At 73.1% G+C, this 57,332-nt stretch carries 46 protein-coding genes and 2 tRNA genes (1 of these 48 running past the window's edge); 28 read left to right on the plus strand and 20 right to left on the minus strand.

Going from position 1 to position 57,332, the window contains the following annotated elements; translation table 11 throughout:
* The coding region (locus ACWERV_RS12160) for a TetR/AcrR family transcriptional regulator (RefSeq protein ID WP_452931853.1) at positions 1-407 on the minus strand (407 nt) is incomplete at its 3' end.
* Between the two features lie 98 nt (positions 408-505).
* On the opposite strand from ACWERV_RS12160, the gene ACWERV_RS12165 reads away from it, so the two are divergent.
* The 10 genes from ACWERV_RS12165 (at position 506) to glmS (ending at position 14,382) form a co-directional block, all read left to right on the plus strand.
* Entirely contained in the window at positions 506-2,134 is a 1,629-nt protein-coding gene (locus ACWERV_RS12165) for a carboxyl transferase domain-containing protein (RefSeq protein ID WP_452931856.1), read from the plus strand.
* Positions 2,135-2,142: 8 nt separating this feature from the next.
* Positions 2,143-4,341, plus strand: coding sequence for an acetyl/propionyl/methylcrotonyl-CoA carboxylase subunit alpha (locus ACWERV_RS12170; RefSeq protein ID WP_452931859.1), 2,199 nt, complete (start codon positions 2,143-2,145; stop codon positions 4,339-4,341).
* 74 nt (positions 4,342-4,415) lie between these two features.
* A complete protein-coding gene (locus ACWERV_RS12175; RefSeq protein WP_452932087.1) occupies positions 4,416-5,393 on the plus strand; it encodes a hydroxymethylglutaryl-CoA lyase in 978 nt (325 codons plus the stop codon).
* Positions 5,394-5,401: 8 nt separating this feature from the next.
* Positions 5,402-6,562 carry an acyl-CoA dehydrogenase family protein gene (locus ACWERV_RS12180; RefSeq protein WP_452932090.1) on the plus strand — a complete coding sequence of 387 codons (1,161 nt, stop codon included), beginning with the start codon at positions 5,402-5,404 and terminating at the stop codon, positions 6,560-6,562.
* Positions 6,563-6,791: 229 nt separating this feature from the next.
* Positions 6,792-8,267 (plus strand): pyridoxal phosphate-dependent decarboxylase family protein, encoded by a 1,476-nt coding sequence (locus ACWERV_RS12185; RefSeq protein ID WP_452931862.1) that lies wholly within the window; start codon positions 6,792-6,794, stop codon positions 8,265-8,267.
* Positions 8,251-9,552: a lysine N(6)-hydroxylase/L-ornithine N(5)-oxygenase family protein gene (locus ACWERV_RS12190; RefSeq protein WP_452931865.1), complete on the plus strand. Its 1,302-nt coding sequence runs from the start codon at positions 8,251-8,253 to the stop codon at positions 9,550-9,552. Before ACWERV_RS12185 ends, ACWERV_RS12190 begins: the two co-directional genes overlap by 17 nt.
* Positions 9,549-10,130, plus strand: a complete 582-nt coding sequence (locus ACWERV_RS12195; protein WP_452931868.1) for a GNAT family N-acetyltransferase — start codon at positions 9,549-9,551, stop codon at positions 10,128-10,130. Before ACWERV_RS12190 ends, ACWERV_RS12195 begins: the two co-directional genes overlap by 4 nt.
* Complete coding sequence (locus ACWERV_RS12200) at positions 10,127-12,109, plus strand: IucA/IucC family protein (RefSeq protein ID WP_452931871.1); 1,983 nt, start codon at positions 10,127-10,129, stop codon at positions 12,107-12,109. The genes ACWERV_RS12195 and ACWERV_RS12200 overlap by 4 nt, the downstream gene beginning before the upstream one ends.
* A 118-nt stretch (positions 12,110-12,227) precedes the next feature.
* Positions 12,228-12,503: a hypothetical protein gene (locus ACWERV_RS12205; RefSeq protein WP_031514749.1), complete on the plus strand. Its 276-nt coding sequence runs from the start codon at positions 12,228-12,230 to the stop codon at positions 12,501-12,503.
* 64 nt (positions 12,504-12,567) lie between these two features.
* On the plus strand, positions 12,568-14,382 hold the full coding sequence (gene glmS / locus ACWERV_RS12210; protein ID WP_398181342.1) for a glutamine--fructose-6-phosphate transaminase (isomerizing): 1,815 nt from the start codon (positions 12,568-12,570) through the stop codon (positions 14,380-14,382).
* Positions 14,383-14,528: 146 nt separating this feature from the next.
* On the opposite strand, the gene ACWERV_RS12215 is transcribed toward glmS, so the two are convergent.
* Positions 14,529-15,050 carry a universal stress protein gene (locus ACWERV_RS12215; RefSeq protein ID WP_398181339.1) on the minus strand — a complete coding sequence of 174 codons (522 nt, stop codon included), beginning with the start codon at positions 15,048-15,050 and terminating at the stop codon, positions 14,529-14,531.
* 772 nt (positions 15,051-15,822) lie between these two features.
* Here ACWERV_RS12215 and ACWERV_RS12220 point away from each other — a divergent pair.
* From ACWERV_RS12220 to ACWERV_RS12230, 3 genes are all read left to right on the plus strand, one after another.
* The gene (locus ACWERV_RS12220; protein WP_398181336.1) at positions 15,823-17,157 is read left to right on the plus strand and encodes a helix-turn-helix domain-containing protein; all 1,335 of its coding nucleotides are present in this window, start codon (positions 15,823-15,825) and stop codon (positions 17,155-17,157) included.
* Positions 17,158-17,162: 5 nt separating this feature from the next.
* On the plus strand, positions 17,163-17,780 hold the full coding sequence (orn, locus tag ACWERV_RS12225; protein ID WP_452931876.1) for an oligoribonuclease: 618 nt from the start codon (positions 17,163-17,165) through the stop codon (positions 17,778-17,780).
* Between the two features lie 126 nt (positions 17,781-17,906).
* Positions 17,907-17,982, plus strand: a tRNA-His gene (locus tag ACWERV_RS12230).
* 196 nt (positions 17,983-18,178) lie between these two features.
* Here the strand turns inward: ACWERV_RS12230 and ACWERV_RS12235 are convergent.
* Complete coding sequence (locus ACWERV_RS12235; RefSeq protein ID WP_452931879.1) at positions 18,179-18,889, minus strand: TetR/AcrR family transcriptional regulator; 711 nt, start codon at positions 18,887-18,889, stop codon at positions 18,179-18,181.
* Between the two features lie 79 nt (positions 18,890-18,968).
* Between ACWERV_RS12235 and ACWERV_RS12240 the strand changes: the two genes are divergently transcribed.
* From ACWERV_RS12240 to ACWERV_RS12250, 3 genes are read left to right on the plus strand one after another with little or no spacing between them, the layout of a single operon-like run.
* Positions 18,969-20,369 carry an MFS transporter gene (locus tag ACWERV_RS12240; RefSeq protein WP_452931882.1) on the plus strand — a complete coding sequence of 467 codons (1,401 nt, stop codon included), beginning with the start codon at positions 18,969-18,971 and terminating at the stop codon, positions 20,367-20,369.
* Positions 20,366-20,698, plus strand: coding sequence for a nuclear transport factor 2 family protein (locus ACWERV_RS12245; RefSeq protein WP_452931884.1), 333 nt, complete (start codon positions 20,366-20,368; stop codon positions 20,696-20,698). The genes ACWERV_RS12240 and ACWERV_RS12245 overlap by 4 nt, the downstream gene beginning before the upstream one ends.
* A gap of 21 nt (positions 20,699-20,719) precedes the next feature.
* Positions 20,720-21,160 (plus strand): NUDIX hydrolase, encoded by a 441-nt coding sequence (locus tag ACWERV_RS12250; protein WP_452931887.1) that lies wholly within the window; start codon positions 20,720-20,722, stop codon positions 21,158-21,160.
* Here ACWERV_RS12250 and ACWERV_RS12255 read toward each other — a convergent pair.
* Positions 21,135-21,596, minus strand: a complete 462-nt coding sequence (locus ACWERV_RS12255) for a winged helix-turn-helix transcriptional regulator (RefSeq protein WP_398181318.1) — start codon at positions 21,594-21,596, stop codon at positions 21,135-21,137. The two genes, ACWERV_RS12250 and ACWERV_RS12255, sit on opposite strands and share 26 nt — an antisense overlap.
* Positions 21,597-21,683: 87 nt before the next feature.
* Here ACWERV_RS12255 and ACWERV_RS12260 point away from each other — a divergent pair, with 87 nt between their 5' ends.
* The gene (locus ACWERV_RS12260; RefSeq protein ID WP_452931890.1) at positions 21,684-22,331 is read left to right on the plus strand and encodes an NADPH-dependent F420 reductase; all 648 of its coding nucleotides are present in this window, start codon (positions 21,684-21,686) and stop codon (positions 22,329-22,331) included.
* Positions 22,332-22,530: 199 nt separating this feature from the next.
* Here the strand turns inward: ACWERV_RS12260 and ACWERV_RS12265 are convergent, their stop codons facing one another.
* On the minus strand, positions 22,531-25,467 hold the full coding sequence (locus ACWERV_RS12265; protein WP_452931893.1) for a glycoside hydrolase family 48 protein: 2,937 nt from the start codon (positions 25,465-25,467) through the stop codon (positions 22,531-22,533).
* Between the two features lie 342 nt (positions 25,468-25,809).
* On the opposite strand from ACWERV_RS12265, the gene ACWERV_RS12270 reads away from it, so the two are divergent.
* Entirely contained in the window at positions 25,810-27,363 is a 1,554-nt protein-coding gene (locus ACWERV_RS12270; RefSeq protein WP_452931894.1) for a cellulose binding domain-containing protein, read from the plus strand.
* Positions 27,364-27,676: 313 nt separating this feature from the next.
* Positions 27,677-29,509, plus strand: a complete 1,833-nt coding sequence (locus ACWERV_RS12275; protein WP_398181305.1) for a discoidin domain-containing protein — start codon at positions 27,677-27,679, stop codon at positions 29,507-29,509.
* A 209-nt stretch (positions 29,510-29,718) separates the two neighbouring features.
* Here ACWERV_RS12275 and ACWERV_RS12280 read toward each other — a convergent pair whose 3' ends face one another.
* On the minus strand, positions 29,719-30,756 hold the full coding sequence (locus tag ACWERV_RS12280) for a LacI family DNA-binding transcriptional regulator (RefSeq protein ID WP_398182119.1): 1,038 nt from the start codon (positions 30,754-30,756) through the stop codon (positions 29,719-29,721).
* 306 nt (positions 30,757-31,062) lie between these two features.
* On the opposite strand from ACWERV_RS12280, the gene ACWERV_RS12285 reads away from it, so the two are divergent.
* The 4 genes from ACWERV_RS12285 (at position 31,063) to ACWERV_RS12300 (ending at position 36,081) form a co-directional block, all read left to right on the plus strand.
* Positions 31,063-32,412, plus strand: coding sequence for an ABC transporter substrate-binding protein (locus ACWERV_RS12285; RefSeq protein ID WP_452931898.1), 1,350 nt, complete (start codon positions 31,063-31,065; stop codon positions 32,410-32,412).
* A 163-nt stretch (positions 32,413-32,575) separates the two neighbouring features.
* Positions 32,576-33,577, plus strand: a complete 1,002-nt coding sequence (locus ACWERV_RS12290) for a carbohydrate ABC transporter permease (protein ID WP_452931901.1) — start codon at positions 32,576-32,578, stop codon at positions 33,575-33,577.
* A 3-nt stretch (positions 33,578-33,580) separates the two neighbouring features.
* Complete coding sequence (locus ACWERV_RS12295) at positions 33,581-34,501, plus strand: carbohydrate ABC transporter permease (RefSeq protein WP_398181295.1); 921 nt, start codon at positions 33,581-33,583, stop codon at positions 34,499-34,501.
* 98 nt (positions 34,502-34,599) lie between these two features.
* Positions 34,600-36,081: a GH1 family beta-glucosidase gene (locus ACWERV_RS12300; RefSeq protein WP_398181292.1), complete on the plus strand. Its 1,482-nt coding sequence runs from the start codon at positions 34,600-34,602 to the stop codon at positions 36,079-36,081.
* 76 nt (positions 36,082-36,157) lie between these two features.
* On the opposite strand, the gene ACWERV_RS12305 is transcribed toward ACWERV_RS12300, so the two are convergent.
* From ACWERV_RS12305 to ACWERV_RS12315, 3 genes are all read right to left on the minus strand, one after another.
* Positions 36,158-36,844 (minus strand): response regulator transcription factor, encoded by a 687-nt coding sequence (locus ACWERV_RS12305; RefSeq protein ID WP_452931904.1) that lies wholly within the window; start codon positions 36,842-36,844, stop codon positions 36,158-36,160.
* A 62-nt stretch (positions 36,845-36,906) separates the two neighbouring features.
* Positions 36,907-37,776, minus strand: a complete 870-nt coding sequence (locus tag ACWERV_RS12310) for a spermidine synthase (protein ID WP_452931907.1) — start codon at positions 37,774-37,776, stop codon at positions 36,907-36,909.
* Between the two features lie 24 nt (positions 37,777-37,800).
* Positions 37,801-38,187 (minus strand): hypothetical protein, encoded by a 387-nt coding sequence (locus tag ACWERV_RS12315; protein ID WP_398181284.1) that lies wholly within the window; start codon positions 38,185-38,187, stop codon positions 37,801-37,803.
* 240 nt (positions 38,188-38,427) lie between these two features.
* On the opposite strand from ACWERV_RS12315, the gene ACWERV_RS12320 reads away from it, so the two are divergent.
* Positions 38,428-39,963, plus strand: a complete 1,536-nt coding sequence (locus ACWERV_RS12320) for an alpha/beta hydrolase (RefSeq protein WP_452931909.1) — start codon at positions 38,428-38,430, stop codon at positions 39,961-39,963.
* A gap of 330 nt (positions 39,964-40,293) precedes the next feature.
* Here ACWERV_RS12320 and ACWERV_RS12325 read toward each other — a convergent pair whose 3' ends face one another.
* The 8 genes from ACWERV_RS12325 to ACWERV_RS12360 all read right to left on the minus strand — a co-directional run bounded on the left by ACWERV_RS12325 (position 40,294) and on the right by ACWERV_RS12360 (position 50,051).
* A complete protein-coding gene (locus ACWERV_RS12325; RefSeq protein ID WP_452931912.1) occupies positions 40,294-42,783 on the minus strand; it encodes a phosphatidylglycerol lysyltransferase domain-containing protein in 2,490 nt (829 codons plus the stop codon).
* Positions 42,784-42,911: 128 nt separating this feature from the next.
* Positions 42,912-42,985 (minus strand) — tRNA-Lys (locus ACWERV_RS12330).
* Positions 42,986-43,041: 56 nt separating this feature from the next.
* Complete coding sequence (locus ACWERV_RS12335) at positions 43,042-43,674, minus strand: bifunctional DNA primase/polymerase (protein WP_452931914.1); 633 nt, start codon at positions 43,672-43,674, stop codon at positions 43,042-43,044.
* A 111-nt stretch (positions 43,675-43,785) separates the two neighbouring features.
* Complete coding sequence (locus tag ACWERV_RS12340; protein WP_452931917.1) at positions 43,786-44,178, minus strand: hypothetical protein; 393 nt, start codon at positions 44,176-44,178, stop codon at positions 43,786-43,788.
* Positions 44,179-44,293: 115 nt separating this feature from the next.
* Entirely contained in the window at positions 44,294-45,664 is a 1,371-nt protein-coding gene (locus tag ACWERV_RS12345; protein ID WP_452931920.1) for an AAA family ATPase, read from the minus strand.
* Positions 45,661-47,280, minus strand: a complete 1,620-nt coding sequence (locus ACWERV_RS12350) for a hypothetical protein (protein ID WP_452931922.1) — start codon at positions 47,278-47,280, stop codon at positions 45,661-45,663. The genes ACWERV_RS12345 and ACWERV_RS12350 overlap by 4 nt, the downstream gene beginning before the upstream one ends.
* 478 nt (positions 47,281-47,758) lie before the next feature.
* On the minus strand, positions 47,759-48,832 hold the full coding sequence (locus tag ACWERV_RS12355; protein WP_452931925.1) for a hypothetical protein: 1,074 nt from the start codon (positions 48,830-48,832) through the stop codon (positions 47,759-47,761).
* Between the two features lie 241 nt (positions 48,833-49,073).
* Positions 49,074-50,051 carry a phosphatase PAP2 family protein gene (locus tag ACWERV_RS12360; protein WP_452931928.1) on the minus strand — a complete coding sequence of 326 codons (978 nt, stop codon included), beginning with the start codon at positions 50,049-50,051 and terminating at the stop codon, positions 49,074-49,076.
* 268 nt (positions 50,052-50,319) lie between these two features.
* On the opposite strand from ACWERV_RS12360, the gene ACWERV_RS12365 reads away from it, so the two are divergent.
* The 3 genes from ACWERV_RS12365 (at position 50,320) to ACWERV_RS12375 (ending at position 52,256) form a co-directional block, all read left to right on the plus strand.
* A complete protein-coding gene (locus ACWERV_RS12365; protein ID WP_452931931.1) occupies positions 50,320-51,009 on the plus strand; it encodes a TetR/AcrR family transcriptional regulator in 690 nt (229 codons plus the stop codon).
* Positions 51,010-51,116: 107 nt separating this feature from the next.
* Positions 51,117-51,710 carry a histidine phosphatase family protein gene (locus ACWERV_RS12370; protein ID WP_398181253.1) on the plus strand — a complete coding sequence of 198 codons (594 nt, stop codon included), beginning with the start codon at positions 51,117-51,119 and terminating at the stop codon, positions 51,708-51,710.
* Positions 51,711-51,827: 117 nt separating this feature from the next.
* Positions 51,828-52,256 (plus strand): OsmC family protein, encoded by a 429-nt coding sequence (locus ACWERV_RS12375; protein ID WP_452931934.1) that lies wholly within the window; start codon positions 51,828-51,830, stop codon positions 52,254-52,256.
* 10 nt (positions 52,257-52,266) lie between these two features.
* Here the strand turns inward: ACWERV_RS12375 and ACWERV_RS12380 are convergent, their stop codons facing one another.
* Both ACWERV_RS12380 and ACWERV_RS12385 read right to left on the minus strand, forming a co-directional pair.
* The gene (locus tag ACWERV_RS12380; RefSeq protein ID WP_452931937.1) at positions 52,267-53,577 is read right to left on the minus strand and encodes a M6 family metalloprotease domain-containing protein; all 1,311 of its coding nucleotides are present in this window, start codon (positions 53,575-53,577) and stop codon (positions 52,267-52,269) included.
* Positions 53,570-54,898 carry a M6 family metalloprotease domain-containing protein gene (locus ACWERV_RS12385; RefSeq protein ID WP_452932092.1) on the minus strand — a complete coding sequence of 443 codons (1,329 nt, stop codon included), beginning with the start codon at positions 54,896-54,898 and terminating at the stop codon, positions 53,570-53,572. The genes ACWERV_RS12380 and ACWERV_RS12385 overlap by 8 nt, the downstream gene beginning before the upstream one ends.
* 337 nt (positions 54,899-55,235) lie before the next feature.
* Between ACWERV_RS12385 and ACWERV_RS12390 the strand changes: the two genes are divergently transcribed.
* The gene (locus tag ACWERV_RS12390) at positions 55,236-57,017 is read left to right on the plus strand and encodes a putative bifunctional diguanylate cyclase/phosphodiesterase (protein ID WP_452931940.1); all 1,782 of its coding nucleotides are present in this window, start codon (positions 55,236-55,238) and stop codon (positions 57,015-57,017) included.
* 234 nt (positions 57,018-57,251) lie between these two features.
* Here ACWERV_RS12390 and ACWERV_RS12395 read toward each other — a convergent pair whose 3' ends face one another.
* Positions 57,252-57,332, minus strand: the 3' portion of a protein-coding gene (locus ACWERV_RS12395; RefSeq protein WP_452931943.1) for a glycosyl hydrolase family 18 protein. It continues 1,671 nt past the right edge of the window; 81 of the gene's 1,752 nt are visible here — the last part of the coding sequence; its start codon lies beyond the right edge, outside the window; it ends in the stop codon at positions 57,252-57,254.

Here is a 57,332-nt window from a genome sequence, read left to right on the forward strand (position 1 = left end):
ACGCCCACCCACACCTCCACGTACTGGCGCTGGAGCTGGCGGACGAGCTTGCGGTCGGACTCGCGCAGCCGGTCCAGCTCGCGGTCGTGCAGGGTGATGAGCGGCCGGTCGTCGATCGCGAAGTCGATGTGGCCGCGGATCAGCGCGTTCAGCGCCTCCTCCGGACCGTCCGCCTCGGCGACCCGGCGCCGCCCGGCGGTCAGCAGCCGGCCGCTGATCCCCACGAGCAGTTCGGCGAGCATCGCGTCCTTGCCCGCGAAGTGCCGGTAGAGCCCGGGACCGCTGATACCGACCGCCGCGCCTATCTCGTCCACGCCCACGCCGTGGAAGCCGCGCTCGGCGAAGAGCCGTGCGGCCTCCCTGAGGATCTGGTCGCGCCGGCTGAGCGCCGAATTCGTCGAGTTCATGGGGTCGAGTCTAGACAATCCGGTTAGCGAGCGTTAACGTGGGGTAATCAAGTTAACGACCGCTAACACCCTCACTCGCACCGCCGGGGGGCAGAACCATGGCAGCACCCGTCCTCACCACCGCCGCGGATCCGGCGTCCGAGGCGTTTCGCAGCAACACGGCCGCGCACACCGCGCTCTCCGCGCACCTGCGCGACACGCTCGCGGCCGCGCGCCTGGGCGGCGGGGAGCGGGCCAGATCCCGACATACCGCGCGGGGGAAGCTCCTGCCCAGGGACCGGGTGGACGGGGTGCTCGACCCCGGCTCCCCCTTCCTCGAACTGGCCCCGCTGGCCGCGGAGGGGATGTACGACGGCCAGGCACCGGCCGCCGGGGTGGTCGCGGGAATCGGCCGGGTGTCCGGGCGCGAGGTCGTGGTGGTCGCCAACGACGCGACGGTCAAGGGCGGCACGTACTACCCCATGACGGTCAAGAAGCACCTGCGCGCCCAGGAGGTCGCCCTCGACAACCGGCTGCCGTGCGTCTACCTGGTCGATTCCGGCGGCGCCTTCCTCCCCCGGCAGGACGAGGTCTTCCCCGACCGGGACCACTTCGGCCGGATCTTCTACAACCAGGCCACCATGTCCGCCCGCGGGATCCCGCAGATCGCGGCCGTGCTCGGATCGTGCACCGCGGGCGGCGCCTACGTCCCGGCGATGAGCGACGAGGCGGTGATCGTGCGGGGGCAGGGCACGATCTTCCTGGGCGGACCGCCGCTGGTGAAGGCCGCGACGGGCGAGGTCGTGACGGCCGAGGAGCTGGGCGGCGGCGAGGTGCACTCGCGCGTCTCCGGGGTCACCGACCACCTCGCCGAGGACGACGCGCACGCGCTGAGCATCGTGCGGGACATCGTCGCCACCCTGCCCGCGCGCGGCGCCGCGCCCTGGACACTGCGGCCCGCCGAGGCACCGGCCGTGGATCCCGCCGGTCTCTACGGGGTGGTGCCGGTCGACTCCCGCACTCCCTACGACGTGCGCGAGGTCATCGCCCGGCTGGTCGACGGCAGCCGGTTCGCCGAGTTCAAGGCGGAGTACGGCACGACCCTGGTCACCGGTTTCGCCCACCTGGAGGGCCACCCGGTGGGGATCGTCGCGAACAACGGCATCCTCTTCGGCGAATCGGCCCTCAAGGGCGCCCACTTCATCCAGCTGTGCGACCAGCGCGGTATCCCGCTGCTCTTCCTGCAGAACATCTCGGGCTTCATGGTCGGCCGCCAGTACGAGGCGGGCGGTATCGCCAAGCACGGCGCCAAGATGGTCACGGCCGTGGCCTGCGCGCGGGTCCCCAAGCTCACCGTCGTCATCGGCGGATCGTACGGAGCGGGCAACTACTCGATGTGCGGCCGGGCGTACAGCCCGCGCTTCCTGTGGATGTGGCCCAACGCCAAGATCTCCGTGATGGGCGGCGAGCAGGCGGCCTCGGTGCTCGCGACGGTCAAGCGCGACCAGCTCGCCGCGGCCGGCGAGAAGTGGAGCGAGGAGGACGAGGAGGCCTTCAAGAAGCCCGTCCGCGAGCAGTACGAGACGCAGGGCAACGCCTACTACGCCACCGCCAGGCTCTGGGACGACGGAGTGATCGACCCGCTGGAGACCCGCACGGTGCTGGGGCTGGCCCTCACCGCGTGCGCGAACGCCCCGCTGCCCGCCGCCGACCCCACCGCGCCCGGCTACGGCGTCTTCCGGATGTGAGGCCGAAGATGAGCACAGTCGACACCACCACCCCCCAGGGCCGGGACGAGCGCGACGAGCGAGCCGCGGCGGCCGTCGCCTTCGGCACCGTCCTGGTCGCCAACCGGGGCGAGATCGCGGTACGGATCATCCGCACGCTGCGGGAGCTGGGGATGCGGTCTGCCGCCGCCTTCACCGCGGCGGACGCCGGGGCACGGCACGTCCGGGAGGCCGACACCGCGGTGCGGGTGGAGAGCTACCTTTCCGCCTCGGAGCTGGTGCGGGCGGCGCTGGCCGCCGGAGCCGAGGCCGTCCACCCCGGCTACGGCTTCCTCGCGGAGAACGCGGCCTTCGCCCGGACGTGCGCCGACGCCGGGCTGGTCTTCGTGGGACCGCCTGCGGATGCGATCGAGCTGATGGGCGACAAGATCCGGGCGAAGGAGACGGTACGGGCCGCCGGAGTGCCGGTGGTCCCCGGAAGCCACGGCAGCGGACTGACCGACGGCCAGCTGGCCGAGGCCGCGCGGGAGATCGGCATGCCGGTGCTGCTGAAGCCGTCGGCGGGCGGCGGCGGCAAGGGCATGCGGCTGGTGCGGGACACCGCGCTGCTGGCCGACGAGATCGCCGCGGCCCGGCGGGAGGCGCTGGGGTCGTTCGGTGACGACACCCTGCTGGTGGAGCGCTGGATCGACCGGCCGCGGCACATCGAGATCCAGGTGCTGGCCGACGGGCACGGCGGGGTGGTGCATCTGGGCGAGCGGGAGTGCTCCCTCCAGCGGCGCCACCAGAAGGTCGTCGAGGAGGCGCCCTCGGTGCTGCTGGACGCGGCGACCCGGGCGGCGATGGGCGAAGCCGCGGTGCAGGCGGCCCGGTCCTGCGGGTACACGGGCGCGGGCACGGTGGAGTTCATCGTGCCGGGCGCCGATCCGTCGGCGTACTACTTCATGGAGATGAACACCCGGCTCCAGGTCGAACACCCCGTCACGGAGCTGGTCACGGGGCTTGACCTGGTGGCCTGGCAGCTGCGGGTGGCCGCGGGCGAACGGCTGGACTTCGCGCAGGAGGACGTCACGCTCACCGGGCACGCGGTGGAGGCGCGGCTGTGCGCGGAGACGGCACGTCCGGCGGACGGGCGGGTCGACTTCCTGCCCTCGGCGGGAAGGGTGCTGGCGCTGCGCGAGCCGGTGGGACGGCCCGGGGTCCGGGTCGACTCGGGCCTCGCCGAAGGCACGGAGGTCGGCACGGCGTACGACCCGATGCTGGCCAAGGTCATCGCGCACGGTCCCGACCGGGAGACTGCGCTGCGGCGGCTGCGGGCGGCGCTGGCGGAGACGGAGGTGCTGGGCCTCGACACCAACACCGGATTCCTGCGGCGGCTGCTCGGCCACCCGGCGGTGGTGGCGGGGGATCTGGACACCGGGCTGATCGACCGGGAGGCGGCCGGGCTGGTGCCGTCCGAGGTGCCGCCGGAGGTGTACGCGGCGGCGGCGCTGCTGCGCCACCAGGCCCTGGCACCGCGGCCCGGCGCGGAGGGCTGGACGGACCCCTTCTCCGTGCCCAGCGGCTGGCGGCTCGGCGCCGCGCCCGCATGGACGGTGCACCACCTGCGGGTCCCGGGCCGGGATCCGGTGGAGGTACGGGTACGGCCGGGCGAGGTGCGGATCGGGGACGGGCCCGCCGTGCCGGCCCGGATCACGGTCGAGGGCGCACGAGTGCGGCTGGAGCTCGCGGACCGGATCCTGGCCTTCTCCCACGCGGGCGAATGGCTCGGCAGAGAGGGCGACGGCTGGCGGGTACGGACGTACGACCCGGTGGCCGAGGCCCTGCGGGGCGCCGCGCTGGGCGCGGGCGGCGGAGCACTGACGGCACCGATGCCGGGGACGGTCACGGTGCTGAAGGCCGCCAAGGGCGACGAGGTGGTGGCGGGTCAGAGCCTGCTGGTGGTGGAGGCGATGAAGATGGAGCACGTGATCACCGCGCCGCACGACGGCACGGTGACGGAGATCGACGTCGCCGTGGGCGCGGCGGTGGCGATGGACCAGGTGCTGGCCGTGGTGACCCCGGCGGAACAGGCGCCCGGCAACACGGACACGGGCACGCACGCGACTCCGGACACCGGTGCGGATGCGCCTGCGGGCGCGGATGCGGGCGCGGGCGCCGGGCCGGGCCCGGACGCCGTTACGGGTACGGGCGCCGGGGCGGACGCGGTGGCCGGGGGTGCGTCGTGACGGCGGCGGACGCGGTCGTGGAGCCCGGCGGCAGCGCAGCGGTGGATCCCGGGGTGCTGGAGCTGGGGCTGCCGATGCCGGTGCGGGCGGACGGGTTGCCGCGGAAGGTGCGGATCCACGAGGTGGGCGCGCGGGACGGGCTGCAGAACGAGAAGGCGGTGGTGCCGACCGCGGTGAAGGCGGAGTTCGTGCACCGGCTGGCAGACGCGGGGCTGGGGACGGTCGAGGCGACGAGCTTCGTGCGGCCCAGCTGGGTGCCCCAACTGGCCGACGCGGCCGAGCTGATGCCGCTGCTCACCGATCTGGCCGGGCGGGATCCCGCGGTGCGGCTGCCGGTGCTGGTGCCCAACGAGCGGGGCCTGGAGCGGGCGCTCGACCTCGGGGTGCGGGAGATCGCGGTCTTCGGCAGCGCCACGGAGTCCTTCGCGCGGGCGAATCTGAACCGCACGGTGGCGGAGTCGCTGGCGATGTTCGAGCCGGTGGTGGCGCGGGCCCGGCGGGAGGGGCTGGCGGTGCGCGGCTATCTGTCGATGTGCTTCGGCGATCCGTGGGAGGGCCCCGTGCCGTCGGCGCAGGTCGCCGCGGTGGCCCGGCGGCTGTACGCGATGGGCTGCACGGAGCTGAGTCTCGGCGACACCATCGGGGTGGCCACGCCCGGACAGGTGGCGGCGCTGCTGGACGAGTTGACGGGAAGCGGCGGAGCCGGCGCCCCCGGCGGACCCGGGCAGTCGGGCGGGCCGATTCCCGTGGAACGGCTGGCCGTGCACTTCCACGACACCTACGGGCAGGCGCTGGCGAACACGCTGGCCGCCCTCCAGCGGGGCGTGACCGTGGTGGACGCCTCGGCCGGCGGGCTCGGCGGCTGCCCGTACGCCAAGAGCGCCACCGGCAATCTCGCCACGGAGGACCTGGTGTGGATGCTGCACGGGCTCGGCATCGACACCGGGGTCGACCTCGGCCGCCTCAGCGCCACAAGCGTCTGGATGGCGGAGCAGTTGGGGCGGCCCAGCCCGTCCCGTACCGTCCGCGCCCTCACCCACCGGGAGCAGTAGCCATGACCATCGACCACCGGCTGTCCGACGAGTACGAGGAGCTGCGCGTCACCGTCGCGGAGTTCGCCCGCGAGGTGATCGCCCCGGCGATCGGCGACTTCTACGAGAAGGAGGAGTTCCCGTACGAGATCGTGCGGGAGATGGGGCGGATGGGCCTGTTCGGGCTGCCCTTCCCGGAGGAGTACGGCGGGATGGGCGGGGACTACTTCGCCCTGTGCCTGGCGCTGGAGGAGATCGCCCGGGTGGACTCCTCGGTCGCGATCACGCTGGAGGCCGGGGTGTCGCTGGGGGCGATGCCGGTCTTCCGGTTCGGCACCGAGGAGCAGAAGCAGGAGTGGCTGCCGAAGCTGTGCTCGGGCGAGATGCTCGGGGCCTTCGGGCTGACGGAGCCGGACTGCGGCTCGGACGCGGGCGGCACGCGCACCACCGCCCGGCTCGACGAGAGCACCGACCAGTGGGTCATCAACGGCACGAAGAGCTTCATCACCAACTCCGGTACGGACATCACCGGGCTGGTGACCGTGACCGCGGTGACGGGGCGGACGGACGACGGGCGGCCGCTCATCTCGTCGATCATCGTGCCGTCCGGGACGCCGGGCTTCACGGTGTCGAAGAAGTACAGCAAGGTCGGCTGGAACGCGTCGGACACGCGGGAGCTGTCCTTCTCCGACTGCCGGGTGCCGGCGGCGAATCTGCTCGGCGAACAGGGCCGCGGCTACGCGCAGTTCCTGCGCATCCTCGACGAGGGGCGGATCGCGATCTCCGCGCTGGCCACCGGGCTGGCGCAGGGCTGCGTGGACGAGTCGGTGGAGTACGCGCGGACGCGGGAGGCCTTCGGCCGGCCGATCGGGGCCAACCAGGCCATCCAGTTCAAGCTCGCCGACATGGAGATGCGCGCGCACACCGCGCGGCTGGCCTGGCGGGACGCGGCGTCCCGGCTGGGGCACGGGGAGCCGTTCAAGAAGGAGGCCGCACTCGCCAAGCTCTACTCCTCCGAGGTGGCCGTGACCAATGCCCGCGAGGCCACGCAGATCCACGGCGGCTACGGCTTCATGAACGACTATCCGGTGGCGCGGATGTGGCGGGACTCCAAGATCCTGGAGATCGGGGAGGGCACGAGCGAGGTGCAGCGGATGCTGATCGCCCGGGAGTTGGGGGTGACCGGCTGAGCCACGGCGGCCGAACCGCAACCGAGACACCGCCGCCCCGCGACGGGACCGGGCCGTGACGCACCACGGGACCGGGCGGGACGAGCCCCGGATCCGGCCAGGTCCGGCCCGGCCCGATCCGATCCGGCCAAGCCGGGACGCGGGTGCAGCCGAAACGCGCGCCGGGGAGCTGGTGGATCATGACTTAGGTTAGCCTTACCTTACTCATGATCCATCAGGAGGCCTCTTCATGCGCGCACACCTGCTCAACGGCACCACCACGGAGCACTACCGCACGTCCGTGCTCCAGGGAGTCGAGCGGGTGGCGGCGGCCCTGACCGCCGCCGACCGGCCGTTCACCGGCGTCCGCCCCGATGCGCTCGCGCCGCGCATCGACGCGATCGACCTGGACCGGCCGCTCGGCGACACCGCGGCCGCACTGGAGGAGCTGGAGTCGGTCTACCTCCGGGACGCCGTCTACTTCCACCATCCCCGCTATCTGGCCCATCTGAACTGCCCCGTCGTCATCCCGGCGGTGGCGGCCGAAGCGGTGCTCAGCGCGGTCAACTCCTCCCTCGACACGTGGGACCAGAGCGCCGGTGCCACCCTGATCGAGCGCCGCCTCGTCGACTGGACGGCGGGGCGGCTCGGCCTCGGACCGGCGGCCGACGGCGTCTTCACCAGCGGCGGCACCCAGTCCAACCTCCAGGCGCTGCTGCTGGCCCGCGAGGAGGCGCTGGCCCGCGGCGCCGCGCCCGACCGGCTGCGCGTGCTGGCCTCGGAGTGCGCGCACTTCAGCGTCCAGAAGGCCGCCCGGCTGCTCGGCCTGGCCGCCGACGCCGTGGTCGCGGTGCCCGCGGACGACGCCAAACGCCTCTCGGTCCCGGCGCTGGAAGCGGAGCTGGACCGCTGCCGTCGCTCCGGCCGTACCGCGATGGCGATCGTCGGCACCGCCGGCACCACCGACTTCGGCTCCATCGACCCGCTCCCCGAACTGGCGGACCTGGCAGCCCGGTACGGCAGCTGGCTGCACGTCGATGCCGCCTACGGCTGCGGGCTGCTGGTCTCGCACCGGCATCGCCGGCTGCTCGACGGCATCGAGCACGCCGACTCGGTCACGGTCGATTACCACAAGTCCTTCTTCCAGCCGGTCAGTTCCAGCGCCCTGCTGGTCCGCGACCGGGCCGCACTGCGGCACGCCACCCACCACGCCGACTACCTCAACCCGCGCCGCGCCGCCGCCGAGCGGATCCCCAACCAGGTGGACAAGTCGCTCCAGACCACCCGCCGCTTCGACGCGCTCAAGCTGTGGATGACCCTGCGGGTGATGGGCGCGGACGGCATCGGCGCGCTCTTCGACGACGTCCTGGACCTGGCCCGGCACGGCTGGGAGCTGCTGGACGCCGATCCGCGGTTCGAGGTGGCCGCCCGGCCCACCCTCTCCACCCTGGTCTTCCGCTGGCTGCCGCCCGCGCCGCGCGGCGGCGCCGGCACCGATCCCGCCGTCGTGGACCGCGCCAACCTGCACGCCCGCAAGGCCATCTCCGCCTCCGGCGCGGCCGTGGTGGCCGGGACGACGGTCGCGGGCCGCCACTACCTCAAGTTCACCCTGCTCAACCCGCTGACCACGCCCGCCGACATCGCCGAGGTCCTGGACCTGCTGGCCGGACACGCGGCCGAGAACGCCGCCCGCCAGGCAGGAGAGTCCCTTGTCCACGCGTCCTGACGCCGCCCGCCGCGAGACCACCGCCGACTTCGTCGCGATCGGGCTCGGCCCCTTCAACCTGGGCCTGGCCTGCCTCGCCGAGCCCGTCGAGGGCCTCGACGGCGTCTTCCTGGAGAGCAAGCCCGACTTCGACTGGCACTCCGGGATGTTCCTGGAGGGCAGCACCCTCCAGACGCCCTTCCTCTCCGACCTGGTCACCCTCGCCGACCCGACCTCCCCCTTCAGCTTCCTCAACTACCTCAAGAAATCCGGCCGCCTCTACGCCTTCTACATCCGCGAGAGCTTCTATCCGCTGCGCGAGGAGTTCAACGACTACTGCCGCTGGGCCGCCGCCCGCATCCCCGGCATCCGCTTCGGCCGGACGGCCACCGAGGTCACGTACGACGAGGCCGACGGCCTCTACACGGTCACGGCGGACACCGGCGAGACCTTCCGCGCCCCCCGCCTCGTGCTCGGCACCGGCACACCCCCCTACCTCCCGCCCGCGTGCGAGGGCCTGGGCGGCGACGCCGTGCACACCTCCGGCTACCTCCCGGCCCGTGAGCAGCTGCGCCGCAAGAGCAGCGTCACCGTCGTGGGCAGCGGTCAGAGCGCCGCGGAGATCTACCACGACCTGCTCCAGGACATCGAGATCTACGGCTACCACCTCACCTGGGTGACCCGCTCCCCCCGCTTCTTCCCGCTCGAATACACCAAGCTCACCCTGGAGATGACCTCACCGGAGTACGTGGACTACTTCCACGCCCTGCCCGCGGCCACCCGCGACCGCCTCAACGCCGCGCAGAAGAACCTCTACAAGGGCATCAACTCCGAGCTGATCAACGCCGTCTTCGACCTGCTGTACGTCAAGAGCCGGCGCGGCAAGGTCCCCACCCGGCTGCTCACCAACACCTCCCTCGTGCACGCCGCCTACGACACGCCGGACGCGCCCGGCGCGTACACGCTGGGCCTGCGCCAGGACGAGCAGGGCATCGACCACACCCTCACGACCGAGGGGCTGGTGCTCGCCACCGGTTACCGCTACCGCACACCCGGCTTCCTGGCGCCCGTCCGCGACCGCATCCGCCGCGACGAGCAGGGCCGCTTCGCCGTCACCCGCGACTACGCCGTCGACGTCACCGGCAGCGGCATCTTCGTGCAGAACGCCGAGCTGCACACCCACGGCTTCGCCTCCCCCGACCTCGGCATGGCCGCCTACCGCAACTCACGGATCATCCGGCAGCTGCTCGGCCGCGAGCACTACCGGGTGGAGACCGCCATCGCCTTCCAGGAGTTCACCGCATGACCGCCCCCCAGCACACCGCCCCCGCCGCCGGGCCCGGACCCGGCGCCCCCGACCCGGCCGGTTTCACCTTCCGCCCCGTCGATCCCGCCACCGACGCCACGCTGCTGCACCGCTGGGTCGTACACCCCAAGGCGTCCTTCTGGCTCATGGGCGACGCCGACCTGGAGGACGTCGAGCGGGCGTACACCGAGATGGCCGCGGCGCCGTACGAGGACGCCTTCCTCGGGCTGTACGGCGGCGAGCCGGTGTGCGTCATGGAACGGTACGACCCCGCGCGGGTCGAGCTCGCCGGGCTCTACCCGGCCGAGCCAGGCGACGTCGGCATGCACTTCCTGGTCGCGCCCGCCGACACCCCCGTGCACGGCTTCACCCGCGCGGTGCTCACGGCGGTGATGGCCGAGCTGTTCGCGGACCCGGCGACCCGCCGGGTGGTCGTCGAACCGGACGTGCGCAACACCGCCGTGCACCGGCTCAACGCGGGGGTCGGCTTCGGGGTCGTCGGCACGGTCGCCAAACCGGAGAAGGACGCGCTGCTCAGCGTCTGCACGCGCGAGCGCTTCGAGGCGGCCACCCGATGACCGCCCACCCGACGAACCCGCCGACGAACCCGCCGACGAACCCCTCGACGGACCCGGGGAACCCCCCGTACGCGCCCGCCGCCGTGGACCACCTCACGGCCGGCGCCTGGCGGCGGGCCACCCGGCGGCTGCTGGCCAAGGCCCTCGGCGAGTTCGCCCACGAGCGCCTGCTGGAGCCCGTACGCCTCGGCCCCGCCCCCGCCACGCCCGACGGGCCCGCCCGCTACGAGGTCACCGACGACGACGGCGGCACCGCCCACCGCTTCACCGCCCGCCGCCTCACCCTCGACCACTGGCAGGTCGACCCCGCCTCCCTGGCCCGGCACACCCCGCCCTCCGGCGAACCGGCCGAGCCCGACGCCCTCGCCTTCTTCACCGGCCTGTGCGGCGCCCTGGGCCTGAGCGACGACATCCTCCCCGTCTACCTGGAGGAGATCACCGCCACGCTCTCGGCGGCCGCCTTCCGGGCGCGTCCGCGCGAGCCCCGCGCCCACACGGCCGCCGAGCTGCCCGCCGCGGGCTTCCAGGCCGTCGAGGCGGCGATGACCGAGGGCCACCCCTGCTTCGTCGCGAACAGCGGACGGCTCGGCTTCGGCTCCGCCGACCACCGCCACTACACGCCCGAGGCCGCCGCGCCCGTCCGGCTCTTCTGGCTCGCCGCCCACCGCGACCACGCGGACTTCAGCGCGGGCGAGGGCGTCGCCGAGCAGGACTTCATGGCCGCCGAGCTGGGCGCCGCGCAGTACGCGCGGCTGCGCGGCACGCTCACCGCGCGCGGCCTGGACCCGGCCGCGTACATCCTGCTCCCGGCGCATCCGTGGCAGTGGGAGCACAAGCTCTCGGTGAGCTTCGCGGGCGAGATAGCCGCCGGGCGGCTGGTGCCGCTCGGACCCGGCGAGGACGACTACCTGGCGCAGCAGTCCGTCCGTACGTTCTTCAACGCCACCCACCCCGGGCGGCACTACGTGAAGACGGCGCTGTCCGTCCTCAACATGGGCTTCATGCGCGGCCTGTCCGCCACGTACATGGCGGGCACCCCGGCGATCAACGACTGGCTCGCGGGTCTGATCGCCGCCGACCCGACGCTGCGGGCCGCGCGCTTCTCGATCATCCGCGAGCGTGCCGCCGTGGGGTACCACCACCGCGGCTACGAGGCCGCGACCGCGTACGGGTCGCCGTACCGGATGATGCTGGCCGCGCTGTGGCGGGAGAGCCCGGTGCCGGGGCTCGCGCCGGGCGAGACCCCGGCGACGATGGCGGCCCTGCTGCACACCGACGAGCCCCCGGCCGGCGAGCACCCCGACGACGGCACCCACGACGGCACCCGCCCCCACCGCACCGACTCCTTCGCCGCCGCCCTCGTCGAGCGCTCCGGCCTGCCCCCGGCCCGCTGGCTGCGCGGCTACCTCGACGCCTACCTCGTCCCGGTCCTGCACAGCCTCTACGCCTACGGCCTGGCCTACATGCCGCACGGCGAGAACGTCATCCTCGTCCTGGGGGCGGACGGCGGCACCGTCGAGCGCGTCGTCTTCAAGGACATAGCCGAGGAGATCATGGTCATGGACCGTGATCTCCCGCTGCCCCCGGCCGCCGAGCGCATACGCGCGGCGAACGTGCCCGACGAGGAGCTGGTCCTCGCGGTCTTCACCGATGTCTTCGACTGCTTCCTGCGCTTCCTGAGCGCGATCCTGCACACCCGGGGCGTGCTGGACGAGACCGCCTTCTGGCGCACGGTCGCCGCCTGCGTCACGGACTACCAGCGGGCCCACCCCCACCTGGCCGACCGCTTCGCGCGGCACGACCTCTTCGCCGACCGCTTCGCGCTGTCCTGCCTCAACCGGCTCCAGCTCAGGAACAACCGGCGGATGGTGGACCTGGCCGACCCGTCGGCCGCGCTCCAGTTCGCCGGCACCCTGGCGAACCCCCTGGCCCCGTACCGGCCCCGCCCTTCCCCCGAGGCCGACCGCGAAACCATTTGACCCGAAATATGGCGTTCCTCCGCCGACTGTCACCCCTTTGGCCGTTCTTGACCCGCCTTCCTGCCCGGAATCGGGCAGGATTCTTGCAAAGCAAAGATCATCACACCAGTATCAACGGGTGCTCGAACGCCGGACCCCGTACGACGACCTGATCGACCACCTGGTGCGCACCACGCCGCTGCACCGCGGCGAGGCCTCCCGGGTCGTCCTGGACGTCCTGGCGTACTTCGACGAGACGACGGAGGAGTTCGTCCGCCGCAGACACCGCGAGCTCCAGGCGAAGGGCCTGGTCAACGCGGAGATCTTCGCGCGGATCGGCGAGGAGCTGCCGCACCGCGCGGTGGCCCCCGCCGCGCTCTCCCAGCGCCAGCTGCGGCGCATCGTCTACGGCTGAGGGGCCGCCGGGCACCAGGGCTTTCAGGGACAAGCGCAGGACGACGGAGAGGGACGGACGGCTCATGTGCGGAATCGTCGGGTACATCGGCAAGCGTGACGTGGCACCGCTGCTGCTGGAGGGTCTGCAGCGGCTGGAGTACCGCGGTTACGACTCGGCCGGCGTCGTCATCACCGGCAAGTCGGGCGAGCTGCGGACGGTCAAGGCCAAGGGCCGGGTGCGGGAGCTGGAGTCGCGGATCCCCAAGCGCTTCGCGGGCACCACCGGCATCGCCCACACCCGCTGGGCCACCCACGGCGCGCCCAGCGACGTCAACGCGCACCCGCACCTGGACGGCGAGGAGAAGGTCGCCGTCGTCCACAACGGCATCATCGACAACGCCTCCGAGCTGCGCATCCGGCTCACCGCCGAGGGCGTCGTCTTCGCCTCCGAGACCGACACCGAGGTGCTGGCCCACCTCATCGCCCGGTCGGCGGCCGAGACGCTGGAGAAGAAGGTCAGCGAGGCGCTGCGGTCGGTCGAGGGCACGTACGGCATCGCCGTGCTGCACCAGGACTTCCCGGGCCGTATCGTCGTCGCCCGCAACGGCTCGCCCGTGGTGCTGGGAATCGGCGAGAAGGAGATGTTCGTCGCCTCCGACGTGGCCGCGCTCGTCGCCCACACCCGCCAGGTCGTGACCCTCGGCGACGGCGAGATGGCCACCCTCAAGGCCGACGACTTCCGCACCTACACCACCGAGGGCTCGCAGACGACGGCGACGCCGACCACGGTGGAGTGGGAGGCCGAGTCGTACGACATGGGCGGCCACGACACCTACATGCACAAGGAGATCTTCGAGCAGGCCGAGGCCGTGGACCGGGTGCTGCGCGGCCGGATCGACGACCGGTTCGCGACCGTCCACCTGGGCGGCCTCAACATGGACGCCCGGGACGCGCGCAGCGTGCGCCGTATCAAGATCCTCGGCTGCGGCACCAGCTACCACGCCGGGCAGATCGGCGCGGGCCTGATCGAGGAGCTGGCGCGCATCCCCGCGGACGCCGAGCCCGCCTCGGAGTTCCGCTACCGCAACCCGGTGGTGGACCCCGACACCCTCTATGTCGCCGTGTCGCAGTCCGGCGAGACCTACGACGTGCTCGCGGCCGTCCAGGAGCTCAAGCGCAAGGGCGCCCGGGTGCTGGGCGTGGTCAACGTCGTCGGCTCGGCGATCGCCCGCGAGGCGGACGGCGGCACCTATGTGCACGCCGGGCCCGAGGTGTGCGTGGTGTCCACCAAGTGCTTCACCAACACCGTCGTCGCCTTCGCGCTGCTGGCGCTGCACCTGGGCCGGGTGCGCGACCTGTCCGTCACCGACGGGCGGCGGATCATCGAGGGCCTGCGCAGGCTGCCGGCGCAGATCGAGGAGATCCTCAAGACCGAGGAGGACATCAAGCAGCTGGCGAAGTCCTACGCCGACGCGCACTCGATGCTCTTCATCGGCCGGGTGCGCGGCTACCCGGTCGCGCGCGAGGCGTCGCTGAAGCTCAAGGAGGTCAGCTACATCCACGCCGAGGCCTACCCGGCCTCCGAGCTCAAGCACGGGCCGCTGGCGCTGATCGACCCGTCGATGCCGACCGTCGCGATCGTGCCGGACGACGACCTGCTGGAGAAGAACCGCGCCGCCATGGAGGAGATCAAGGCCAGGAACGGCCGGATCCTGGCGGTCGCCCACCAGGTGCAGGAGAAGGCGGACCACACGATCGTGGTCCCGAAGAACGAGGACGAGCTGGACCCCATCCTCATGGGCATCCCGCTCCAGCTGTTCGCCTACCACACCGCGCTCGCCCTGGGCCGCGACATCGACAAGCCGCGCAACCTGGCGAAGTCCGTCACCGTGGAGTAGCCGCACCGGGCGCGGGGGCGTACGCGGTCGTACGCCCCCGCGCCCGATCGCGTAGGCGGGCACGCCCGGCGCGCGCGGACCGCACTCGTACGGATGACGGCCGAACGGGTGACGCGGGGTGCGGCGAAGCGGCGGAAGCGGGCGCGCTACGGGATGACGACGACCGGGCGCTGGGCCCGGCGGGCGAGCCGGCCGGCGACCGAGCCGAAGATCCGCCCGGCCAGCCCGTGCGTGCCACCGACCACGATGGCGTCGGCCTCGTATTCCCGGCCGACCTCCTCCAGTTCGTGGCAGATGTCGCCGCCGCGCTCCACCAGCACCCAGGAGATCTCGGCGAGATGGTCGGAGCAGGCCAGCTCCAGGCCGAGCACCTCGGTGCGGTGGTCGGGGACGTCGACGAAGACCGGTGGCTCGCAGCCCGCCCACACCGTGGCCGGCAGCCGGTTGGCCACATGCACGATGATCAGGGCTGACGCCGTCCTGCGGGCCATGCCGACGGCGTAGGCGAGGGCGCGCTCGCTGGAGACGGACCCGTCGAAGCCGACGACGACACCGTGCCGGAAGGCGGGATCGCAGGGCTGCCGGGCGGGCGCCTGTTCGGGCAGCGCCGCTGCCGATTCGGCCAACGGCCTGCGATCGGCGGGCTCGGGGAAGTCATGACCGGCCATGATGCGGATTCTCGGCGAGGGCGGCGCTGACGCGCCGAGCAGCGGACGGGACGGGGCGCGTGGGTCGGTCCGCCGGACCGGCCGGTTTGGGCCAGTTCGCCACTTCCCGTCCCACTCTCTCCAGAGTACGGCTGTAAGGACCGCCTGCACAGGTTCGGCAGCGTCTCCACCGAGTCGGGTACCCGGAGTTCCCAGGAGAATGCCGGAGCGGCGCCGCGAGCGCAACGCCATCCCGCCAACCGGCGGCACGGCGCGGCGCACCGGAGCATCCCGGGGGCGCATCGGTTCACCCGCGGGCGGCCGCGCGCCGTGAGACGGTCATACCCGCTGCGGCCATGGGATATCCGCCGGATTCACCCGTTCCGTGCGGCAGTTACCGGCGCGCCCGGGAGCCGCCCCGCGCACGCGCGGGCGCCTTGTACGCGCCTCGCGCTCCTCAACGTCGATTTTCGGCCAACTTCTTTGCTGTGCAACGGGGTTCGGACGGACGCCCACTAACACCTCTGTCACCTGCGGTTCTACGATGCGGCGTGTCGCGGCTGAGCCACTGCGTGGCCGAAGTGACGGGAGGCGTACTTCCCTCAGCGCTCAACGAGTGAAACGCTTCGTGATCGAATGCTTTACGCCACGTTGTCTTGTCGATTTGCCGTCAGGTGACAAAGACGTCACTGACGCCCCACCTGACACAGTAGATTTGATCTTGGGTGGCCGCGCGGGGGGTACGTGCAGGACCGAGGTGACGACGCGTCGATTCGAGGGGGGCTTGAGCTCCATGAGCCAGGAGTCCGGTTCCGTTACGGCGACGGAGAGCCCGTCGCAGGCACCATCGGCATCGCCTCGCGCCATCCGTAAGCTCTCCGCGCGCCGGCGACCGGAAGTCGTCGCGGTGCTGCTGTTCAGCGGTGGCCCGATCTTCGAGAGTTCCATACCGCTGTCCGTCTTCGGGATAGACCGGCAGGACGCCGGGGTTCCGCGCTACCGGCTGCTGGTCTGCGCCGGCGAGGACGGACCGCTGCGCACCACCGGCGGTCTCGAACTGACCGCGCCCTACGGCCTGGAGGCGCTCTCCCGGGCCGGCACGGTCGTCGTGCCGACCTGGCGGTCGATCTCCCAGGCCCCGCCGCCCGAGGCGCTGGAGTCGATCCGCCGCGCCCACGAGGAGGGCGCCCGCATCATCGGCCTGTGCACCGGCGCCTTCGTGCTGGCCGCGGCCGGGCTGCTGGACGGCAGGCCCGCCACCACGCACTGGATGTACGCACCCACGCTCGCCAAGCGCTACCCGTCCGTGCACGTGGACCCGCGTGAGCTGTTCGTCGACGACGGCGACGTGCTCACCTCGGCCGGCACCGCCGCCGGCATCGACCTGTGCCTGCACGTGGTGCGCACCGACCACGGCGGCGAGGCGGCCGCCGCGCTCGCCCGGCGGCTGGTCGTACCGCCGCGCCGGTCGGACTGGCAGACCGGCCAGCGGCACCTGGACCGCTCTTTACCCGAGGAGATCGGCGCCGACCCGCTCGCCGAGGTCGTCGCCTGGGCGCTGGAGCACCTCCACGAGCAGTTCGACGTGGAGGCGCTGGCCGCGCGCGCGTACATGAGCCGGCGGACCTTCGACCGGCGCTTCCGCTCGCTCACCGGCAGCGCGCCGCTGCAGTGGCTGATCACCCAGCGGGTGCTCCAGGCGCAGCGGCTGCTGGAGACGTCGGACTACTCGGTGGACGAGGTCGCGGGCCGCTGCGGCTTCCGCTCCCCGGTGGCGCTGCGCGGCCATTTCCGGCGGCAGCTCGGCTCCTCCCCCGCGTCCTACCGGGCCGCCTACCGGGCCCGCAGGCCGCAGGACGAGCCGGAGCGGCACCCGGCGCCCGCCGAGCTGTCCGCGCTGCGCCGGGGCCCTGCCCCGGCCGGGGCGGCGGCGCTGGCGGGGCACCACGCACCGGTCTCGCAGGTGCTCGCGGTGCCGGGCAAACCGGAGAGCGACGCGTACGCCGCGCGGGTCCCCGACCAGCCGGGCCGGGGTGAGCCGCAGGACGGGCCCGCCCGCTCCCGGCTGCGGGGCGCACGCGGTCTGGGCGCCGCACTGCCGGGACCGCGTGACCGCCCCGTAGGGTGAGACACATGAACGACCGGATGGTGTGGATCGACTGTGAGATGACGGGGCTGTCACTGGCGCAGGACGCGCTGATCGAGGTGGCCGCCCTCGTCACCGACTCGGAGCTGAACGTGCTCGGGGAGGGGGTGGACGTCGTGATCCGCCCCCCCGCCGAGGCGCTCGACACCATGCCGGACGTGGTCAGGGCCATGCACACCGCCTCCGGCCTGCTGGAGGAGCTGGCGGGCGGGATGGCCCTGGCCGAGGCCGAGCGGATCGTGCTCGACTATGTGCGCACGCATGTCGCCGAGCCGCGCAAGGCGCCGCTGTGCGGCAACTCGGTGTCCACCGACCGCGGCTTCCTCGCACGTGACATGCCCACGCTGGAGCAGCACCTGCACTACCGGATCGTGGACGTCTCCTCGGTCAAGGAGCTGGCCCGCCGCTGGTACCCGCGGGCCTACTTCAACAGCCCCGAGAAGAACGGCAACCACCGCGCCCTCGCCGACATCCGCGAGTCCATCGCCGAGCTGCGCTACTACCGCGAGGCCGTCTTCGTCCCGCAGCCCGGCCCCGACACGGACACGGCCCGCGCCATCGCCGCCCGCCACGTCCTCCCGCCGGAGGGCCCCGCGGCGCACTGACCCCATTTCGCGCGGGGCCCCCGCGGGACCCGCGCAAAAGCAGGGCGCGACCACCCCTCGCCACCCTGTACACTTTTCGAGGCGGCGCCACCCCGGCAAGATCACCGGGGCGACGCAGCACCGATGGTGGGTGTAGCTCAGCTGGTAGAGCACCTGGTTGTGGTCCAGGATGCCGCGGGTTCGAGTCCCGTCACTCACCCCACCGAGGCCCCGGCCCGCGCAAGCGGTCCGGGGCCTCAGCCGTTCCGGGCCCCCCGTGCGCGGGCGCGCCGCCCCTTCCCGCGGTCCGCGCGGATCCGACAGGGTGTCACCCGCAGGCCGGTCGAGATGGGCCGGAAAACGCCGCCGGAGGTGGCGGGGTGGGGTCCGAGGCGATAAAGCGCTGGGCGCGCCGGGGCTCATGCGGTCAGGCCGAGGGACGTCACGAGGGCGTGCATCTCGTCGCGGTAGACGGTCGCCGGGTCGTGGACGAGGCCGCGCAGGTGGCCGTAGATCTCCAGGGCCATGAGGCCGTGCATGCGGCCCCACACGCGCAGGGCGAGGGCGAGGCCGGACGGCGGCAGGCCGGGGAAGTCCGTGCGGACGTGGGCGGTGAGGCCCGCGTCGAAGTCGTCCCAGGTGTAGGCGGGGCCGTCCGGCTGGAGCGGGCCGGCTGTCGGCCAGGCGGCGGCGACGAGGTCGACGAGGCCGGTACAGGCGCGCAGTTCGGCGGTGGCGCCCGGTCCGTCGTCGGGTGGGCGGTAGCCGGAGACGGGGTCGCCGTAGATGAGTTTGAAGCCCGCGGGGTCGGCCAGCGCCCAGGTGCGCATCGCCTGCGCCCAGGCCAGGATGCGGGCGCCCGGCCGGTCCTCGGGGACGGCGTCGCGGGCGGCCTCGGCGCCGTCCACCGCGGCGGTGTAGACGTCGCCGATCAGCGTGGTGACCAGGTCGTCCCGGGTGCGGAAGTAGCTGTAGATCGCGCCGGCCGTCATCCCCATCTCGCGGGCGATGGCGCGCAGCGAGAGGGCGTCGGGGCCGCCCTCGGCCATGAGCCGGAGCGCGATCGCCTTGATCTCGGCGGTGGTCTGGGCGCGCATCCGCTCGCGGCGACTCACGGGCTTCTCGGTCACGGTTGACACTCTACAGGGTTGGGTTACTGTACGGCGTGTCGTTTACTGAACGGCGTGTAGTAATTTCACGGCTCTAGGAGTGACATTGGACCGGGCCCGGCTACGCCTTGGGCTGCTGGCACTGACGCAGCTCATCGTGGCTCTCGACTACAACATCGTGTACGTGGCGCTGCCCGACATCGGGGACGCGCTCGGCTTCACCCCGCAGTCCGTGCAGTGGGTGGTCAGCGCCTACGCCGTCGGGCTCGGCGGACTGCTGCTGTTCGGCGGGCGGGCCGTGGACCGGCTCGGCGCCCGCCGGATGTTCATGACCGGGCTGGCGCTGTACGCCGTCGCCTCCCTGGCCGGCGGCCTCGCGGCGGACGGCGGCGTGCTGATCGCCGCCCGCGCGGTGCAGGGCGCGGGCGGGGCGCTGCTCACCCCGGCGACGCTCACCCTCATCTACCGCGGCTTCGCCGAGGGGCCGGAGCGCAACCGGGCGCTCGCCGCCTGGGGCACGGCGGGCAGCGCGGGCCTGGCGACGGGCTCGCTGCTGGGCGGGGTGCTCACCAACTACCTGGGCTGGGAGTGGGTGTTCTTCGTCAACGTGCCGCTCGCGCTCGGCTGCGCGCTGATCGCCCCGCGGCTGCTGCCCGCCGACCCACCCCGCACCAGCGGCTCCTTCGACGTCCCCGGCGCGGTGCTGGCCACCGCCGGGTCGGTGCTCCTGGTCCTCGGACTGGCCGGCGGCCCCGAGGCCGGGTGGCTGTCGCTGCGCGGCGCCGGGGCGCTGGCGGCCGGGGCGGTGCTGATCGGCGTGCTGCTGGCCGTGGAGGCGCGCACCCGCGACCCGCTGATCCCGCTGAAGCTGGCGCGCGGCCGCAACCTGGCCACCACGATGGTCGTGATCGCCCTCTTCCAGGGCACGCTCGGCGGCGGCTTCTACATCCTGACCTGCTACCTGCAGCCGGTGCTCGGCTACAGCGCCCTGCGGACCGGGCTGACCTTCCTGCCGCTGACGCTGGCCTGCATGTTCTCCGCCCTCAAGGCCACCCCGGTACTGCTCGCCCGCTTCGGGGTCCGCAGCACGCTCGCCGTCTCCCTGGCCGGTACCGGCGCCGGGATCGCCGTGGTCGTCGCGGGCACCACGTCCGGCGGCGGCTTCTGGACGCTGCTGCCCGGCAGCATCGTGTGGGGCCTGTTCGGCGGCGTCGCCTTCGTCACCCTCTTCGCCTCCGCCGGTTCCGGTGTCGCCCCGCACGAGCAGGGCGTCGCCTCCGGACTGGCCAGCAGCGCCAAGGAGATCGGCGGCGCGATGGGCCTGGCGGCCTTCGTCGCCCTCACCACCGGCGCGCGGCGCCCGCTGGACGGTCTGCACACGGCCGGCTGGACGGCCGCGGCCGTGACCGTCGTCGCCGGCCTGATCGCCCTCGTCCTCGAACCCCCGCGGCCTCGTCCGCAGGCCGACCCGTCCCCCGCCCTCGAAGGAGCGAACCGATGAGCACCACCGACCTGATCGACGCCTACATCGCCGTCTGGAACGAGCGGGACGCCGCCGCCCGCGAGAAGCTGGCGGCCGCCGTCCTCACCGACGACTGCTTCTACTCCGACCCCGACTACGCCGGACTGCGCGGCCGCGCCGCGCTGTCGGAGGCGATCGGCCTGGCCCACACCAAGCTCGGCGACCTGCGCTTCACCCTCGGCGACGTCATCGGCGTCCATCACGACCGGGCGCTGTTCACCTGGCGGCTGGGCGACGTGGCCACCGGCTACGACGTGGCCGAGTTCGACGGGGACCGCATCCGCAGCGTCGTGGGCTTCTTCGTGTGACGCGCCCGAGGTCCTGACACCATGCACCCCCCGACGCCGTACGGTCGGGGGGTACTTCGACGAGGAGAGGGCGCGGCGGTGCTGATCGACACGGTGGCGTGGGTGCGGACCGAGGGCGGGCGGGTGCTGTGCGCGCGGCCGCGGGGCAAGGACGTCTTCTACGTGCCCGGGGGGAAGCGGGAGGGCGCCGAGAGCGACCTGGAGACGCTCGTCCGGGAGATCCGGGAGGAGCTGGACGTCGCGCTGGACCCGGCGACGGCCGCGCACACGGGTACGTACGAGGCGCCGGCGGGGGACGCTCTCGTACGGATGGCCTGCTACACCGCGGACTACCGGGGGGAGTTGGCGCCCAGCAGCGAGATCGAGGAGATCGCCTGGTTCTCCTACGCCCACCGGGAACTGGTCCCGCCCGTGGACCGGTTGCTCTTCGACGACCTCAGGGACGCCGGGCTGCTGGCCTGACGCCCTCCGCCGGACCGGGCTCCTGCGCGGCCAGCAGGTCGTCGGCGTAGGCGCGGGTCCAGGCGGCCAGGGCGTGCAGGGGGCCGTCGACGAAGGTCACGCCCAGCGGGGTGAGGGCGTAGTCGACGTGCGGCGGGGCCGCGGGGTGGGCCCGCCGGGCGACCAGGCCGTTGGCCTGGAGGCGGCGCAGGGTCTCGGTCAGCGCCTTGTCGCTCACCCCGCCCAGCCACGCCAGCAGGTCGCGGCGGCGGCGCGGGCCGGGGCGCAGGCCGGCCAGCACCACCGCGTCCCAGGTGTGGGCCAGCAGGTCGGTCGCCGCGCGCAGTCCGCAGTCCGCGAGGAAGGGCGGGCCGGGCGGCTGCGGCTGCGGGGTGGCCGCGGGGCAGGAGGCGGCGGGGTCCGCCGTCGCGGGGTCGGGTGCGGTCCGGCTCGTCATGCCCCCATGGTGCCGCAGCCGTTTCCTACCGGGTGGTGCGTATCGGCCCGCCTACGGTCCTGGAAAACCGTCTGAGGGGAGCAGGACATGCGGATCGGCATTCTGGGCACGGGCACGCTCGCGGTCGCGCTGGGCGCGGCGTGGGGGCGTGCGGGGCACGAGGTACGAGTCGGGGGGCGGTCGCGGGAGCGGGCCGGGGACGCGGCGGCGGCGATGGGCGGGGCGGCGGCCGCGGTGGAGCCGCGGGAGGCCGTCGAGGGGGCGGACGCGGTGCTCGTCGCGGTGGCGTGGGAGGGGCTCGCGGACATCCTCGGCCTCGCGGGCGCGGTGGACGGGACGCTGGCCGGCACGCCGCTGATCGACCCTACCAACGCGGTCGCGCACGGGGTCGGCGAACTCCTCACCGGCGACGGGCGCTCCGCCGCCGAGCACGTCGCGGACCTCGCGCCGGGCGCGCACGTCGTCAAGGCCTTCCACCTCTTCGCCTCCGACCAGTGGAGCGGCGGGCGCGAGCCGGTCACCGTGGCGATGGCCGGGGACGACGCCGGGGCGCTCGCCGCGGCCGCGAAGCTGGTGGAGGACGCGGGCGGGCGGCCCGCGGTGGTCGGACCGCTGCGCCGGGCCCGGCAGCTGGAGGAGGTGGCCGGATTCGTCATCGGCCTGGTCTTCGCGGGCGTGGACCCGTCCACGGCGGTGCCGGGCGTCCCGGTGAAGGTGCCGAGCCTCCCGGCGTGAGGGCAGGGGGACGCCGCCGGGAGCGCTCCCCGTGCGCCCCCGGCGGCGTGGCGTACCGGAGCAACACCGCGGCCCCGCGCCCTCCCAGTGCCCAGGGAGGTGCGGGGCCGCGGCCGGGGTCCCGGAGGGAGCGGGGCGGCCGGGCGGCTGTCAGGAGGCCCGGGTCATCTCCCGCCCCGGCTCCCGCCGGGAGTACGGATCACGCGCCGAAGAGCAGACCGTAGGCTCCCATCGCCATGGCGATGTCGGCCTGGGCCCAGAAGCGGTGATAGGTGAAGGTGGGGGCCGCGCCACCGTCGAGGTAGGCCTGCACCTTGGGCCAGTTCGGGTCGTTCTTGTAGAAGGACCGCAGCTCGATGAAGGTCGAGCTGGAGTTGATCTTGTCGCCGTTGGGCATGGTGCCGGAGAAGCTGGACGGCACGTAGACCGGGTCGTCGAACCGGTTGTAGTCGGCCCGGGTCTCCGGGGTCGCGATGCCCAGCGGGTCCTGGTAGTTGGTCCACATGCCGTCGAGCAGCTGCTTGGCCATGGTCTTGGCGGCCGTGCTGCCGGACTTGGCGGCGTAGTAGGACAGCGTCTTGGCGTAGGCCGCCGTGACGCCCAGGTCGTTGCCGTAGGCCGAGACCGTCACGTGCAGACCGGCGTTGCTTCCCGGGCTGGACGCGTTCCAGGTGTCCGGCTGGCCGGTCCACTGGAGGTCGGACGGGATCTTGAAGGTGCCGTCCGCGTTGATGGTGGTCTGCGACATGGCCCAGGTGACCCACTTGTCGAGGATCTTCTTGGCCTTGGCGTCACCGGTCTGCTGGTAGTACTCCGCGACGCGCTCCATCGACCAGGCCTGCATGCCGAACCACTGGTTCGACGGCGGGTCGTGGTAGACGGGCTCCCAGTCGTACGCCATCCCGTAGAAGGTGGGCGTGCCGGCCGGGGGCTGCGCGTAGGCGCCGTCCCAGCTGTTGGTGGCGCCACCGGCGATGGCGCCCTCGGAGGACTGGAGCCACTGGTAGAACTCCAGCTGGCGGCTGAGGCTCGTGGTCCAGTCGGCCTTGCCGGTCGCGGACTTCGGGGCCATCGCCGTGTCGGTGGTCAGCGCGTAGGCCGCCAGCGGGTTCTGGTAGCCGAAGTGCGAGGCGCCGTCACCGATGCGCCAGGACCAGCCGCCACCGGTGCCGGACGAGCCGCCCCAGGCGTAGTACCAGGACAGCAGGTAGTGCTCGCTGTCCTTGCCGGTGCCGGCCGCGCAGGTGCTCGGGTTGGTGCAGTTGCCGATCTTCTTGAAGTACTTGTCGAAGAACGAGTACCGCAGGTAGTCGCCCATCTTGCCGGCCTTGGCGACGGTCGCCGAGACGTCCGCCTTCTTGCCCTGGGCGGTGGCCCACTGGTCGGCCCAGTACGCGGCCTGGATGGCGCGCGCGTCGGCGTCGGGGGCGTCGGTGTACTTCCACTGCTGCGCGTAGTTCGAGTCACCCGTGAAGAGGTCCAGGTAACCGTTCTTGCCGCCGTACTTGAACGCGTCGCAGGTCGGCTGCGGGATGGTCTCCCACACCGACTCCTGCGCGCCGCGCTGGAAGGTGTTGATGTACGACGGGCCCTTCGCCGTCGGGCCGAGCTCGCAGCCGCCACCGGGCGTGTCACCGTAGCCGTAGATGTTGTCCACATCCTCCAGCCAGTGCATGCCGTAGATGTCGTCCGAGCCGTAGGCCGACTTCAGCTCGCCCGCGATCGGGTCCACGCCGACCTTGATGCTGCTGTCGAGCTGCGACGGGTAGTCGCTGGGCAGCGGGTGCTCGGGGGCGTAGGTGGCCGGCGAGCTGGGGTTGTACGAACTGCCGGACGGCTGGTCCGCGTGCGTGGGGATCATGTACTTCTCCATGGTGCCCCAGGCCGCGTTGAACTTGCTCCAGTCACCGCTGACCTGCCCGTACATGGCCTGCAGCCAGATCATGTACGAGTACGCCTCGGACGTGGTCTCGTGACCGTAGTCCGGGGCCTCGGCCATGAGCGTCTCGACCGAGTGGTACGGGATGCCGTCGGTCGAGAAGTAGCCGCTCGACGGGTCGGTGATCTTGGTGTAGAGCGACAGGAAGCGCGCCGCGTAGTCACCGGTCGCGGCGATCTCGCTGACCGAGACCGTCGCGGTGCTGTAGCCGGTGGCGGTGGCCGAGAAGGTCGCCGAACCGGTGCCGGAGGCATCGGCTGCGACGGTCACGTTCTGCGCCGTCGACCAGTTGGCCGGGGTGAAGGTCAGGCTCCCCCCGGACTGGACGCTCAGCCCGCTGTTGCCCGCCGTTCGCGCGACGGCGACCGTCACGTTGGCCGCCGGGGCGCTGGACAACTTCAGGCCGAACGTGCCGGTCTTGCCCTGCTGGACGGACAGCGTCGTGGGCGAGGCCACGATCGCCGGGCCGCTCGCGACGTGCACGCCCACCGGGGTCGACTCGGCGGAGGCGCCCAGGCTGTCGTAGGCCTTGGCGTAGACCGAGTAGTCGCCCGCCGGGACGCTCGCCCAGTCGAACGTGTACGGCGAGGTGGTGTCGGTGCCCAGCAGCGTGGTGTCGTTGTAGAACTCCACCTTGGTGATCGTCGCGCTGTCCGCCGCGACCGCGGTCGCGGCCAGCGGGATCGTGGCGCCCGCGCTGTAGGTGGCACCGGCCGACGGGCTGGTGAGCACCGGCAGCGGCGCCTGGTGCGCGCCACCGCACACCGTGCCGTTGACGCTGAAGGACGTCGGCGCGGTGTTGGTGCCGCTGTAGTTGAAGTTGGCGCTGGTGGTGACGTTGGCGTTGGCCGCGATCGTCCCGTTCCAGTCGAGCGACTTGACGGTGACGGCCTTGCCGGACTGCGACCAGGTGCCGTTCCAGCCGCTCTGCAGCGTCTGGTTGCCGGTGTAGGAGTACGTGAGCGTCCAGCCGCTGATCGCGCTGCTGCCCAGGTTGGTGATCTTGGCGTTGGCGGTGAAGCCGGAGCCCCAGTCCTGGGTGGTGTAGTCGACGCTGCACGACAGGCCCGCGGCGTGCGCGGAACCGCCGGCCGCCACCGTCATGCCGAGCGGCAGGGCGAGCGCGGCCGCCAGGGCCGTGAGCAGTTTCGTGACCCGCCGTCCCGGCCTTCTCAGGATCGGTCTTCCTCTTGCCATGCGGGAGGTCCTCCTCGCGCTGGTGTGTGGGGGGATGGAAGTGGTACGTCTGAGCTGTGAACCAGTGGGAGCGCTCCCACCATCAAGGCGTTGCCGAATACCTGTCAAGAGGTGAAGCACAAAGCCCTGCTGGGGCGCCTGCGATGTGCACTAGTCGGCGTGCGTGGCACACAGTCGGCGGATGGCCGGGAAGTTCCCCCTACCCTTGGACGGCACTTGACGCTAGGGTCGTGCGCCGGACCAGTGGGAGCGCGTCCACTTCTTGTCGACGTCCGCCGGTACCCGCCAGGGCACCGCGGACGGCACCATTCCTCGATCCCCCCACCTCACGAGGAGTCGCTCATGCGACGACCCACGCGCACCGCGGCGCTCGCCGTCGCGGCCGTGAGTACGGCGGCCGCGGCCGCCGCCCTGCTCCCCGCACTCGGCGCGACCGCGGCGGGAGCCGCACCGGCCTGCGCCGTGTCCTACTCGGTGACCAACCAGTGGGACGCCGGATTCCAGGGCAACGTTGTCATCACCAACAACGCCGCTCCCACCACCAGCTGGAAGCTCGGCTTCACCTTCTCCGGCGGCCAGAAGGTCACCCAGGGCTGGAACGCCGCCTGGACCCAGTCGGGCACCGCCGTGACCGCGGCCTCCGAGTCGTACAACGGCGCGATCCCCACCGGCGGCACCGTCAGCGCCGGCTTCCTCGGCAGCTGGTCGGGCAGCAACCCGGCGCCGACGGGCTTCACCCTCAACGGCGTCACCTGCAACGTGGACGGCGGCGGCACCACGCCCCCGACCACACCGCCCACCACCCCGCCGACGACGCCTCCCACCACGCCGCCGACGACCCCGCCGACCACTCCCCCGACCACACCGCCCGGCGGCGACACCGCGCCGCCCAAGCTGCACGTGTCCGGGAACAAGCTGCTCGACTCGACCGGCAAGCAGGTCGTGCTGCACGGCGTGAACCGCTCGGGCACCGAATTCGCCTGCGCGCAGGGCAACGGCATCTTCGACGGTCCGGTCGACGACGCCGCGATCAACGCCATCACCAGCTGGAAGGGCGTCAACGCGGTCCGCGTGCCGCTCAACGAGGACTGCTGGGAGGGCCTGAGCTACGTGCCCGGGGCCGACGGCGGCGCCAACTACATCGCGGCGATCACCGGCTGGGTCAACCGGCTGGTCGCGCACGGCATCACCCCGATCGTCGAGCTGCACTGGACGCACGGCCTCTACACGGGCAACTCGGCGGGCTGCACCGACGTCAACGCCACCTGCCAGAAGCCGATGCCGGACGCGCAGTACGCGATCCCGTTCTGGACCAGCGTGGCCAACACCTTCAAGTCGAACACCTCGATCGTCTTCGACCTGTTCAACGAGCCCTACCCGGACCGCGCGACGTCCACCACCGACCAGGCCTGGGCCTGCTGGAAGGACGGCGGCACCTGCCCCGGCATCAATTACGAGGTGGCGGGTATGCAGGACATGCTGGACGCCGTGCGCGGCACCGGCGCGCAGAACGTCGTCATGATGGGCGGCCTGGCCTACTCCAACGACCTGACCGGGTGGCTGGCCCACAAGCCGACCGACCCGACGGGCAACCTGGCGGCGGCCGTGCACGTCTACAACTTCAACTCATGCGCGAACAGCTCCTGCTGGGATTCCCAGCTGGCGCCGGTCGCCGCGAAGGTGCCGCTGGTGGCCGGTGAGATCGGCGAGAACACCTGCGGGCACTCCTTCGTCGACAGCTTCATGAGCTGGCTGGACAGCCACCAGGTGGGCTACCTCGGCTGGACGTGGAACACCTGGGACTGCTCGTCCGGTCCGTCGCTGATCTCCAGCTACGACGGCACCGCGACGGCGTACGGCCTCGGTCTGAAGAACCACCTGGCGTCGCTGGGCTGACCCGGCGGCACCCCGAGAACGGGGGCGGTCCCGTGCATGGATGGCGTGCACGGGCCCGCCCCTCCCTCGTGTCCGGGGCCCGCTGCGGGCTCCGCGGGGACGCCGGGCGGGCGCTGAACTGGGGCTGAGCGCCAACTTCCGTGCCCGGCGCGTCCGTTCGAGTCTCGTACTCGTTGCAGGCGCCAACTGGCCATTATTGAACAACTTATTGACGCGCCTATGGGTGCCTTGTATACATCACCTCGCCGAGAGAGCGCTCTCATCCCGCTCTGCCGGCCTCCGGCACGGACCCCCACCCGGTTGAGGAGAACACATGTCAGGCAGTACATCCCTGCTGGTGCGCAGAGCCGCGGGGCACCGTCGCGGGCGCCAGCCGTACCTCGTCCTAACCGCCCTGCTCGCGCTGCTGGCCGGGCTCGTCCTGGTGGTCGGCTCGCAGTCGCCGGCCCGCGCGGCGGGCACCCTGCTCTCGCAGGGCAAGCCGGCCACCGCGTCGTCCACCGAGAACGCCGGGACCCCCGCCTCGGCGGCCGTGGACGGCAACACCGGCACGCGCTGGTCGAGCGCGGCGTCCGACCCCCAGTGGCTCCAGGTGGACCTCGGCAGCAGCCAGGCCATCAGCCAGGTGACGCTCAACTGGGAGACGGCCTACGCCAAGGCGTTCACGATCCAGACGTCCGCCAACGGCACCACCTGGACCACCGTCTACTCCACCACCACCGGAACCGGCGGCGTGCAGAACCTCGCCGTAAACGGTTCCGGCCGCTACGTGCGGATCAACGGCACCGTGCGGGCCACACAGTGGGGCTACTCGCTGTGGGAGTTCCAGGTCTACGGCGGCGGCACCCAGCCCGGCGCCTGCACCACCACCAACGTCGCGCAGGGCAAGTCGGCCGTGGCGTCCTCCACCGAGAACGCCGGCACCCCCGCCTCGGCGGCGGTCGACGGCAACACCGGCACCCGCTGGTCCAGCGCCTTCAGCGACCCGCAGTGGCTGCGGGTGGACCTCGGCTCGTCGCAGCAGATCTGCGGCGTCGGGCTGAACTGGGAGGCCGCCTACGCGACCGCCTACCAGATCCAGGTCTCCGACGGCGCCGACGGCCCGTGGACGAACGTCTACTCCACCACCACCTCGACCGGCGGCGTGCAGAAGCTGGACGTGACCGGCACCGGCCGCTACGTCCGGGTCAACACCACCGCGCGGTCCACCGCGTACGGGGTGTCGCTGTGGGAGTTCCAGGTCTTCACCACCACCGGCGGGACGACCGACGGCGGCGGCAACAACGGCGGCACGACCGGTGGCACCACCGGCGGCACGACCCCGCCCGACGACTTCTGGGGCACCACCGACGACATCCCGGCCGCGCACAACGTGATGGAGCTGAAGATCCTCAACCGGACCAACGGCGCCTACCCGGACAGCCAGGTCTACTGGAGCTTCAACGGCCAGGTGCACTCCATCGCCGAGCAGCCGTACTTCGACATGCCGGCGAACTCCTCGGGCCGGATGTACTTCTACGTCGGTTCGCCGAACAGCCAGTACAACGACTTCATCGAGTTCACGATCGGCCCGAACGTCTTCAACGGCAACACCACCCGGGTCGACGCCTGGGCGCTGCCGCTGGCCATCCGGCTGCACTCGCACGACGGCCAGGACATCCAGCTCGGCGACAGCCAGGACCTGTTCACCATGAGCCGCGACCAGGTCTTCCAGTCCTTCCAGAACGCGGTGCCGCAGCAGTTCAAGGTGCTCGCGCAGACCCAGGCGCCCTACCGGATCATCGCCCCGGGCAGCGACCCGAGCTTCCGTGAGGGCGGGGTGAACGCGAACTACTTCACCGCGTACGCCCAGTCGGTCGGTGTCAACGAGCCCACCTCGAACATCTTCGGCTGCGCCGGTTCCATGGGCGCCGACGCCGCCAAGTGCGCCGCGCTCAACCGGCACACCGCGACGCTGCCCGCCGACCAGCAGCAGGACCCGACCAAGTTCTACAGCGGCGACCCGGCCAACTGGTACGCCAAGTACTGGCACGACCACGGCATCAACCACCTCGCGTACGGCTTCCCGTACGACGACGTGGCCGGCCAGGCCGCCTACGCCTCGCAGCAGAACCCGCAGTGGATGGAGGTCGCGGTCGGCTTCTAGCCGGTCCGCCGCCTCGCAGCCCCCGAGAGTTCCCCGGTTCCCCCCACATCCCCCCACAAAGCCGGGGGCGGGCCCGGTGCACACGCCATGTGCACCGTTCCCGCCCCCGGCGGTCCGCCCTTCGCAGGCGTCCTACGCCTCGCCTCGCGGCCCCGCGGCCGCCGGACGCCCCCCACGGCGTCCGGCGGCCGCTGCCGCGTGCACGGCGCTCATACGGACTCCCGCTGCACCAGCTCCGTCGAGAGCACGACGTGCCGGCGCACGGACTTGCGTTCGGCGATCTCCTCCAGCAGCACCCGGGCCATGGTGCGGCCCATCTCCTCGGTGGGCTGCCGGACACTGGTGAGCGCCGGGTCCATGTGGCGGGCGATCGCGGAGTCCTCGAAGCCGACGAGCGCGACGTCCTCGGGCACCCGGCGGCCCGCCTCGCGCAGCACCGCCCGCGCGCCGGCCGCCATGACGTCGGAGGCGGCGAACACGCCGTCGATCTCCGGGCGGCGCACCAGCAGCTCGCGCATCGCGCGCCGGCCGCCCTCCTCGGTGAAGTCGCCGCGGGCGACCAGGGCGCTGTCGAAGCCGCCGAGACCGCCGGAGCCGGACGCGGCCTCGACCGCCTGCCGGTAGCCGTCCAGCCGGCTGCGGGCCACGTACATGTCCGGCGGGCCGGTGATGGTGGCGACCTGGCGGCGGCCGCGGGCGATGAGGTGGGCGACCGCGGCGCGCGCCCCGCCGACGTTGTCGGCGTCGACGTAGGACACCGACTCCAGGTCGCTGCGGCGGCCGTTGAGGACCGCCGGCATCTCCAGCTGCTCCAGCAGGTCGGGCAGCGGGTCGTCCTCGTGGACGGACACCAGCAGCACGCCGTCGACCCGGTGGGCGGCCAGGTACTGCGCGAACCTGGTGCGCTCCTTGGGCGTGCGGATCAGGGTGAGCAGCAGCTGCATGTCGGTGTCGGCCAGCTCGGCGCCGATGCCGCGGATGATGTCGGAGAAGTAGGGCTCGGCGAAGAGCCGGGTCTCCGGTTCCGGGATGACCAGGGCGATGGCGTCGGTGCGGTTGCCGGCCAGCGCGCGGGCCGCGCGGTTGGGCACGTAGCCCAGTTCGGCGATGGCGGCCTCGACGGCGGCCTTGGCGCGGTCGCTGACTCTGGGTGATCCGTTGATCACCCGGGAGACCGTGCCTCGCCCGACTCCGGCGCGCAGCGCCACCTCCTCAAGGGTGGGACGCCCGCTGTGCCGTCCGTTCATGGCCACTGCCGCCTCCTGTACTCATTTCGCGCCACCTTAGCGCCCGGTCCTTCCCCGCAGGAGCGGTACCTGAGAGCGCTCCCACACTACAAGCCCCAGGCAGGGGCTTCCGTTCAAGAAGTAATCGCGAGTCAGCTCCGGACACGTTCCGGCAACGAAATGGACTTCACATCTTGACACTGACCCCTCCGAGGCGTGAATGTTCCGGAAAGCCTACGTGGGAGCGCTCCCACAGCGCCAACTTTCGTACCACCCCGGGGACCACGCACCACCAGCACGCTGACCCACCCTGACAAGGAGAGTGGAATGCGCACTTCCGGCAGAACCCGCAAGGCCGCCGTCATCGCGGTCGCGGGTCTCGCAGCCTGCGCGACCCTGATCACCGGCTGCAGCAGCGACAGCAAGGACGACAGCAAGGACAGCTCGAAGGGCGGCACGTCCAACGAGAACATCACCCTGCACGTCGGCGACTTCGGCTCGTTCGGCTACGACGACAAGAACGGCGCCGCTCTCTACGCCGAGTACCACAAGCTGCACCCGAACATCACGATCGTCGAGGACAACGTCTCCGACGGCCAGCAGTACTGGGACAAGCTCAAGCTGCACCTGACCCAGAACAGCGGTCTGGCGGACATCCAGGCGATCGAGGTCGGCTACATCGGGCTGGCGATCCAGCCGAACCTGGCGAACAAGTTCGTGGACTTCAAGACGGTCCAGGGCTTCGACGCCAACGCGTGGCTCCCCTACAAGGAGAAGCAGGCCACCACCGGCGACGGCAAGATCATCGGCCTGGGCACGGACGCCGGCCCGACCGCGATCTGCTACAACAAGGACGCCTTCGCCAAGGCCGGCCTGCCCACCGACCGCGACCAGCTCGCGGCGGCGTGGAACGGCGACTGGCAGAAGTTCATCGACCTGGGCAAGCAGTTCCAGGCCAAGGCCCCCAAGGGCATGAAGTTCTCCGACTCCGGCAGCGGCCTGTTCAACGCGATCCTGGCCAGCCAGTCCACGCAGTACTCGGACGAGAACGGCAAGCTGATCTACGACACCAGCGCGGGCGTCAAGACCGCCTGGGACCTGTCGACGGAGGCCGTGCAGGCCGGCATCACCGCCGGCTACCAGCAGCTGGACCCGCAGAACGCGTGGGCGGCGGCCTTCAAGACCGGCAAGTTCGCGACCGTGACCTGCCCGAGCTGGATGGTCGGCCTCGTGCAGACCAACTCCGGTGACGCCGGCAAGGGCAAGTGGGACGTCGCCGCGCCGCCGCAGGTCGGCAACTGGGGCGGTTCCTTCCTGGCGGTGCCGAAGTCCGGCAAGCACGTCAAGGAGGCCACCGACCTGGCCCAGTGGCTGACCGCCAAGGAGCAGGAGGTCAAGGTCTTCCAGAAGTTCGGGAACATCCCCTCGAACGTGGCGGCCCTTGAGGACCCGGCGGTCCAGACCCTCACCAACCCGTACTTCCCGGGCACCCCGATCGGCAAGATCTTCGCGGGTGCGGCCAAGAACATCACCCCGGCCCCGATCGGCCCGTGGGACGGCAACGTGAAGGACATCATCACCAAGAACGGCATCATGGACATGGAGAAGCGCGGCACGGCCAAGGACAAGGCCTGGTCGAACGTGGTCTCCCAGATCAAGGACAAGGTCGTTCAGTAACCCCCGGCGGGGCCGCCCGGCAGTGTCTCCCACCTGCCGGGCGGCCCGTCATACGGCCGGCTGCGAGAAGTGAAGCCATCCGGCCGAGGCCTCTACAAGTTCTGAACAACCCTCCCCCCTCCCCCGGTTCACCGCCCGCACCCCTACGGGAAGGACGCCACTCGTGGCCACCTCCGTCAGGGCGACGTCCGACGGCAGCCCGCCGTCTTCCAGGCCCGCCCCGCGCTCCACATCCCAGGACGGCAGCCGACCTCCCGGCTGGCGCGCCCGGCTCTACCGCTTCGACACCAAGGCGTCGCCGTACGCCTATGTCGCCCCGTTCTTCATCGTCTTCGCCGCCTTCGGCCTGTTCCCGCTGATCTACACCGGCTGGCTCTCGCTGCATCAGGTCGAGCTGGGAACGCACGGATCGTGGGTGGGTTTCGACAACTACACCGCCCTGTGGGACAGCCCGTTCTTCTGGAAGGCGCTGCGCAACACCTTCACGCTCGCGGTGATCTCCACGGTCCCGCAGCTGCTGATGGCGCTCGGCATCGCACACCTGCTCAACTACAAGATGCGCGGCCGCTCCTTCTTCCGGGTCGCGGTCCTGGCCCCGTACGCGACGTCGGTCGCCGCGGCCACGCTGGTCTTCGTCCAGATGTACAACCCCGACTACGGCATCGTGAACGAGGTGCTGGGCAAGGTCGGCTTCCCGCACATCGACTGGGAGTCGTCCAAGTGGCCCGCGCAGATAGCGATCTCCTCGATCGTCACCTGGCGCTGGACCGGCTACAACGCGCTGATCTACCTGGCCGCGATGCAGGCCGTCCCCGCCGACCTGTACGAGGCGGCCGCGCTGGACGGTGCCTCGCGCTGGCGGCAGTTCATCAACGTCACGATCCCGTCGATCCGCCCGACGATCCTCTTCACGATCATCGTCTCCACCATCGGCGCGACCCAGCTGTTCGGTGAGCCGCTGATGTACGGCGGTGGCGTCGGCATCACCGGCGGCACCGACCACCAGTACCAGACGCTCAGCCTCTACATGTACGACCAGGGCTGGAACGTCGGCGAGCTCGGCCGGGCCTCCGCCGTGGCCTGGGTCATGCTGCTGATCCTGCTGCTCATCGGTGCCGCCAACCTGCTGATCGCGCGCTCCAACCGCAAGAAGCTGGGGGGCTGACCCATGGCTCAGATCGCCGAGAACGCGCGGACCGCGGGTCCGCGCCACTCCACCGCCGCCGTCCCGCGCCGCCGCCGCGGCAGGGCCGGAGCGCCGGGCAAGCAGCAGAACGCCGGTCCGATCGCGTACCTGCTGCTGATCTTCGCCGCGCTGGTGTCGCTCTTCCCGCTGTACTGGACGGTCAGCGCCGCGTCGCACACCGACCAGGACATCATCGACGCGCACCCGTCGCTGCTGGTGCCCAGCGGTCACCTGATCTCCAACATGAAGATCGTCTGGGACCAGGTCGACATGACCAAGGCCCTCATCAACTCCACGATCGTGGCGGGCCTGGTGGCCCTCAGCACCGTGCTGTTCGCGACGCTGGCCGGCTTCGCCTTCGCCAAGCTCCAGTTCCGCGGCCGCAACGCGCTGCTGACCATCGTCGTCGCCACCATGACGATCCCGCCGCAGCTCAGCGTGATCCCGCTTTACCAGATCATCACCAACGTGGGCTGGGTCAACCATCTGCAGTCGGTCATCCTGCCCTCGCTGGTCGCCGCGTTCGGCGTGTTCTTCATGCGGCAGTTCCTCTCCGAGGCGCTGCCGATCGAGCTGATCGAGGCCGCCCGCGTCGACGGAGCGCACAGCCTGCGCATCCTGTGGCACGTCGTCTTCCCCATCGCCCGACCCGCGATGGCCGTCCTGGGCATGCTCGTCTTCGTCCAGGCCTGGAACGACTTCTTCTGGCCCCTCATCGCCCTGAGCGAGCAGAACCCGACGGTGCAGGTCGCACTGGCCGGTGTCGGCTCCGGCAACCACAGCGTGGACCACGCGGTGGTCGTGACCGCCGCCCTGGTCGCGACGCTGCCGCTGCTGATCGTCTTCGCCGTGCTGGGCAAGCAGATCGTCGGCGGTATCACCGCGGGCGCCGTCAAGAGCTGACCTCATGCGCCCGTACGGCGACCACCCCCCCGCGCCGTACGGGCCCGTGAGAGCCCCCTTCCCCCGACTACCCCCTGATTCCCCTGGAGTCCCCCGTCATGACAGCTGTCCATTCAGAGGGCACCGAGCTTTCCACCGGCTCTGCCTCGCTCCGATTCCCCCCCGGCTTCGTCTGGGGGTCGGCAACGGCCGCCTACCAGGTCGAGGGCGCCGCAGCCGAGGACGGCCGGACGCCTTCGATCTGGGACACGTTCAGCCACACGCCTGGCCGGGTCCGCAACGGGGACACCGGTGACATCGCCGCCGACCACTACCACCGCTACCGCGACGACGTCGCCCTCATGTCCGACCTGGGCCTGGGCGCGTACCGCTTCTCCGTGTCCTGGTCACGGGTCCAGCCCACCGGGCGCGGCCCCGCCGTCCAGCGCGGACTGGACTTCTACCGCCGGCTGACCGACGAGCTGCTCGACAAGGGCATCACCCCGGTCGCCACCCTCTACCACTGGGACCTGCCCCAGGACCTGGAGGACGTCGGCGGCTGGACCGTCCGCGACACCACCGAGCGCTTCGCCGAATACACCGAGATCGTCGCGAGCGCGCTCGGCGACCGGGTGCCGTACTGGACGACGCTCAACGAGCCGTGGTGCTCGGCCTACCTCGGCTACGGCTCCGGCGTGCACGCCCCCGGGCGCACCGAGCCGGAGTCCGCCCTCAAGGCCGCCCACCACCTCAACCTCGCCCATGGCCGGGCGATCGGGGTTCTGCGTTCCGTTCTCCCCGCTACAGCGCAGACCTCGATCACCCTCAACCTGCACCAGGTCCGCCCGCTCAGCGACTCCGCCGCCGACCTGGACGCCGCCCGCCGTATCGACGCGGTCGGCAACCGGGTCTTCCTCGGCCCGATCCTCGGCGACGGCTACCCCGCCGACCTGCTCGACGACACCGCGCACATCGTCGACTGGGAGAGCCTGGTCAAGGACGGCGACCTCGCCGAGATCAGCCGCCCCATCGACCTGCTCGGCATCAACTACTACACGCCGACGCTGGTCTCCGACGGCCGCGCGCACACCGAGGGCGCCCAGCTGCCGCGCAACGACGGCCACGGCGACAGCGACCACTCCCCGTGGCCCGGCTCCGAGCACGTCGCCTTCCACCAGTCGCCCGGCGAGACCACCGCGATGCGCTGGTCCATCGACGCGACCGGCCTGCGCGACCTCATCAACCGCATCGCCCGCGACTACCCGGGCCTGCCGATGATGATCACCGAGAACGGCGCCGCCTACGACGACTACGTCTCGCCCGAGGGCCAGGTCAACGACCCCGAGCGGATCTCGTACGTGCACGGTCACCTCGCCGCCGTCCACGAGACCATCGCCGGCGGCGCCGACGTGCGCGGCTACTTCCTGTGGTCCCTCATGGACAACTTCGAGTGGGCCTACGGCTACAGCAAGCGCTTCGGCGCGGTCTACGTCGACTTCGGCACCCAGCGCCGGATCCCGAAGCGCAGCGCCCACTGGTACTCCCAGGTGGCGCGGTCAAACGTCCTTCCGGACCTCCCGGAGGAGGACGGGAAGTCCTGAGGGGACGGGAAAAAGGAGCGGTACGGCAGTTCGAGGGTGCTGCCGTACCGCTCCTTTCGTCGTCCGCGGATCCGCCCTACGGGGGCGGCTCCAGCTTGACGCCCACCCCGCGCAGCGTGTGCAGGTAGCGCGGCCGGGCCGCCGACTCGCCGAGCTTGCGGCGCAGCCACGACAGGTGCACGTCGATCGTCTGGTCGTCCCCGTACGACTGCCGCCACACCTCCGCGAGCAGCTCCCGCCGCGCCACCACCACCCCCGGCCGCGCCGCGAGGAAGCTCAGCAGGTCGAACTCCCGCCGGCTCAGCGCCAGCGCCACCCCGTCCAGCACGGCGAGCCTGCGCCGCGCGTCGATCGTCAGCCCCCCGACCCGGATCACCGCCTCCACCGGCGGCACCGCCCGCCCCCGGGCCCGGCGCAGCACCGCCGCCAGCCGCGCGGCCAGCAGTTCCACCGCGTACGGCTTGACGACGTAGTCGTCCGCCCCCACGTGCAGCAGCCGCACCGCCTGCGGCTCCTCCCGGCCCGTCGCCGTCACCAGCACCGGCACGTCGCTGAAGCCGCGCAGCATCCGCAGCGCCTCCGCGCCGCCCATGTCCGGCAGCCCCAGATCCAGCACGACGGCGTCGAACCGCCCGCGCCCCACTTCCCGTAACGCCTCCAGGGCGGTTCCGGCACTGCGGACGCTGTACGAGGCGTCCGTCAGATGACGGATCACCGTGGAGCGTAAGAAGGTGTCGTCCTCGACGACCAGAACGCCGGCCATCCCGGCAACTTAGCGCGTTCGGCTGCGCCGGGTTCGCCGGTTGTGACGCTCCGCCGACGCCGTCAGCCGAAGGCGTGCGGGGGCGGGGGCGGGGACGGGGTGGCGGTCGCGTCGGTCACCACCGGGGCGCCGGCGGTGAAGGCGGTCAGGGAGGGGCCGGACTCGACCCGGCCGGGGTGCGGGTCGGTCGCCACCCGGCGGGTCAGCTCGGCCACCGGCAGGGGGTGATCGGCGGCCCACAGCACGGCGTTGCCGAAACGCTTCCCCCGCAGCACCGCGGGGTCGGCCGCGACGCAGACCTCCGCGAAGGCCGCGCCCGCCGTGGCGATCTGGCCGCGCAGGAAGGCCAGCGCCCCGCCGTCCGTCAGGTTCGCGGCGTAGCAGCCGCCGGGCCGCAGCACCCGGCGCACGTCCGTCAGGAACTCCGCGCTGGTCAGGTGCTTGGGCGTGCGGGCACCGCCGAAGACGTCGGCGATGACCAGATCCGCCCACCCGTCCGGCACCTTCGTCAGGCCCTCGCGCGCATCACCGCTGCGCACCTTGATCCGCCAGCCGCGCTCCCACGGCAGATGCGTCCGCACCAGCTCCACCAGCGCGGTGTCCAGCTCGATGACCTGCTGCGTGGACCGCGGCCGGGTGAACGCGGTGTACCGCGCGAGCGTCAGCGCCCCGCCGCCGAGATGGACGACCCGCAGCGGGGCGCCCGGCGGCGCGGCCAGGTCGATGACATGGCCCAGCCGGCGCTGGTAGGAGAAGCCCAGGTGGTCCGGCTCGGCGAGGTCCACATGCGACTGCGGCGCGCCCTCCACCACCAGCGCCCAGGCCCGCGGGCGCTCCCGGTCCGGTACGAGGGCCGCGGCGCCGCCGCCGACCTGCGCGGTCACCGCCTCGGGGGTACGCGCTCTGCCGCCGCGCTCTTTTCTGCCTGCCATGCGCCGATTATCCGGGCCCGGCGGCTACCTCGTGCGCAACCCCAGGTAACCGTCGGCCAGCTCGATCGTGCGGGCCGCCTGACCGAGCGCGGCACGCAGCACCGCGGGGTCGGTCACCGCGGTCTCCTCGCGCGGCGGCACCAGCCACCCGCCGTCCGCGCCGGGCGCGACCGCGCTCGTACACGAGCTGCCCGGCACGTCCCAGCCGTCGGCCGTGCCCGGCGGCACGAGGAAGCCGAGGCTGGCGCCGTCGCCGTCGTGCAGCACCGGGCCCACGCCGCTGCCGTAGCGCAGCAGATCGACCGCTTCGAGGCCCTGCCGGGCCGGTACCGTCACCAGCTCGCACGACGCCGGCAGCTCGCTGCCCTCCGGGCTGGGGCCCGACCTGTGCGTACCGCTCGTGTCCGCCACGGCAAACACTCCTCTCACGACGGGATGTGCCACACCCGTACAACGCGGGAGTCCGGCGCGGATTCGCTTCGCCAGGGGTGGCGTTGCCTGGCGAATAGTGGGTGGGATATCCGGTTTGTACGATGCGCTCCCGGTGGGGCTCCCCTCGGGGGACCCGGCGGCCCGCCCGTGGCCCGGGGAGCCACCCGTACGGAGCAACGACGCAGGGCGCGGCCGGCGCACCCGGCCTAGCGTGAAAACATGGCCCGCCTGCGCATCGTCGCCGCCCTCGCCGCGGCCCTGACGGCGACCCTCCTGGCCGCACCGCACCCGGCGGACGGCACCGCCTCCGCCGCCCCCTACGACCAGCACCCCACCTGGGCCGGCTGCCCCAACGTCCCCACCCCCCGGCCGGGCGCCGGTCCGCAGCACATGGAGTGCGCCACCCTCAGCGTCCCCCGCGACTACGCCCGCCCCGACCGCGGCGAACTCGACCTCGCGATCAGCCGGATCCCGGCGACCGGCCCCGGCCCGCGCCTCGGCTCGCTCCTGGTCAACTTCGGCGGCCCCGGCCTGCCCGGCATCCCCGAACTCGCCGCGGTCGCGGCCAACGGCGACCTCGCCAGCCTCAACCGGCGCTACGACCTCGTCGGCTTCGACCCGCGCGGAGTCGGCCGCAGCACCCCCGTGGACTGCGGCGACCTCTCCGGCGTGACCTCCACCGACGCCGCCGTCCAGGCCCGCCAGGTGGCCCAGGCCTGCCGCGCGCACTCCGGCGGCCTGCTGCCCTTCGTCGGCACCCGCAACGCCGCGCACGACATGGACGTCATCCGCTCCGCCGTCGGCGACGACCGGCTGACCTACCTCGGCTTCTCCTACGGCGGCCGCCTCGGCTCCGTCTACGCCCACGAATTCCCCCAGCACACCGGGCGCATGGTGCTCGACGGGGTGCCCGACCCCACACTCGACGACATCGGCACCGCGCTCGCCCAGAGCGCCGCCTTCCAGCACGCCCTCACCGACTTCGCCGCCGACTGCGCCGCGCGCTCCTGCCCCATCGCGGGACACACCGCGAAGGAAGTCGTCGCCGGCATCGCGGAACAGGGCCACGCCCTCGACGGCGCCGGCGTCGCCACCGTCACCGGCCAGCTCGACCACGAGGGCTTCGTGCAGGGCGTGCAGAACGCCCTCTACTCCAAGGACGACTGGTCCGACCTGCGGGACGCGCTGCGCGCCCTGCGCACGGGGGACGGCGAACCGATGATGCAGCTCGCCTACCCCGGCCAGATGGGGCAGCTCGGCGGCGGCATGCTCGGCCGGCTCACCGCGACCGGCTCCGGACCCGGCTCCGGCTCCGGCTCCGGACCCGACTGGGCGGTGCCCGACAACTACGAGATGGCCAAGCTCGCGATCGACTGCCAGGACACGCCGGAGCGGCGCACGGCCGCGGCCGTGCACCGCCTCGACGGGCGCTTCACCGCCGCCTCCGACGTGTTCGGGCCGTCCATCGAGGCCACCCTGCTGGCCTGCACGGGCTGGCCCCCCGGCGACCGCGCCTCCCGCGAGGTCACCGCCCGGACCGCTCCGCAGGCCCTGCTGGTCGGCACGACGGCGGACCCCGCGACCCCGTACCCGGGCGCCGCCCACATGGCCGCGGCCCTCGGCAACGGAAGCCGTGTCCTGACGTACCGGGGTGACGGGCACGGGGCGTACTTCGCGCACAACCGGTGCGTACGGGGTTCCGTCGAGGCGTATCTGGTCGAGGGCACGCTGCCTTCGCCGGGGGCGGTGTGCTGACGCTCCGTCCTGGGCGGTGCGGTCCGCTGTGCGACCTTGCGGTGGGTGGGGGGGTTGCTCGCGCAGTTCTCCCCCAGAGCTTCGCCTGGGAGGTGCCCCCACGCGCCCCTGGTCGTTGCCCGGCGGGGCATCGCGCCTTCCCTCCGGGGGTGGGGTCGGGTGCCGCCACGGGGCACCTCCTCGGAATGCGCCTTCACCCTCCTCCCGGGTTGGTGAAGGGACTGGCAGCGCATTCCTGCGGGGGCACCCCGCACCGTCCCCCTCCGAGCCGGTGCGGCGGCTGCCTGCCGGTGGGGGGTTCTCGTGCGGGGGAGGGTGCCGCTCGCGGGGTCAGGGGTGGCCGGGGAAGCGGCGGGGGAAGAGGAAGCCCTCGGCCACGGCGGTGGCGGCGGCGACGCGGGGGAGGTCGGGGCGCCGCTCGCAGAGCAGGTGGCGGGGGTACCACGTGGGGTCGTACGCGGAGTACGTGCGGGAGCGTTCCGCGATGTTCCAGTGCCGGGCGAGCAGCCGCAGGGGTCCACGGGAAGCCGCCGCGGAACGGAACGCCGTGGTGTTGAGGGAGACGCGGGTGACCCCGGCGACGGGGCCGGACGCCCCGGACGCCGCGGTGAGGAGCAGGTCGGTGAGGAGGTGGTCCGCGGGGGCGCGGCCGGAGTCGCGGTCGTAGCGGACGAGGTCGAGGGTGAGTCCGTCCGGACCCCAGGGGACGAAGCCGAGGAGCGCGCAGGTGCGGCCGTTGGGGTCGAGGCACTCGGCGAGCAGGCAGTCGCCGTCGGTCTCGTCGCCGAGGCGGCCGAGGGCGACGGCGAAGCCGCGTTCGGCGGGGTGGCGGCGCCAGGCGTCGGCGAGCTGGCGCAGGCGGCGCCAGTCGTCGGGCGGGACGTCGCGCTGGCGGCGGATCCGTGCGGTGTAGCCCGCGCCGGTGAGCAGGTCGTGGGCGTTGCGGAGGGCGGGGGTCTCGCCCGCGGCGAAGTCCCGGGGGGTGACGACGGCCTCCCCGCCGGAGGCGTACGCGTGGAAACCCTGCGTGGCGTAGGCGGCGGCGGCTTCGGCGCCGGCGTTGGTGACGGCGGGGACCCAGGCGTGCGCGCCGGCCAGGTCGAGCCAGGCGGTGACGGCGGCGGACCAGGCGGCGGGCGGGCCGAGGGGGTCGCCGGAGGCGAGGGCGACGCCGTTGACGACGCGGTAGAGGATCGCCGCGTCCCGGTCGGGGGACCAGCACACGGATTTGTCGCGGCGCAGCGCGAAGTAGCCGAAGGAGTCGCGCCGCCCGTACGCGCGCAGCAGCGCCCGCAGCCGGCGTTCGTCGGTGGGCTGGAGCCGGGCGCGGCCGCGGGGGGCGCGGAAGAAGGCGAGCAGGACGACGAGCAGGAGGGCCACGCTGAGGACGTTGATCGCCAGGTCGGTCCAGCCGGGCACGGTGATGCCGGGCAGGTCGAACAGCCCGGAGACGGTCAGCACGCGCACGGAGGCGTAGCGCAGGCTCGCGGCCCATTCGCGTGGCGGGGTGCGGTCGGTGGCGTGCACCAGCAGGGTGCCGACGCCGACGGCGACGACCGCGCCGATCACCAGGCTGGTCAGGCCGAGGGCGACGTTGCCGCGTTCGCCGCGCACGTTGAAGACCGGGCGGGAGACGAGCAGCGCCAGCAGGAAGGCGACGGTGACGGCGAGCGCGAGCCAGTTGACGGCGTGGCCGCGGGAGGTGCCCACGGCCCCGAGCGTGCCGACGAGGATGAGCGTGTAGCCCGCGGCAAGCACCGTGGTGAGGATCCACGCGGCGCGTTTGCGGCGGCGCAGGCTGACGGAGAGCAGCAGCGCGAGCACCGCGCCGGTGAAGCCGGGGCTGACCAGGAAGGCGGTGACGTACTCGCCGTCGGTGGCGGCCCGCACCCGCTGGCGGAAGGGGGCGACGAGGCCGGTGACGACGTTGACGGCGGTCGCGAGCCGCAGGTACCAGACGGCGGCGGTCGCGCCCGGCGCGCGCAGCGGGCGCAGCACCCGGCCGAGCAGCACCTCCAGCCGGGAGGGCGGGATGTCGACGATCGTCGGCCGGGCCGCCTCCGCCTTGCTGAGCGACACCGGGCTGGGCGCGCCCGCGACCGCGTCCATCGCGCGGGTCTTCCAGGCGACGAGCCGCCGGTGGATGCGTTCCTCGCGGCGCTCGGCGCGGGCCATCCGGCGCGGCCTGCTGCCGTAGCGCCAGCGCGCCCAGGGGCTGCCGGGGCGGGCCAGCCGCAGGGCGCCGACGACGGCGAGGAAGGGCAGCATCACCCCGAGCAGCCCGGTCCACACCTTGCCCTTGGCCAGGCACAGCACGACGAAGCCGAGCAGGACGGCGGCGATCAGGTAGGTCGTCCAGGAGGTGCCGCCGACGTAGCCGCCGAGCGGGGCCTGGCCGATGAGCAGCAGGCCGATGACGCACACCGCGAGGATCACCGCGTCGACGGACCGGCGGCCCTCCTCGCGCCAGTACACGTCCTCCAGGTGCAGCACGAGCGCGAACTCGTCGAGGACCAGGCCGCAGCCCGCGCCGAAGACGACGGCGAGGATGTCGTGCGCCAGCGGGCCGCCGTGCACCGCGAAGGAGCCGACGCCGCCGACGATCATCATGATCTGCCCGAAGACGACATGGTGGATGTGCAGGCCGCCGGGCTGCACATTGCCCGGCCACCAGGACACGCCCCGGCGGATCATCCGGACGCTGAAACGGATGAAGAGGAAGGAGCCGAGCAGACCGGCGAGGAGCAGGAAGAGCGGGGTGCGGCCACCGGTGCCGGAGATGTGTACGCGGACGGCGTCCGACAGCGACCAGTGGCCCATCGTCCCAGGGTGCGTTCCGGGGCACACCCGGCCAAGCGGGCACGCCGGTCTCACGTTGTCTTACCGCGTCCTACGGCCTCGTACGACGCCGAAGGCCCTCCGTGAACACGGAGGGCCTTCGAATCAGGTGCGCCGCCAGGGACTCGAACCCCGGACCCGCTGATTAAGAGTCAGCTGCTCTAACCAACTGAGCTAGCGGCGCCTGCTGACGAGGAAGACATTAGCACCCCCCGCGGCGACCTGGGAAATCGATAAGGTTCAGGCGCTCCCGGGCACCCCGGCGAGCACCGGCGGGGCCTCCCTGCGGGCCTCCCGGACGGCCCGCAGACACGCCCACAGCAGCACGTCCGGGCCCGGCAGCCAGGGGTGGCGGGTGTCCGGCGCGACGACCCAGCGTGACATTCCCGGGCCCGGCTCCCGGTCCGCGGAAGCGGCCGGAAGGTCGTCCGGGGGCAGCGCCCGCACCGGCGGCACGGTCACCGCGTCGCCCACGCCGTGGCAGAGCATCGGCGGCACCGCGCCCGCCCACTCCTCCCAGCCGAGCAGGGCCGGCAGCCGCTGGGCCGTGCCCGGCGCGGCGAGCAGCAGCACCCGGCCGCGGTGCACGGCGACCGGGCCGCTGCCCGGACCCGCCGCCCACAGCTGCTCCAGCACCCGGCGGCCGAACAGCGGGGTGAGGTTGACCACGTCGAAGGCCTTGCCGCACGGCAGGACGCTCGGGGCGCCCGGCCGCGCCGACCACAGGGCCTCGACACTGCGCGGGAAAGCACTCGCGGAGGCCAGCCAGGCGGCGCCCTCCGGGGTGACACAGGCGGTGTGCCGGCGCCGCTGGGCCTCGGTGACTATGCCGACCACACTTCCCGCTGGGGTGTTCCGCTGCCATTCATCCATGTCATCTACAGGTACGCGCCCGACGGGCCCCGCCCCGGCGAATCGGCGGAACACGGGACAGCGGCGGACAGGAGGGGTACTCTTCCTTCCTCACACCGCGCGACTGACCCGTTACGGGGTGGTACCGCCGCCCGCGATCAGGGCCGCGCCCCACTCGGCCATCCTCCGCGCGTAGTCCTCCGACCAGCCCGCCTGCCGGGCGACCTCGTCGGCACCGAGCCGGTCGAAACGGCGCGGATCGGTGAGCTGCGCGGCCGCGATGGCCTGGAACTCCGCCGCCCGGTCGGCCGCGCTGCGGAAGGCCTGCTCCAGCTCGCTCGCACGGGCCAGCAACTCCTGCGGGTCGTCCATCGACTCCAGCTCGAAGAAGCGGTCGCCGCCCTCGTCGCCGCCGGGCGCCCCCGGCTCGAAGAGCAGCCGCGCGGGACGCCTGGGCCGCTCCACCCGGCCGTCCCGCCCGCCGTCGCCCTCCCGGCCCGAACTACCCTGCTGCTCCTCGGACATACGCTGACCTCCGCCGATCCGTTCCGGTTCCCGACCCTCCATTGTCCCGCGTGCGCCCTACCCACGAGCCCGGCCCCGTACGCCCGCCGGCCCCGCCCGCCGATCCGGGCCGCCCTCACGGCCGCCACGCCACCCGGTGCTCCGCCAGGTGCGCCAGCACCGCGTGGTTGGCCTCCCAGCCGTCGGGGAACTTCACCGTCACGCCGAGGCGGACCGGGTCGGAGGAGGGGTGTTCGTCGAGGAGGTCGGCGACGCCCGCGCGGCAGACGACGATGCAGGCGTGGCGGTGGCGGGAGGCCAGCACGCACAGGCGGCCGGTCTCCAGGTGGAAGGCGGTGGCGTCGGGGCGGCCGGACAGCGGGTGGAGGACGACGGTGACGTCGAACTCCCGGCCCTGGAGGCGGTTCGCGGTGTCCACCGCCACCCCGGACGGCCCCGCGGGCACGCCCACCGCGGCGAGCGCCGAGCGGACGGCCGCGGCCTGGTCGCGGTGCGCGGTGCCGACCGCGATCCGGTCGGCGGTCAGCGGCGCGGGGTCGGGGCCGCGCTCGGAGTACGTCAGGCCGCCGCGGTCCAGCAGCCGCCGGACGACCGCGGCGACCGCCCGTACCGCCTCCGGGTCGGTGCGCGGGGTGTGCCGGGCGGGCAGCTCCAGCAGGCCCCAGCCGGACTCCGCGGCCTCGTCCAGCACCCGGTCCGGCCCGCCGCCCTCCCCCGGCACCCCGAAGACCAGCCGCCGGTCGCCGTGGCCCGTGCCGCTGCGGAAGGGGGTGTACGGGTAGAACGCGCGGGAGACCAGCGGCGCCGCCGACGCGGGCAGCCGCCACGACACCGGCAGCCGGTGCTGCGGCAGGCCCGGGTTGTGGGCCAGCAGCGTCACGACCGCGCTCGCCGACGGATCCCAGCTCAGCCCCGCCCACTGCTCGGCGCCGACCACGCTGAAGGGGTCGAGCTGGCCCGGGTCGCCCACGAACAGGGCGCGCTCGAACAGGCCCGCGACCTGGAGCAGCGCGTCCGACCGCATCTGGTACGCCTCGTCCACGATGGCGTGCCGCCACGGCTCGACGTCCTTGACGTACGCCCACTTCGCCGCCGTCGCGATCACCACGGCCCGGTCGCGCAGCTCGGCGACCGAGGAGGACTTCGCGATCCCCGGGTGCCGGTCCAGCGACGGGTCCGGGGGCGAGTCCGCGCCGTGCAGGCGGCCCACGGCGAGATCGGGGTCGGCGCTCGCGAGACGGTCGGCGAGGTCGTCGACCTGCGCGTTCGTCTGCGCGACGATCATCAGCTGCTCACCGGACGCGGCCAGTTCGCGGGCCGCGCGCACCACGAGGGTGGACTTGCCCGCGCCCGGCGGGGAGTCCACGACCACCCCGCGGGCGGTGCCGCTCATGGTGCCGGCCAGGATCGCCGCGGTCGCCGCCGCGGCCTCCGCCCCCGGGTCGAAGCGGTCGGCGGTGGCGGCGCCACCGGAGCCCAGCGTCACAGGAAGTCCTCCGCGGTCACGGTGTCGGGGGCCTCGGCCGGCAGCGGCTGTTGCTGCTGCCCGCCCTGGCCCGGCGGCCCCCCGTGCGTCCAGGGCGTCGCCTCCGGCTCGGGCAGCGCGGGTCCGCCGCGCGGGTCGTGCGCGAAGAAGGTGAAGGTCACGCGGTCGCCGGGGGCGGGGACGGAGCCCTCGCGAGGCGTCTTCCCCGCGCCCATGCCGCCGGTGAGCCGCACGGTGACGAGCCACTCGGCGGGGGCGGGCCCGTCCGCCGGGTGCGCCTCCCCGGGGCGGGGGCCCGGCACGGGGTGCGTCGGAGTGACGGCCACCAGGTCCGCGGTCTGGGCGGACTTCGCGTCCGGGACCGCGCGGAAGGCCCGCGTCCCCGGTTCCGCCTGCGGGAAGTCGGCCGTCACGAGCGTCACCAGCGGGCGGGGCATGGGGCGGCGCCCTTCCGAGTACGCCATCTCCACCTCCCGCACCGTGCCAGTGAACGCCTCGCCCGACAGCCGCCGCGCCGCCATCACCAGCGGATCGTCGAGCGCCTCCTGCGCGTACAGGCGGGCCTGGGCCGTCTCCCGCCCGGCGAGCTTCTGCGCCGCCGTCACCGCGTCGTCCCGCCGGGGCTGCGGCGGCTCCCCCGCGCGCAGCCGGTCACGGTGGCCGGTGAAGGACCAGCGGTCCCGCTTCCACCGCTCCGCGACGTGCGCGCCCTCGGGAAGCGCCCGCAGCAGGTCCACCCCGCGCCAGACGTCCTCCCACGTCGGCCGCAGCTGCGAGGCGACCAGCCGGCGGACGTCCGCCTCCGCGACCCGCATCGGGCCCGTCGCGCCCGCGGCGCGCGCCGCGTCGTAGCGCTCCAGGGCGGGCGCGAGGACGCGGTTGTCGAACACCGGGTCCGTCGCGGGGCCCGCGGGCGGGCTGAACAGCAGGCCGTCCGCGCCCCGCCCGGTCTGCGCGCGGGCCGCCGCGGCCGGGCCGTCCAGCCCCTCGGGCGGGTCGATCCAGCCGAGCAGCGCGCCCAGGTGCTGGTCCTCCATCGCGCTCTGGCCCGTCGCCCAGTGCCGGGTGAGCAGATCCGTCATCGCGACGAGCAGCGCGCTGCCGGGCGTACGGGCCCGCTCCGCGTAATGCGTCAGCCACCGCCCCAGCAGCGGCACCGGGACCGGCACCGGGTGCGGGGCGTCGGCGTCCTCGACAGTGCGCAGATAGCGGGTCGAGCGGCCCATCAGCCGCACGTACTCCAGGGCCGCGCCGTTCGGCACGATCACCTGCGGGGCGTCCGCGCACACCTCGGTCTCTTCCCGGTTGCGCGTCGCCGGCTCCGTCTCGACGTCGTCCGCGTACGCGTCCACCACCGGCAGGACCGCGGCGGCGAGCCCCGCGAAGAACGCGAACCGCTGCTCGCGGTCGAGCGGCTGCGGGACGACCAGGAGCGTCGGCTCGGCGCGGTCGGTGCCCACCATGGCGCCCAGCGGTGCGCCCGCCTCGCCGGCGGTCGTGAGCGGGACGAGGACGATCGGGCTCTGTGACAGGTGGCGGTGCCGTGCCGTTGCGGCGGGGACCGCCCGGCCACATCCTGCGGCTTCCGCCCGCGCCAGCACATTCATGAGGCTCACGCGGCCTCCCCGCGCCGGGGCTGCCACCTGCGGTGGGGGCGTGCCTGCGGGTGCGCGGGGGCTTGCCTACCGGTGCGTGGGGGCTGAGCGCGCAGTTCTCCCCCAGGGCTTCGCCTGGGAGGTACCCCCACGCGCCCCCAGGTGATTGCCACTTGCGGTGCCATGTCGCCCGTCCCCCGGTGGGGGCTGAGCGCGCAGTTCCCCGCGCCCCTAAAAACGCTCGTCCCGCCACGCGACAGCACCCGCCTCCGGAGCGGAGTCCTCGCCTGACCGGTAGGAGGAGGCTTCCGCCCACCGCGCGGGGTCACACACCAGGGGCGCGACCAGCCACCCGCCAGGGGAAGATCGCGAACCCCACCGCAAGGGGCAGGACGAAGCGAATAGGGGCGCGGGGAACTGCGCGACCAGCCACCCACCGGGGGAAGGTCGCGGGCGACGCCGCACGAGGCAGCCCGGAGCGCGGCGCAGGCCAGCGGGCTCATGATGCCGCCTCGGTGAGGGCTTCCGCGCGGAGGGTGGCGGCGCGGCGGAGGGCGCGGACGGCGGGGTCGTCCGTGGGGGTGTCCGGCGGGGCGAGGGCGGCGGCGCGGACGGCCTCCAGCGTGGTGAGGGCTCCGAGGTCGGCGCGCAGGGCGCGGCCCAGCGCCTCGACGGAGTCCGCCGCGCGGGCCCGCTCCCGGCAGTGGAAGGCCAGTTCGCAACTGGACAGGCACTCGGGGGCGTACGCGGCGGGCACGGCTTCGACGGAGGCGGCGAGGTCGGGGCGGGGGGCGGCGGGGTCGAAGGTCGTGCCCTCGGGGAGCAGCGCCGCGATCTCCTCGATGCGGGTGAGGCGGGTCAGCTGCCGCCGGGTGACGGCGAGCTGCTTGCGGACGTCGACGCTGTCCGCGGTGGGGAGGTTGGAGAAGTCCTTGGGGCAGACGAGCAGGATGTCGCTGCGCGTGCGGCCGGGTTCGACCGCGTCGAGCGCGAGGACGTACACCGCGGCCTGCCGTGCGGCGGCGCCGACCTTCATCGCGTCGGCGGCGCCGTCCAGGATGGGGAAGGACTTGATCTCGACGACGGTCCAGACGCCGTCCGGGGCGACGGCCACCGCGTCGGGCTCCAGGAAGACCGTGGAGCCGGCGACGTCGAGGGCGAGCAGCGGGTGGTCCAGCAGCGTCCAGCGGCCGCGTGGGGCCTCGGCGAGGGCGATCCGGGTGCGGGCGGTGCGGCCCTCGGGTCCTGCCGCGGCGAGGTCGGGGACCTCGGCGCGTTCCCCGTCGGCGCCCAGCAGCCGCAGCAGTTCGGCGCAGCCGTCGGCCTTGACGCGGGCCTCGAAGGCGTGGCCGCGGGAGAAGGCGAAGCGGGACTGGCCGAAGCGGGCGGGCGCGCCCAGCGCTTCGGCGACGGCCCCCTTGTCGACGCCCGCGGCGTCCAGCAGGGAGCGGCGGCGGCAGCCGGGGTTGGCGGCGAGGGCGGCGAGCGCCCGCGCGTCGAGCGGCCGGGCGGCGGTGTCGGGGCCGCGCAGCACGGCCAGCCGCTCCCGCAGTGTGTGGTGCGTAGTGCTCACCCGCGCAAGTGTGGCACCCGGCTACGACAACCGGCCCCCGGCTCCGCCCGTCGCGCGGGTCGCGACACCGGCCGAGCGCCCCGGCCACGGACGACCGCACCCCCACCGAGCACCCCGACCACGGACGACCGCACCCTGCCGAGCGCCCCGGCCGCTGACGGCCGCGCCCCGCCGGCAGGGCGGAACACGGCGCGGGGCCCGCCGGACGGTGTCGTCCGGCGGGCCCCGCGGCACGCTCTTCCTATGCTCTGCTGGGCTCGCTGCGCCCCTGCGCCTGTGTGCCGTCCGGATCGGCGCCCGGGTCCGGACCCGGATCCGGGTCCGGGTCGGCGGCTGCTTCCGCGGGCTCGGCCGGCGGCTGCGCGGGCGTGGCCGGGCGCGGGGCCGGGACCTTCGCCGACGCGGCGGGCTCGGCGGTGGCAGCCACAGGGGCCGCGGCCGCCGCCGGGCGGAGCTTCGCGTGGTAGTGGTCGAGCAGCCGCAGCGCGGGCCTGGAGAGCAGGAAGCCGACGCCCATCGTGGCGACGCCCGCGGCCGCGTCCATGAGGTAGTGGTTGGCGGTGCCCATGACGACCATCGCAGTGGTCAGCGGGTAGAGCACGCCGAGGACGCGGACGAAGGTGTTGCGGCCGTAGCGGAAGAGCATGATGCCGCACCACAGCGACCAGCCGACGTGCAGGCTGGGCATGGCGGCGTACTCGTTGGTGAGGTGCCCGAGGCCGCGCGGGGCGCTCGCGTCGGTGCCCCACCAGCCGTAGCTGCCGTACTGGGCCATGGTGTCCATGAAGCCGTGCGCCCCGGGCAGCAGCCGGGGCGGCGCGGTGGGCACGGTCGTGAAGCCGACCAGGCCGATGAGCGTGGAGATCATCAGCCAGGTGCGGGCCTGCCGGTAGTGGGTGGGGCGGCGCAGCCAGAGCCAGACCAGGATCGTCGGGGTGACGATGTAGTGCATCGACGCGTACATGAAGTCCGCGGGGACGCCCAGGAAGGCGTGGTGCGTGAAGAGCCGGTTGAACCAGCGCTCGGGGTCGAGGTGGGTCAGCTGTTCGAAGTGCAGGATGTCCGCACCGTGCTCGACAGCGTCGTCCACGTCACCGCGCACCAGCAGACGCGCGCCGGAGTACAGCGCGTAGACCACGGCAATCAACGGCAGCTCGGTCCACCAGCGCAGCCTGCCGCGGTAGGCGGCAGCTCGCGGCGCGGCGGCGGTGATCGTCATTGCGGGCGTCTCTCCAGGTTCTCCGAAGGCCGCGGGCTGCGGTCATGGACTTGTGACGTACCCTCTACCGTACGACGTACGGTAAACCGTACGCACACCGCCCCGGCAAAAGCGATGAAACCCCGAGTTTATGCGGCGTTCAGCGCTCGTACGGTGTTCAACCACCCAGCGCGGGGGGTAAGCATGCACCGCGGAGGACGCGGTGAGGACGCTCCGGGTTGCCCTCCCCGCCCCGCGTGATCGCGAAGGACGTGAAACAGACAAGCCGATGTCCGCCACCCAGCCGGTCCGCCCCCCACGGCGCCGTGCCCCACGCAACTCGCTCAACCCCGACCGTATCCTCGATGCCGCGCTGACCCTGCTGGACCGCGACGGCGCCGAGGCCTTCACCATGCGCGGCCTCGCCCAGCAGCTCGGTGTCGGCACGATGGCCGTCTACTCGCACTTCCGGGGCAAGGACGAGATCAGTGACGCCGTGGCCCAGCGGCTGCTGGACACGATAGAGCTTCCGCAGGGGCGTTCCGGCGATCCGCGCAGTGAATTGCGCGAGGTGTGCCTCGGGGTATATCGGCTGTTCACCGATCATCCGTCCGCGCTGGAGCTGCTGGCCGGACGGCCGCTGCGCGGGGACGACGCGATCGGCCTGATCGACCGGATGCTCGCGCTGCTCCAGCAGGCCGGGCTCGGCCACGAGGACGCGGCCCACGCGCACGTGGCGCTCATGCAGTACACGGTCGGCTCCGCGCTGTGGAACACCCGGCGCTCGCGCGCGCTGGGCAAGGAGGGCGTACGCGAGCGGGTGCTGTCCACGATCGCGGCGCTGGACCCGGACACCTACCCGGCGCTGGTGGCCCTCGGGCCGGAGCTGCTGTGCGACCGCAACGAGGGCACCGCGCAGTACGAGTACGGGCTCGACGGCCTGCTCTGCGGCCTGCTCCCGCGCGCCCGGCGGGCCTGACCCCGTACCGGGGCGGTCCGGCCCCGCGGCCCCCGGCGGGCGCGCCGCGCGCGTCTGAGCGATGATGGGATTTTCCGTTCTTCGCACGACACGAGAGGCCGCACCGCATGGCTGCGCGCATCCTTCTGGTCCGCCACGGCCAGACGGAATGGTCCCTGTCCGGCCGCCACACCGGGCGTACCGACATCCCGCTGACCGACGAGGGGCGCCGCACCGCGCGGCTGCTCGGCGAGCGGCTCGCGGGCGCGCCCTGGCACGGCCTGCCCGGCACCGAGGTGCGCACCAGCCCGCTGGTGCGGGCGTCCGAGACGTGCGAGCTGGCGGGCTTCGGCGACGAGGCCAAGGAGTGGGACGCGCTCCTGGAGTGGCACTACGGCGACTACGAGGGCCTCAAGCCCGCCGAGATCCAGGCGCTGCGCCCGGGGTGGCTCATCTGGCGCGACGGCGTGCCGAACGGCGAGTCGCCCGACGACGTGGCCGCGCGCGTGGACGAGGTGATCGACCGGGTCCGCTCCGGCCACCACGACGTGCTGGTCTTCGCACACGGCCACGTGCTGCGGATGCTGGGCGCGCGCTGGCTCGGCCTGCCGCCGTCCTTCGGCGCCTCCCTGCGGCTGGAGCCCGCGTCGTTGTCGGTGCTGGGCTGGGCCTACGGGCAGCCCGCCGTCGAACGCTGGAACGACACCGGCCACTTGGGCTGAGAGCGCACGGTCCCGGCGGATCGGTCCGGGCTGCCGGGGGAACAGCGGCGGGACCGGGTAGCGTTCACAGGGCGGCGCAGCCGCGACCGACGGTCCGTATCCGATGGAGGCTTGATCATGGCAACCACCCGCACCGCTACCACCCAGTGGCAGGGCCCGCTGATGGGCGGCGCAGGCACCGTCTCGCTCGACTCGTCGGGCGTCGGCAAGTACGAGGTCTCCTGGCCCTCGCGCGCCGAGGAGGCCAACGGCAAGACCAGCCCCGAGGAGCTGATCGCCGCGGCCCACTCCTCCTGCTACTCGATGGCGCTCTCGCACGGCCTGGCCGGTGCGGGCACCCCGCCGGAGAGCGTGGAGACGCAGGCGAACGTCACCTTCCAGCCCGGTGAGGGCATCACCGGCATCGTGCTGAAGGTGCAGGCCCGCGTGCCCGGCCTGTCCGCCGAGGACTTCGCGGCCGCCGCGCAGAACGCCAAGGAGAACTGCCCGGTCAGCAAGGCGCTCGCGGGTGTGAACATCACCCTTGAGGCGGAACTGCTCGGCTGAGCGGCGCACTTCAGCGGCGGGTGACGCGTATCGTCCAGTCGCCCGCCGCGTCGCGCCGCTGCACCCGGAAGGTCACGCCGGACGCCTTGTCGGTGTACGCCTGGCCCGCGGTGAAGGGCGCGTCGTTCAGGGAGTTGAAGGCGCCGCTGCTGAAGTCGCAGGCGGAGGTGCCGGGATGGCCGTCGAGGACGGTGACCGGGCCCTTGCCGGAGTCGACGTCGGTGCGTACGCGGTAGGCGAGTATCCCCTGCCGGCAGGCGTCGTTGTCGTCGCCGACCGCGGCCCGCGCCTCCAGCACGAGGACCCGGGTCGGGCCGTACGGGACGACGACGGCCTTGCGCCCGCCGGGCACTTCCACGGGGCTGAGCGTGTACGTGTCCGCGCCGCGCGCGGTGACGCAGGAGATCTGCCGGTCGGTGAGCCAGCCGAGCCGCCACTTGTGCCAGGCGAAGAGGTCGCCCTGCAGGCCCCAGTCCAGGGACATGGTGTCCCACTGCCCGGCGAGCCGGTCGGTGCGCGGGAAGTCGTCGGCGGAGTAGAGGTCGGGCAGTCCGAAGGCGTGGCCGTTCTCGTGGCTGAGGACGCGTGAGCCGGACTGGTCGTGGCCGTATATCAGCGAGACCTTGTTCAGCTGGGCGCCGTCGTCGGTGGTCGCCGCCGAGGCGCCGGTCCAGGTGACCGACAGCACCGCCTCGTCGGCGGGCGGGCCCGCGTTGGGTGTGACCAGGACGTTGACCAGGTCGTAGCCGCGGAAATCTATGCTCTTGTCGGCGGCCCTGAGCAGGTCGCGCATCATCGCGGTGTGCGCGTCCCACCCGTAGCCGCGGCCTATCCCGTACGCGCTGAAGGGCCGCGGCATGCGTATCCAGCGCAGCACCGGGGTGGACTCGTAGTCGAGCCGGCCGTACGAGGCGGTGGCGTACCACTGCCTGACCGCCGGGAAGAACTCGGCGTAGCGCTCGGCCGCGCTGTACGGGGCGTGCGCGTCGGGGAAGTCGATCAGCAGGGTCAGGGCGCGCACGGTGCCGGTGGACGGGGCGAACTCCGCGTCCGGGCCGCGGGCCGTGGAGTCCGGGAAGCCCTCGGACATCGCCACGCCGGGCACAGCCCGCAGCGCGCACGGCCGGGCGGCGGGCGGGGAGGCGGGCAGCGCGGGCGGGCCGCCGCCGGCCGACACCGAACTCCCGACGGCGAGCATCCCCGCGGCCCCCAGCGCCGCGAGCCGCACCCCGCGGCGCAGCCCCCGCACGGCGGCCCCCCGCCCTCCGCCGGAGGGGCCGGGGCCGCCGGGGAGGCCCGGGAGGCCGGGGGCGTCAGGCATCGCGGGCGGCCTCCCCTGCGCCGGTCGCGCGCTGGGTGACCCTGACCGCCCAGTCGCCGTCCGGCTCGCGGCCGGTGACGGTCACCCGGACGCTGCCGTCGGGCAGCGCCCAGGACTCCCCCACCCCGAGCGGCGCGTCGGCCAGCGGCGGGTAGACGGAGGTGGCCGCGCACGCGGAGCTGCCCGGGTGGCCGTCGACGACGGTGACCGGCCCGTCGCCGGACTCGCGGTCCGCGCGCACCCGGTAGAGCAGCACGCCGGTGCGGCACGCGTCCGCGTCGTTGCCGGTACGCGTCCGGGCCTCGACCGCGAGCACGCTGTCCGGGCCGGTGCGCAGCACCAGCAGCCTGGTGCCGCCGCCGGGCGACTCGTCGGGGGCGAGGTCGTAGTAGGACGTGCCGGGGCCGGCGACGCAGCCGACCTGCTCGGGGCGCAGCCAGCCGAGCTTCCACTTGTGCCAGGCGAAGGGTTCGGGGGCCAGTCCGAACTGGCTGCCCATCAGGTCCCAGTCACCCACCTGGGTGTCCCAGTCGGCGGTGCTGCCGGCCGGCGGGCGGTCGTAGAGGTCGGGCAGGTCGAAGACGTGGCCGGTCTCGTGGGCGAGCACGTTGCGGTCGGGCGGGTGGCGCTCGAAGACGGTCACCAGCCGGGCGAGCGGGTTGCCGTCGAGGGTCACGGGGCGGGCGAGGTTGACGACCTTGGTGGCGTCGGAGTCCACGCCGGGCGCGTCCGGGTCGGCGACGAGGTAGACGACGTCGTAGCCGCGGAAGTCGACCGCCGGGTCGGCGACGGTCAGCGCGTCGCGGAGGTAGGCCGTGCGGTCGGCGGCGCGCCAGTCGCGGTTGATGCGGTACGCGGTGGCCGAGCGCGGCATCGTCAGCCAGCGGTCCTCGGTGTGCAGGTGCAGCCGGAAGCGCCCGCCGGAGGCCGCGGACCAGAACCGCGCGGTCGCCGGGTAGTGGTCGGCGGCCACCTGCGCCGGGGTGAGCGCGGGCGGGGAGTCGGGGAAGGACAGGAAGACCATGAGCGCGTTCACGTCGCCCTGCGCCCGGGGGTAGCCCGCGGGCGGGGTGCCCGCCTGGACGGCGCCCGCCGGATCCACCAGGCCCTCGGAGTGGTGGGCCGCGGTGCGCGGCAGCAGGCACGCGGCGACGGGCGCGGCGTGCGCGGCGGGTCCGGTGCCGAGCGTCCAGGCGACGATCGCGCCCAGCACGCACGACCCGGCGGCCAGCGCACGCGCCCCGCGCGGGCGCCCCGGCGCGTCCGCCGCGGCACGCGCGGAGCGGACGACGCCGCCGCCCGGCGTGTCGCCTGCCGGAATGCCTGACCGCCGCACATGGACCTCCGGGGAGGGTTCGTGGGCCCGTTCGGGACACCTCGTCCACTCTGCGGGGTTTTGCGGTGACATGCGGCGTTCGGCTGCGCCGGCCGGGTGGCGCACGGGGCCGCGCACGGGCCTCCGGAGCCGAACACCCGCACGGCGGGCGGCATTACGTTCCGTGACGGTGACGGGGAATCGGTCAGGACCGTCACCGATTCGCGCAGAAACGGTCGGTGCGCCGGAGCGCGTGCGGAGAATCACCACGGCGACGCTGGATCGCCCGCTCCGCCAGCCCATATGATCGCGTGCGAGACGAGCGCGACACGGGGAGCAGGCCATGGGCGGACCCGCGGGCGGCCCCGGCGTCGACCCCGACAGCACAGCACAGGTCATCACACAGAGTCACACGTCTGCCCCACGCCCACGCGGCACCGCAGCTCGCGACGAGGCCGAGCTGCGCGACTACCGGGCCGCCTTCGCCGTGGCGAGGGCCGCGATGGCGCTGGTCTCCCCCGAAGGCGACGTGCTCGCCGCCAACCCGGCGCTCGCCACCCTGCTGGGCGCCGCACCCGAGCGCCTGGCCGCCGTCGGCGCGGGCCCGCTGCTCGGCCTGGCGGGCGACCCGCACGCCCGAGCCGCCTTCCACGACGTGCTGACCGGCCGCCGCGACAAGCTGCGCTGCACCCGCCGCATCACCCGGCAGGACGACGGGGGCGCGCTGCTCGCCGAGATCACGCTGTCGCGCACCGGCGCCCGCCCGCTGCTGCTGACCGTCGAGGACATCGGCGAACGGGACGCGCTGCGCGAGCAGTTGCGGCATCTGCGGATGCACGACCCGGTCACCAGACTGCCCAACCGGGCACTGTTCTTCGAACGCCTCACCGACGCGTGCGACAGCGCGGCGGGCCGCGGCGCGGGGCGTATCGGCCTGTGCTACCTGGACCTCGACGGCTTCAAGGCCGTCAACGACACCCTCGGCCACCGGGTCGGCGACGAGCTGCTCGCCGCCGTCGCCCGCCGGCTCCAGGCCTGCGCCGAGCCCGGCGGGCACCTCGTGGCCCGGCTCGGCGGCGACGAGTTCGCGCTGCTGGTGCGCGACTCCACCGGCACCGGGCAGGCGACCGCGCTCGCCGAATCCGTCCTCACCGCCCTCCAGCAGCCCTTCGACATCGCCGGGCAGCGGCTCGCGGTGTCCGCGAGCATCGGCGTCGTCGAACGCGAGGCCCCCGGCAGCTCCGCCACCGGACTCATGCAGGCCGCCGACACCACGCTGTACTGGGCCAAGGCCGACGGCAAGGCCCGCTGGACGCTCTTCGACCCCGAGCGCAACGAACACCGGATGACCCGCCAGGCGCTCAGCCGCACCCTGCGGCAGGCCGTCGAGCGCGGCGAGTTCGTCCTCGACTACCAGCCGCTGATCGCCCTCGACACCGGCGAACTGCGCGGTGTCGAGGCACTGGTGCGGTGGGAGCACCCGCACTTCGGACGGCTGTCGCCGAACCGCTTCATCGGCCTGGCCGAGGAGGACGGCTCGATCGTCCAGCTCGGCCGCTGGGTGCTCGCCGAGGGCTGCCGGCAGGCGCGCGCCTGGCAGCTCGCCCACCCCGACGCCCCGCCCGCGGTCAGCGTCAACGTGGCGGTGCGCCAGATGTGGGACTCCGACCTGGTCGCCGACGTCGCCGCGATCCTCGACGAGACGGGCCTGCCGCCGCGGCTGCTCCAGCTGGAGCTGACCGAGTCCGCGCTCATGGGCTCCGCCGGGCGCCCGCTCCAGGCGCTGCACGCGCTGCACGAGATGGGCGTGCGCATCGTCATCGACGACTTCGGCACGGGCTACTCCAACCTCGCCTACCTCAGCCGGCTGCCCGTCTCCGCCCTCAAGCTCGACGGTTCCTTCGTGCAGGGCTTCCGCTCCGCCGAGCACCCCAACCCCGCGGACGAGACGATCGTCGAGGCCCTCGTCCAGCTCGCCCACCGCCTCGGCCTGACGGTGACGGCGGAGTGCGTGGAGAACGCGGAGCAGGCGGAGCGGCTCCGCCGTATCGGCTGCGACACGGGTCAGGGGTGGCACTACTCCCGGCCTGTCGCGCCGGAGGCGATCGCTCGGCTCATCCGCTAGCGGGGGCCGCTGCTGCGCAGGGCGGCAACCATCAGGGGCGCGTGGGGGTACCTCCCAGGCGAAGCTCTGGGGGAGAACTGCGCGACCGGCCACGGCGGCGGGAAGGTCGCGCGCCGCCGCGAGTGGCACCCCCGTGCGCCGCCGGGCACCCCGAAGGGGCCCGCATCCTCGGGGGGAGGGAGGACGCGGGCCCCGGGGTGGGGCCGACCGTTTTCCGGCCGGCCCCCGGAGGGATCAGCAGGAACCGAGGTCCTGCCAGACTCCCCATTCACCGGTCGTGCCGGGCTCCTCGTTGGTGGTCCACCACTTGGCCTG

It is taken from the genome of Streptomyces sp. NPDC004031 (genome assembly GCF_053604375.1).

What these genes read in the sequence shown, in the direction of transcription:
- ACWERV_RS12165 (WP_452931856.1), top strand. Translation starts at nt 506, where the DNA reads ATGGCAGCACCCGTCCTCACCACCGCCGCGGATCCGGCGTCCGAGGCG.
- ACWERV_RS12170 (WP_452931859.1), top strand. Translation starts at nt 2,143, where the DNA reads ATGAGCACAGTCGACACCACCACCCCCCAGGGCCGGGACGAGCGCGAC.
- ACWERV_RS12175 (WP_452932087.1), top strand. Translation starts at nt 4,416, where the DNA reads ATGCCGGTGCGGGCGGACGGGTTGCCGCGGAAGGTGCGGATCCACGAG.
- ACWERV_RS12185 (WP_452931862.1), top strand. Translation starts at nt 6,792, where the DNA reads ATGCGCGCACACCTGCTCAACGGCACCACCACGGAGCACTACCGCACG.
- ACWERV_RS12195 (WP_452931868.1), top strand. Translation starts at nt 9,549, where the DNA reads ATGACCGCCCCCCAGCACACCGCCCCCGCCGCCGGGCCCGGACCCGGC.
- ACWERV_RS12200 (WP_452931871.1), top strand. Translation starts at nt 10,127, where the DNA reads ATGACCGCCCACCCGACGAACCCGCCGACGAACCCGCCGACGAACCCC.
- glmS (WP_398181342.1), top strand. Translation starts at nt 12,568, where the DNA reads ATGTGCGGAATCGTCGGGTACATCGGCAAGCGTGACGTGGCACCGCTG.
- ACWERV_RS12215 (WP_398181339.1), bottom strand. Translation starts at nt 15,050, where the DNA reads ATGGCCGGTCATGACTTCCCCGAGCCCGCCGATCGCAGGCCGTTGGCC.
- ACWERV_RS12220 (WP_398181336.1), top strand. Translation starts at nt 15,823, where the DNA reads ATGAGCCAGGAGTCCGGTTCCGTTACGGCGACGGAGAGCCCGTCGCAG.
- orn (WP_452931876.1), top strand. Translation starts at nt 17,163, where the DNA reads ATGAACGACCGGATGGTGTGGATCGACTGTGAGATGACGGGGCTGTCA.
- ACWERV_RS12245 (WP_452931884.1), top strand. Translation starts at nt 20,366, where the DNA reads ATGAGCACCACCGACCTGATCGACGCCTACATCGCCGTCTGGAACGAG.
- ACWERV_RS12250 (WP_452931887.1), top strand. Translation starts at nt 20,720, where the DNA reads ATGCACCCCCCGACGCCGTACGGTCGGGGGGTACTTCGACGAGGAGAG.
- ACWERV_RS12255 (WP_398181318.1), bottom strand. Translation starts at nt 21,596, where the DNA reads ATGACGAGCCGGACCGCACCCGACCCCGCGACGGCGGACCCCGCCGCC.
- ACWERV_RS12260 (WP_452931890.1), top strand. Translation starts at nt 21,684, where the DNA reads ATGCGGATCGGCATTCTGGGCACGGGCACGCTCGCGGTCGCGCTGGGC.
- ACWERV_RS12265 (WP_452931893.1), bottom strand. Translation starts at nt 25,467, where the DNA reads ATGGCAAGAGGAAGACCGATCCTGAGAAGGCCGGGACGGCGGGTCACG.
- ACWERV_RS12270 (WP_452931894.1), top strand. Translation starts at nt 25,810, where the DNA reads ATGCGACGACCCACGCGCACCGCGGCGCTCGCCGTCGCGGCCGTGAGT.
- ACWERV_RS12275 (WP_398181305.1), top strand. Translation starts at nt 27,677, where the DNA reads ATGTCAGGCAGTACATCCCTGCTGGTGCGCAGAGCCGCGGGGCACCGT.
- ACWERV_RS12280 (WP_398182119.1), bottom strand. Translation starts at nt 30,756, where the DNA reads ATGAACGGACGGCACAGCGGGCGTCCCACCCTTGAGGAGGTGGCGCTG.
- ACWERV_RS12285 (WP_452931898.1), top strand. Translation starts at nt 31,063, where the DNA reads ATGCGCACTTCCGGCAGAACCCGCAAGGCCGCCGTCATCGCGGTCGCG.
- ACWERV_RS12295 (WP_398181295.1), top strand. Translation starts at nt 33,581, where the DNA reads ATGGCTCAGATCGCCGAGAACGCGCGGACCGCGGGTCCGCGCCACTCC.
- ACWERV_RS12300 (WP_398181292.1), top strand. Translation starts at nt 34,600, where the DNA reads ATGACAGCTGTCCATTCAGAGGGCACCGAGCTTTCCACCGGCTCTGCC.
- ACWERV_RS12305 (WP_452931904.1), bottom strand. Translation starts at nt 36,844, where the DNA reads ATGGCCGGCGTTCTGGTCGTCGAGGACGACACCTTCTTACGCTCCACG.
- ACWERV_RS12310 (WP_452931907.1), bottom strand. Translation starts at nt 37,776, where the DNA reads ATGGCAGGCAGAAAAGAGCGCGGCGGCAGAGCGCGTACCCCCGAGGCG.
- ACWERV_RS12320 (WP_452931909.1), top strand. Translation starts at nt 38,428, where the DNA reads ATGGCCCGCCTGCGCATCGTCGCCGCCCTCGCCGCGGCCCTGACGGCG.
- ACWERV_RS12325 (WP_452931912.1), bottom strand. Translation starts at nt 42,783, where the DNA reads ATGGGCCACTGGTCGCTGTCGGACGCCGTCCGCGTACACATCTCCGGC.
- ACWERV_RS12335 (WP_452931914.1), bottom strand. Translation starts at nt 43,674, where the DNA reads ATGGATGAATGGCAGCGGAACACCCCAGCGGGAAGTGTGGTCGGCATA.
- ACWERV_RS12340 (WP_452931917.1), bottom strand. Translation starts at nt 44,178, where the DNA reads ATGTCCGAGGAGCAGCAGGGTAGTTCGGGCCGGGAGGGCGACGGCGGG.
- ACWERV_RS12360 (WP_452931928.1), bottom strand. Translation starts at nt 50,051, where the DNA reads ATGACGATCACCGCCGCCGCGCCGCGAGCTGCCGCCTACCGCGGCAGG.
- ACWERV_RS12365 (WP_452931931.1), top strand. Translation starts at nt 50,320, where the DNA reads ATGTCCGCCACCCAGCCGGTCCGCCCCCCACGGCGCCGTGCCCCACGC.
- ACWERV_RS12370 (WP_398181253.1), top strand. Translation starts at nt 51,117, where the DNA reads ATGGCTGCGCGCATCCTTCTGGTCCGCCACGGCCAGACGGAATGGTCC.
- ACWERV_RS12375 (WP_452931934.1), top strand. Translation starts at nt 51,828, where the DNA reads ATGGCAACCACCCGCACCGCTACCACCCAGTGGCAGGGCCCGCTGATG.
- ACWERV_RS12380 (WP_452931937.1), bottom strand. Translation starts at nt 53,577, where the DNA reads ATGCCTGACGCCCCCGGCCTCCCGGGCCTCCCCGGCGGCCCCGGCCCC.
- ACWERV_RS12390 (WP_452931940.1), top strand. Translation starts at nt 55,236, where the DNA reads ATGGGCGGACCCGCGGGCGGCCCCGGCGTCGACCCCGACAGCACAGCA.